This is a genomic window from Herbiconiux ginsengi (assembly GCF_900107435.1).
In the GTDB taxonomy this organism is placed as follows: domain Bacteria; phylum Actinomycetota; class Actinomycetes; order Actinomycetales; family Microbacteriaceae; genus Herbiconiux; species Herbiconiux ginsengi.
This window is the reverse complement of the sequence record NZ_FNPZ01000003.1, coordinates 342111-397313: the sequence shown is the minus strand read 5'-3', so window position 1 is coordinate 397313 and position 55203 is coordinate 342111. Positions and strand designations below refer to the sequence as shown.

The window sequence follows — 55203 nt, the reverse complement described above, 5'->3', positions numbered from 1 at the left end:
GCTGGTAGTCGGCGGCGGTGCCGTTGACGATCGTGACCGTGAACTGGAGGTTCACCGCCTGATCGGTGCCCACGGCGTTGCCCGACGGGGTGAACGGCGTGGGCTCGGAGACGGAGATCTCCATGCCGTCGTCGTAGGTGACGACCTGGCCGAACTGGGCCGCGATCACGTCGCCGGAGCCGTCATCCGTGCCGTCGTCGGGCGCGTCGGTGGCGAAGGGGTCGTCGCTCGGCAGTGGATCGATCGGGATCGGCGTGATGGTGGACAAGCCCTCGTCGATGGCCTGGTTCACCGCTCCGATGAAGCCGAAGGTGTAGACGATCGCGAGCACGATCGAGAGGATCAGGGCCACTCCCGAGAGGATCGTGCCGCCGATCGCAAGACCCTTGCTCCGGCCCTTGCGCACCAGGGCGATGATGCCGAGCACGAGGCCCACCAGGGCGACGAACCAGACCGCGTAGTTGAGGAACGGGATGAACGCGCCGATGAAGGCGACACCGCCCACGATGATCGAGGCGATGGCCAGGCCGTTGACGCCGCTCGGTGGGGCGACGGGCGGCGGGCCGCCGTACTGCGGCGGAACGGGCGGCTGGCCGTACTGGCCGGGAGGGGCCTGGCCCGGGGGAACCTGCCCGGGCGCCTGCGCATAAGCCGGCGGCGGCACGTAGGCGGGCGGCGGCTGGTAAGGCGGCGGCGAATCCGAACCGGAGGCGCCCGCTCCGGGAGGCGCGACCGGCGGCACCGGGGGCGCGGGCGGAACGGGCGGATACGCGGTCGTGGGCGTCGTATCCGGGGCCGGCGGAGCGACCGGGGGCACGGGCGGGGCCGGGGGTGCTGGCGGAGCCGCGGCCGGCGCCGGCTGCTGCGGCTCCTCGGGAAGCGGCGGAACGGGCGGAATCGAGCCGTCGTTCTCGTCGTCGGAATTGTCGGTGGGCCCTGGGCCGGGTGGAAGATTCGTCACCTTTCCCAGTGTGGCACTGGGAAAGGCGGAATGCACCCGCATCCGGGGGTGAATTCGCCGCTCAGCCCCGAGGCCGCGTTCGGTAGTCTGACGAAATGACTCCCCGGCCGCTCTTCGTCGCGGCGACCGCGAGCTACCTCGCGAACTGCGCGCTGGGTCTCGCCGTGGCGACGCGGACGATCGACACGCGACGCATCCGCTGGGTTCATCACGCCGTCTACATCAGCACGGCGACTCTCTCCGGAGCCGCCGGCAGTTCCCTCCTTTGGCACCCAGGTGACAACCGGGCCGCGCTGGCGTTGCTGCCGGCCGCCGCTCCGCTCGCGGCGATCCCCCGGGTCAGCGCCCGCACCCGCGGCCACGTCGCTCTCGCCCTGACGGCCGCCCCCTTCTTCGTGACCAGCCTCATCCTCTCCTTCTCACGATCCCGGAGGTAGCCCGGTGGATTTTCTCGACGTGGTGCGCCGCCGCAAGACGACCAACGGGCCGTTCCGCCCCGATCCGGTGTCGGAGGAGCACCAACGCCTCCTGATGGAGGTCGCCGGTCGCGCGCCGTCGCAGCTGAACAGCCAGCCCTGGCGCTTCGTGATCGTCGACGACCGCTCCACCATCGAGCGGATCGCCGGCATCAGCGGCGAGAGCATGACCGAGGCGATGTCGAACGGCACCTTCTTCGAGCGCTACAAGCCCTACTTCCGCTTCACCGCCGCCGAGATGGCCGAGAAGCGCAGCGGGATGCTCTTCGACAAGCTGCCCGCGGCTCTCCGGCCGTTCACGAAGCAGGTCTTCACCGCGCGCGGGCAGAGGATGATGAACACCTTCCGCGTGCCGCAGACCCTCGGGGAGGAGAACCGCAAGCTCGTGGCCGGGTCGCCGCTGCTCATCGGCGTGATGCTCGACCGCGCCGAGTACCGCCCCGGCGAGCTCTCCTCGTTCTACTCCGTGTTCAGCATGGGGGCGGCGATGGAGAACCTCTGGCTCACCACCGTGGAACTCGGGATGGGCATCCAGTTCGTCTCCTTCCCGATGGAGGTGCCGGGAAAGTGGGAGCTCATCCAGGAACTGCTCGGCGTTCCCGACGACCTCGAGCTGATGGCGGTCTACCGGCTGGGCTACCTCCCGGTCGAGCAGCAACGGCCGGCGATCGACTGGTCGAGCCACGAGCGCAAGCGGCCCTCGCAATACGTCTTTCGCAACACCTGCGCCACGCCGATCACGGAGTGGGACGAGCGCTAGTCTCGTCAGCACACCTGCGACGAGAGGCGAGCCATGTCCGATGAAGAACTGTCCGGCCCCGAGTTCACCGGCGAGACGGCCCTGCAGGCCTCGCCACTCGAGGTGAAGATCTCGTTCTGGCTCTGGCTCGCCGAGGCCATCCTGTCGGTCATCGGCGGGCTGGGGTTCGCTCTCGTCGCCGGCGCGATCCCTCTCGTGGTGGGGGTCGAAGACTCCGAGGCCGCCGTGCTGGTCGGGCTGTTCGTCACGGCGGGCATCCTGATAGCCCTGGTGGCGTGCTCCGTATCGTGGCCGCGGTCTTCATGCTGCGCGGCCGCGTCTGGGCTCGCAACACCCTCACCGTGCTCGGCGTCATCGGATTGGTGGGGGTCTACTACGAGTTCCTCAGCAACCCGGGCACCGCCATCGCCCACGCGCTGGTCACGATCGTGGCGATCGTGGCGATGTACCTGCCCAATTCGAACGCCTACTTCCGGCGCCCGTTCCCGGCCTCCGAGGATATTTAGCCGAGCCTCAGCTTGCTTGCGGCATTTTTCTGGCTGAGTACCGTTGAGGCATAGGGAATCGGAAGGACACCCAATGACTGAGGTAATCACCACCCCCACCAGCACCACGAGCCCGGATGTCGCCGCCGCCGCAGCGCAGTTCCTCGGCCCGGTGGTCATCGAACTCCAGGCCCTCGCCGTGAACGGCAAGCAGGCCCACTGGCACGTGCGCGGCGCCAACTTCATCGGCGTGCACGAGCTGCTCGACCAGGTCGTCGACCACGCGCAGGACTACGCCGACACCGCCGCCGAGCGCGTCGTCGCCCTGGGCCTGCCGATCGACGCCCGCATCCAGACCGTCGCCGAGAAGACCGGCGCCGGCAAGATGCCCGCCGGCTTCCTCGCCTCGGATGCCATGATCACCTCGATCATCGAGCAGATCGACGTGGCGCTCGCCGTTGTGAACAAGGCGGTGAAGGAACTCGACGCCATCGACCAGACCAGCCAAGACGTGGCGATCGAGATCGCTCGCGGCCTCGACAAGGACCGCTGGTTCCTCTTCGCGCACATCGCCGCGTAGCTCCTCCCCCTCGCGAAAGCGGGCGCGCCCTCCGGGGTGGCGCCCGCTTTTTCGTGTGCGGCGCTGCCCTCCATCGAATCGCCAGATTCCGCCGCTATCGCACCAGGCATTACGGCGTGTCTTGGCGACTCGATGATTCAGAGGGCGCGGTGGGTGGGGCGACCCGCGAGGAGGGTGAGGGCGACCGGCATCGTGCGGAGGCGAGCGGCGTCCGCGGTGGCGTCGCCGGGGGCACCGGGGGCGGCCGCGAGCGGGTCGGCATCCGTCACCGCGAGGTCGGCGGGGGCGCCGACACGGATGCGCGTGCCCGAGCGGGTGGACGCAGCGAGCGCGGCCTCGGCCGGGATGCGCTGCTCCGGATGCCACGGCTCACGCCCGTCGCGGGTGCGGCCGACCGCGGCCGCCATCGTGATCCACGGGTCGAGCGGTGCGACGGGGGCGTCAGACCCGAGCGCGAGCGTCGCCCCGGCCTCGAGCAGGCTCGCGAGCGCGAAGGAGCGGTCGGTGCGACCGGCCCAGAAGCGGTCGGCGACGTCACGGTCGTCCATCGCGTGCTCGGGCTGCACGCTCGCCACCACGCCGAGAGCCGCGAAGCGCGGGACGTCGGCCAGGTCGAGCAGCTGCGCGTGTTCGAGCGAGCCGGCGCATCCGACGCTCTCGAAGACGTCGAGCACCAGGCGGTTGGCATGGTCGCCGATCGCGTGCACCGCGGGCACGAAGCCGGCAGAGGTCGCGCGTTCCAGGAGGTCGCGCAGCTCGGCGGGCGGCACGGTGAGGAGCCCGCGGGAGTTCGGCCGGCCTTCGAGCCCGGGGTACTCGTCGAAGCAGTAGGCGGTGCGGGTGTTGAGCGATCCGTCGGTGATGACCTTGAACGGTCCCACCCGCACGAGCCCGGCGTCGTCGACCACGTCGCCGGTTCGCAGGCCCTCGGCGATCGCGCGGTCGAGGTGTTGCGGGTAGATGCCGAACTCGACGCGGAGCAGGTCGTGGCCGGCCGCCGCTCGACGCTGCCAGACCTCGTGGTTCCAGGTCATCTCGAGGTCGACGATGCCCACGACGCCGCGGGCCGCTGCGGCGCGGGCGGCGTCGAGCGCCCAGGCGTCGACGGTGGCGGCGGGCACGTCGTCGAGGGCCCGTTGCACGGCGAACGCGTCGTCTTCGCGCAGCACCCCGGTCGGATGCCCCGCGCGGCCGAACCGGGCCAGTGCCGCCGAGTTGAGCCAGCAGCAGTGCAGGTCGCCCGACACGAGCACCACCGGGCGGTCGCCGCTGACGGCATCGAGCGCGACGGCGGTCGGTTCGTCGCTCCACAACCCGTCACGGAACCCGAACCCCACGAGCACGTTCCCGTCGCCCCCCACGCCAGCCCGGGCGACGGAGGCTGGTACACCGGTCGCTGCCCCGACCGCGCCCGCTGAGCCCTCCGCGGATGCAGCACTGGACATACCCGACAGAGAGGTCGCGCTCACGCTGCCCGCGGCCCCCGCGCCGCGCTCCACCGCCTCGCGCACCAGCGCCACCGTCTCGCCCGCCGAGCGCGCGGCCGAGACGTCGAGGCGGCGCGAGACCGCGGCCCAGGCGCTGAAGTGCACGTGGTTGTCCCAGAGGCCCGGGATCACCCAGCGTCCGTCGAGGTCGATGCGCTCGACGGGACCGCTGCCGACACCCTCCGGCGACACCGCGTCGTTGTCATTTCGGGAGGACGTGGGGCGAAGCGTGGCCGTATTCGGGGTCGGTCGCGCTGTGCTCCTCCCGAAATCGACGGCGGTGCCCGCCGGCACGATCGCGGCGACCCGGCCGTCGACGATCGTGACGTCGACCGGCTCCGTTTCGCCGGGCATCCGCGCACCCGCCAGCAGCACCGGGTCGGGAGCGCTCACGCGCCGAAGACCTCGGGGTTGGCCAACCGCACCTCCCGCGCCAGCTCGGGGCTCGCATAGGGCCCCGAACCCTCGAGTTCCGACACGATCCGCCGCTGGGTCGCCTCGTCGCGGTTCTGGCTCATCTTCAGCTTCGCCGTGAACCGCGTCACCGGCAGCCGGAAGCCGACGGTGCCGGCGCTGATGCGGTCGGCGTAGGCCGAGTTCTCGAGGGTGCCGCGCATCCGTCGCGGCTCCGGCATCGGGTCTTCGAAGTGGTCGACGAGCTGCTCGAGCACCCGCAGGTTCTCGTCGGTGGGGAGCATCTCGGGCACCCCGTAGAGGTGCGCGGTCACGAAGTTCCAGGTGGGCACCGCGGGCGACGGGTCGTACCAACCCGGAGAGATGTAGCCGTGCGGACCCTGGATGATGACGAGCACCTCGTGCTCGCCCCACTCGTGCAGACGCTCATCCGGGCGGCCGACGTGGCTGACGATGGCGAGCTCGTCGCGCGTGTCGTCGACGAGCACCGGATAGTGCGAGGCGACGAGGCCGTTCGAGGTCGGCGAGACGATCGTGGCCCAGGGGTTCTCGCCGATGAGCCGGCGGATCTCGTCGGGGTCGGTCAGGTCGAAGACGGGGTTGTGCCGCACCCCTACACCTGGTCTTTCGGGCACCAGTAGAGCTTGCGGCCGCCGAGTTCCTCCATGAGGATGTTCGTTCCGCAGACGCGGCAGGGCAGGCCCTCGCGCTTGTAGACCCAGTGCCGGTCGGCGCGACTCGCCATCGCCTTGGCGTAGGCAGCGTCGTCGAGGCCGTCCATGGTGAGCATCTGCCCGGTGCGCACACCGAGGTCGAGCAGGTAGGCCCAGTCGCGCCAGAGGGCGCGCACGGTGTCGGTGGGCACGAGCTTGCCCGGGGTGTGCGGCTCGAGTCGGGCGCGGAAGAGCATTTCGGCGCGATACACGTTGCCGATCCCGCTCACGACGCTCTGATCCATGAGCAGCAGCGCGATGGGCGTCTGCTTCTTCATGACTGCGGTGACGAAGCGCTCCTCGGCCGCCGGCGAATCGTCGAGAAGCGGATCGGGGCCGAGCTTCGCGATCACGGCATCGACCTGCGCCGGGTCGAGCACCTCGCAGGCGGTGGGGCCGCGCAGGTCGGCCACAGCGGTCTCCGTGAGCAGGCGCACGCGCACGGCACCGACCGGCTCGGGCGGGAAACTGCCGTACTCCTCCCCCGCCTTCTCCTGCTCGGCCATCCTCAGGCGGGCGCGGCGCGGGGCGCCGATGGAGCTGATCGAGTCCTCGCCGTCGGCGTCGTCAGGGCCCTCGGGAACCGGGCGCGCCGCATCCGTGGTCGTCGCGGTCGCGACATCCGCCTTCGCCGCCTCGCCGATCGCGATCTCGTCGATCGTGCCCTCGGGGGTGTCGCCCAGGGTCGTGCCGCGCTGGTTGGTCTGCCCCATCCGGCCGCCTGCCGAGCGAATGGTGGCATCCGTCGTGATGTCGCCCGCGAAGTCCCAGGCGCCGTAGATGCCGAGGTGCACGCGGAGCCAGATGACCCCGTCGAACTCGAGGAACATCTGCTTTCCGACGGCGCGCGACGCGGTCATCGTCTTGCCGTCGAGGAGCGACGCGCCCTCCGCGAAACGGCCCTGCGGGGAGCTCACCGTCACCCGTCTGCCCACGAAATTGCGCGCGAACTGACGCGCGATCCGGTGGACGGAATGACCCTCGGGCATCGGTTCTCCCTCTGGTGACGACGTGCGCCTACGCGTCGATGTGGCGGTCGGCGATCGTGCCGGTGGTCTCGTATTCGGCCAGCTGGGCGATGCGGCGCACGTGCCGCTCCTCCAGCGAGAACGGTTCGTTCACGAAGAAGTCGATCAGCGCCAGCGCCTCTTCGACGGTGTGCTGGCGGGCGCCGATGGCCACCACGTTCGCGTCGTTGTGCTGGCGGGCGAGCTTGGCGGTGGCCTCGCTCCAAGCGAGGGCGGCGCGCACCCCTTCGACCTTGTTCGCGGCGATCTGCTCCCCGTTGCCCGATCCGCCGAAGACGACTCCGAGCGCCTCGACGCCCGCACGCTGGTCTTCCACCACCGCGTGAGCGGCGTTGATGCAGAACGAGGGGTAGTCGTCGATCGGGTCGTAGGACTCGGGCCCGTGATCGATGACCTCGTGACCGGCGGCGCTGAGGTGCTTCTGGATCTGCTTGCTGAACTCGAGCCCGGCGTGGTCGGTGCCGATGTGGATTCGCATGGAATGAGTTTATTGGTGGAGGAGGACGGCCGGGTACGCTGCCGGGGTGCCGTTCACCGTGAGTCATGCGATCGTCGCCGTGCCGTTCGCCCGCACGGCGCTGCCGGCCGGTGCGGTGGCCGCGGGAGCGATGGCGCCGGACCTGCCGCTCTTCCTGCCCGTGGGGTTCGACTACGAATCGACGCACGAGCTGCCGTGGTTCCCGGTGACCGGACTGGTGCTGGCGTTCGCGGCATTCGCGCTGTGGCGCGTGGTGGTGCGCCCGGTGGCGCGGGAGGTGTCGCCGCGAGCGTTGGCGGAGCGGCTACCCGCCGAGTGGTCGGGCTCGGCCGCAGACGGATGGCGGTCGCTCGCGCGCTCCGGACGCGAAGCCGCCCTGCTCGTCGCCGCCCTCGCGATCGGCGTCGCGACGCACGTCGTGTGGGACGGATTCACCCACGCGGGTCGATGGGGTGGAGCACTGCTCCCGGCTCTCGACGAGAGCATCGCGAGCATCCCGCTCGCCGTCTGGCTGCACTACCTCAGCTCTCTGCTCGGACTCGTGGCGCTGATCGTGTGGCTCGTCGTGTGGCTGATCGGTCGCCGCTCGATTGCCCAGCGGGGTGACGCGCGCGGAGTCTCAGCGCTGTTCTTCTGGGCTGCGGTGGCCCTGGGCGCGGCGGCCGGAGCCGCCGTCGCCCTTGCGATCACCCCGCACCGCGCCGGCGCATCCGGGCTCTTCGATCTCGGGCTCGGGGTTGTCGAGGCGGCGGGCGGGTGGCTCGCGATCGCAGCGGTTCTCTCCGGCGCCGTCGTCCAACTCGCCCGACGCGTCAGTTGAAGATGGGCTCGCGGGTGCGGGTGCGCTTGATTTCGAAGAACCCGTCGTAGGAGGCGGCGGCCACGACGCCGTCCCACAGCGTAAGCGCGATATCGCCCGTGGGGGCCGGGCTGATCACGGGTCCGAAGAAGGCCGTGCCGTTCACCGCGATGACGGGGGTGCCGACATCCTGCCCCACCCGGCCGATGCCGTCGAAGTGCGAGGCGCGCATCTGCGGGTCGTACTCGTCGGACTCCGAGTACGCCGCGAGCGACGCCGGGAGCCCGACCTCGGCGAGCGCCGCCGGGATGACCTCGTCGGGGTCGAGGGAGCCGCCCGGGTGGATGCGCGTGCCGAGCGCGTCGTAGAGCGGCTTCACGACCTCCTGGCCGTGCAGCTCCGCTGCGGCCGCGACGAGCCGCGTGTAGCGCAGGGCGCGAGGGAAGAAGGCCTTGTACGAATCCGGGATGTCGTCGTTGTTCTCGTTCAGCACGGCGAGGCTCATGATGTGCCAGGTGACGTCGAGGTCGCGGTGCTCCGCCACCTCGTCGACCCAGCGGGAGGTCATCCAGGCCCAGGGGCAGGAGGGGTCGAACCAGAAATCAACAGCTGTCTTCGTAGAGGTCATGCTTCGTCGAACCACGCATCCATCGCCACCATTCCGGATGCCCCGGCCCGCGCGCCCCCGTTAGGCTGATCGGGCAATCGAAAAGGAGAGCAACCAGTGCCAGGAGAAAACCTCACCCGCGCCGAAGCCCAGGAGCGTGCCGCGCTCATCGCGACGCAGAGCTACGACGTCGTGCTCGACCTCACAACAGGTCCCGAGACGTTCCGCAGCACCACCACCGTGCAGTTCACCGCGACCGAAGGCGCTGAGACCTTCATCGACGCGATCACGCGCACGGTGCACGCCGTGACCCTGAACGGCGAGTCGCTCGACCCCGCCGAGGTCAGCGACGGCGTGCGCATCCAGCTGCCCGGTCTGAAGGCCGAGAACACGCTCGTGGTCGACGCCGACATGATCTACACCAACACCGGTGAGGGCCTGCACCGCTTCGTCGATCCGGTCGACGACGAGGTCTACCTCTACAGCCAGTTCGAGGTGCCCGACTCCCGCCGCATGTTCGCGGTGTTCGAGCAGCCCGACCTCAAGGCCACCTTCACCTTCACCGTCACGGCGCCCGACTACTGGGAGGTCGTGTCGAACTCCCCCACGCCCGAGCCCGTCGCGGCCGTCGCCGGCGAGTCCGCCACGTGGGCCTTCGAGCCCACCCCGCGCATCTCCTCCTACATCACCGCCATCGTGGCCGGCCCCTACATCGTGGAGCGCAGCTCGCTGACGAGCGCCGACGGCCGCGAGATCCCGCTCGGGGTGTTCTCCCGCGCATCCCTCTCGCAGTACATGGATGCCGACTACATCTTCGAGAAGACCCGCGAGGGCTTCGCGTTCTACGAGCAGAAGTACGACTACCCCTACCCCTTCGCCAAGTACGACCAGCTCTTCGTGCCCGAGTTCAACGCGGGTGCGATGGAAAACGCGGGTGCGGTGACCTTCACCGAGACCTACGTGTTCCGCTCGAAGGTGACGGATGCGGTGCGCGAGCGCCGGGTCGTCACCATCCTCCACGAACTGGCCCACATGTGGTTCGGCGACCTCGTGACCATGCGCTGGTGGAACGACCTGTGGCTGAACGAGTCGTTCGCCGAGTACATGTCGACCCTCGCCACCGCCGAGGCCACCGAGTGGAAGGAGGCCTGGACCACCTTCGCTGCCATGGAGAAGAGCTGGGCCTACCGACAGGACCAGCTGCCGTCGACGCATCCGATCGTCGCCACCATCAACGACCTCGAAGACGTGCAGGTGAACTTCGACGGCATCACCTACGCCAAGGGCGCCTCCGTGCTGAAGCAGCTCGTGGCCTGGGTGGGCCAGGACGAGTTCATGGCCGGCGTCGCCGCCTACGTCAACAAGCACCAGTTCGGCAACACCGAGCTGAACGACCTGCTCACCGAGCTCGAGACCACGAGCGGCCGCGACCTCACCGAGTGGTCGCAGCTCTGGCTCGAGACCGCGGGCGTGAACACGCTGCGGCCCGAGATCGAGGTGAACGCGGATGGGGTCATCACCTCGTTCGCCGTGCTGCAGGAGGCGCCGCTCGACTACCCGACCATCCGTCCGCACCGTCTGGCAATCGGCTTCTACTCGGTGTCCGACGACCGTCTCGTGCGCGAGTACCGGGTCGAGCTCGACGTCGACGGCGAGCGCACGGAGGTTCCGGAACTGGTGGGGCGCGAGCGACCCGATCTGGTGCTGCTCAACGACGACGACCTCGCCTACGCGAAGATCCGCCTGGACGCCTACTCGCTCGACATCGCGATCGACCACCTCGCCTCGATCGAGAGCCCGCTGGCGCGCTCGCTGGTGTGGGGGTCGGCCTGGGACGCGACGCGCGACGCCGAGACCCGCGGCCGCGATTTCGTGCGCCTCGTGCTCGGCAACATCGCCACCGAGACGGAGTCGACCACGATCCGCACGGTGCTCGGGCAGCTCGTGCTGACCGCCACACAGTACGTGGCTCCCGAGGTGCGCACCGAGACCATCCGCACCGCCGCCGACGCGTTGTGGAAGCTGGCTCTCGACGCCGCACCCGGGTCGGATGCGCAGTTCCAGTTCGTGAAGTTCTTCGCCGCCCTCGCGGGCACCGAAGAGCAGCTCGAGAACGTCGCACACCTGCACGACGGCACCGTGATGCTCGAGGGTCTCGACATCGACACCGACCTCACCTGGGAGCTGCTCATCGCGCTCGTGGCGGGCGGGAAGGCCGGTCAGGCCGAGATCGACGCCACCCTCGCGTCCGACAACACGGCCTCGGGTCAGCAGTCGGCGGCGCACGCGACCGCGGCCATCCCGACACCCGAGGGCAAGACGGCCGCGTTCGCGTCGCTCGTCGACACCGACACGGCGCCGAACGCGATCGTGCGGGCCACCGGGCTCGGGTTTCAGCGGGGCAGCGACCCGTCGCTGTTCGAGCCGCTGGTGCCGCGCTATTTCGCGGCGCTGCAGTCGCTCTGGGCGAATCGCAGCTACGCCATCGCCGCCTCCGTCATCAACGGCCTCTACCCGGCAGCCCTGGCGAACCAGGAGCTGCGCGATGCGACCCAGGCCTGGCTCGACGACCCGGCGAACGCGGGCATCCCGGCGCTCCGTCGCCTGGTGATCGAGAACCTGGCGGGCGTCGATCGCGCGCTGGCGGCGCAGAAGCGCGACAGGGGTTAGGTTCCTGAGTCGCCGGGTCGGGTGACCGGGCTGTGTCAGCCGCCGTGGGGGCCGTGCTTCGCGCGGCCTCCACGGGCGTCCGGGAGCGGCTCGTTGCGTTCGGTCTCATCGCGCCTGTGCGGAGCTATGAGGTGCGCAGGAGAGTGGCGATCCGGTTGGCCAGGGCTTCGCGCAGCGACGGCGGGATCTCCTCCGTGTTGATCGCGTCGTAGGCCCAGAGACCGTCGGCCGCCAAGCGGAGCACGAAGCGGTCGAAGGCCGCCGGGTCGGTCGCTGCTTCGGCGGTCGTCGGCGTCCACCGGTGCTGGATCGCGTCCCACAGCGCGGCGTACTCGGGGTTCTTCGAGCCTTCGAGCAGCAGGGCCATCTCGGCGCTGGAGGCGCCCTGCGACGCCAGCGCGTAGGCGGCGATGCGCTCGTCAGGGGTGGCTTCAGCAGCGGGCTTTCCGGCGAAGCCCTCCAGTTGCTCCTCCCAGAGCGCAGCGAGATGCTCGTGCAGGGCCAGCTCGAGTGCGGCCTTGCCGCGGAAGTGGTAGGTGATGCCACCCCGGGTCAGCCCCGCCTCCTCCGCCGTGGCTTCGAGCGTCAGGCCGCGCAACCCCTCCCGCTCCACCACGCGGATCGCCGCGTCGAGCACGCGCGTCTTGTTGTTCTGGCGCATCCGTGCTCCTCCGGTCAGGGCTGGGTCTGGTGTTCGGTGTGAGGCTGCTCGGCCGAGTCTTCCACGCCGGTCTCGGGCAGCGGATCGTGCCCCGCCGGCCGTCCCGCACCGCGGAGCAGAACTGCCGCCAGCGCAGTCGAGACCGCGAGCACGGCCGCCACCACGATTATCACAGTGCTGAACCCGATGTCGGATGCCGCGACCACGACGCCGGCCCCACCGGCATCCGCCACCCCGTGCCCGACACCGTAGGCCGAGGTCACGACGCTGCCGAGCACGGCGACCGCCACGAGGCTGCCGAGTTCGTACGACACCTCCTCGACGGATGACGCCATGCCCGCCCGGTGCGCCGGCACGCGACTCATGATGACCGACGAGGCACAGGCCATCACGAAGCCGAGCCCGGCGCCCGCGACGACGAGTCCTACGATGAGCCATCCCCAGCCGGCCGGCAGCAGAACGAGCGAGGCTGCTGCACCCACGGTCGCGATGCCCAGCCCGCCGACGATGAGCAGGCGCGGCCCGGTGCGATGCAGGACCGCCCCGCCGAGGAGCGAGGTCGGCAGCGAGCCGATCGCGAGGCTCGCCACCACGAATCCGGCCTGGAGGGGCGTGAATCCCTCCACCACCTGGAAGCGCTGTGCCGTGACGAGTTCGACACCGGCAACCGCGAACAGCGAGACCCCGGCCACCACGACGCCGGCGACGAGCACCGGGTCTCGGAAGATCGCCAGGTCGAGCAACGGATGCTCGAGCCGGCGTTGGCGGTGGGTGAAGAACCCGAAGGCCACCACGGCGAGCGCGATCGCCACCCCGGCGACCGGCCAGGACGTGCCGGTCTTCGTCAGTTCCTTGAGCGCCACGACGAGGGCCGCGAGGCCGAGGAGGGCCTGCAGCGAGGAGAGCAGATCCCAACGGCGCGAGCGGTCGGGAACGCTGCGAGGCGCCACGAGCAGGGTCACGACCAGGGCTGCGGCGACGATCGGCACGTTCACGAGAAACACCGAACCCCACCAGAACCACTCGAGCAGCAGCCCACCCACGATGGGACCGAGGGCGGCGCCGACGATCGCGACACTCCCCCACACCGCGATGGCGACGTTGCGCTCCCTCTGGTCGGCGAAGGCGAGCCGGATGAGCGCGAGCGTCGCCGGCATCATCGCGGCGGCACCCACGGCGAGCAGCCCGCGGGCCGCAATCAGCACCAAGGCTGTCGGTGAGAACGCCGCCAGCAGCGACGCGGCACCGAACACCGTGAGGCCGATGACGAACATCCGGGTGTGCCCGACACGATCGCCGAGGGTGCCGGCGCCGAGGAGCAGGCCCGCCATCACGAGCGGGTACGCGTTGATGATCCAGAGACTCTCGGTGGCACCGGCTCCGAGTTCGCGGGTGAGCGTCGGGAGGGCGGTGTAGAGGATCGAGTTGTCCAGCGTGATCAGCAGGAGTCCGGCCGACACGGTCGCCAGGAGGATCCACCGCCGTTTGGCGTCGAGAAGCATGAAGTCATCCGTTCAGAAGGTCTGACCTAACTATACATGCATGTTTGTATAGTTTGCAGACTTCCCGGAGGATCTGCCAAGGGTGTCACCGTAGGATCGTCGGCATATGGACTGGAACACGATCTGGGCGAACGTCGGTTCGTTCCTCGAGACCTATAAGGTGCCCATCGGCATCCTGAGCATCATCCTCGGCGCCATCATCATCCGCGCCATCCTGTTGTTCTCGGTGAAACGCCTGGTGGAACAGGTGGTGTCGGGCGTCAAGAAGAAGCAGAACGTCACCGACACCCAGGCGCTGAACGCGTCGCCGCTCGCGGCCGTGCGGATCGTGCAGCGCACCCGCACCCTCGGCACGGTGCTCACCAACGTCATCAACGTGACCGTGGTGATCGTGTCGATCATCCTCATCGTCACCACGCTCGATCCGAACATCCTGGGCTCGCTGGCCCTGCTCACGGCCGCGCTCGGCGCCGGCCTCGGTTTCGGCGCGCAGAACATCGTGAAAGACGTGCTGAACGGCTTGTTCATGGTGTTCGAGGATCAGCTCGGCGTGGGTGACGTGGTCGACCTGGGGCCGGCCACGGGCGTGGTCGAGGCGGTCGGCATCCGCGTCACCCAGGTGCGCGACGTGAACGGCACGCTCTGGTTCGTGCGCAACGGCGAGATCCTGCGCGTCGGCAACATGTCGCAGGGCTGGGCGCGCGTCATCATCGATCTGGCCATCCCCTACGACGCCGATCTCGACACGGTGCAGGACAAGATCCTCGAGACCGCCGTCGCCATGTCGAACGAACCCAAGTGGCGTTCGCGCATCATCGAGAAGCCCGAGATCTGGGGGCTCGAGTCGATCTCGGCCGAGGCCCTGGTGATCCGCGTCGTGGTGAAGACCCGCACCTCGGCGAAAGACGACGTGGCGCGCGATCTGCGCATCCGCCTGAAGCGCGCACTCGACGAGCTCGACGTGACGCTTCCGTCGTTGAACACCGTCGTGCTCTCGGGCTTCGAGGGGGCGGCGAGCGTGAAGGGTGCGCGCCCGCCGCGCACCAAGCCGATCTCCACACAGGCGACCACGCCCGGTTCGAAGGGCCAGAATTAGATCGTGATCGAGATCTCCCCGAAAATGCCCGAGCACCCGTTCTACGAGCAGATCGGCGGGCACCCGACCTTCGTCGCGCTCGTGACGAAGTTCTACGAGGGCGTGGCGACCGATCCGGTGCTGAAGCCGATGTACCCGGCCGACGATTGGGATGGCGCGATCGAGCGCCTCACCCTCTTCCTCGAGCAGTACTGGGGCGGCCCCGGCACCTACAGCGAGCAGCGCGGGCATCCGCGACTCCGGATGCGCCACAACCCGTTCAAGGTGAACCCGGACGCGCGCGACCGCTGGCTCGCACACATGCAGGTGGCCGTGGACTCGATCGGGTTGTCGCCGCTCGACAGAGAAATCCTCTGGGGCTACCTCGAGCGCGCCGCGCATGCGATGGTGAATACTTTCGACGAGTAGCGCGCGGCCGCGCGTTGTGATTGACAGCTGACGACGAGGGGGTCGCATGCCGGACGTGATCGTGGTGGGGGCCGGGCTCGCCGGCCTGGTGGCGGCGTGCGAGGTGCTCGACGCGGGCAAGTCGGTGACCATCGTCGAGCAGGAACCCGCGGCCTCGCTCGGCGGGCAGGCCTGGTGGTCGTTCGGCGGCATCTTCCTGATCGACAGCCCCGAACAGCGCCGGATGCGCGTGCGCGACTCCCTCGAGCTCGCCCGCCAGGACTGGTTCGGCAGCGCGGGCTTCGACCGCCCCGAAGACGAGTGGCCCGAGAAGTGGGCCGAGGCCTACCTGCAGTTCGCGGCCGGCGAGAAGCGCGCCTGGCTGCACGAGCGCGGCGTGCGGTTCTTCCCTGTGGTGGGCTGGGCCGAGCGCGGCGGCTACACGGCGAACGGGCACGGCAACTCGGTGCCCCGGTTCCACATCACCTGGGGAACCGGGCCCGGCGTGCTCGCTCCGTTCATCGCGCGGTTCCGGGCGGGAGTCGACGACGGACGGGCGAGCATCCTGCACCGCCACCGGGTGGACGACCTGGTGACGTCGGACGGCGCCGTGACCGGTGTGCGCGGCGCCGTTCTCGCGCCCAGCACGGCCGCCCGGGGTGAATCGAGCTCACGGGAGGTGGTCGGCGACTTCGAGCTGGCGGCCGGAGCCGTCATCGTGACCAGCGGCGGCATCGGCGGCAACCACGAGCTGGTGCGGGCGTCGTGGCCGAAGCGGCTCGGCGCTCCCCCGGCCACGATGCTTTCCGGGGTTCCCGAGCATGTCGACGGCCGGATGCTCGCCATCAGCGAGCGCGCCGGCGCCCGTCTCGTGAACACCGACCGGATGTGGCACTACACCGAGGGCATCAGGAACTACGACCCGGTGTGGCCGCTGCACGGCATCCGCATCCTCCCGGGGCCGTCATCGCTCTGGCTCGATGCGACGGGCGCGCGGCTGCCGGTGCCGCTGTTCCCGGGCTTCGACACGCTCGGCACGCTGGAGCACATCCTCGGCACCGGCTACGACTACAGCTGGTTCGTGCTCACGCAGGCGATCATCGAGAAGGAGTTCGCCCTCTCGGGCAGCGAGCAGAATCCCGACCTCACCGGCAAAGACCTGCGGTTGCTGGCGCAGCGCATCCGTCCGGGCGCTCCCGGACCGGTGGAGGCCTTCAAGTCGCGCGGCGCCGACTTCGTGGTGGCCGAGACCTTGCCCGAGCTGCTGCACGGCATGGCGCGACTCGAGCCGTCCGGCCCGTTGGACCCGGCGCGGGTGACCCGCGAGGTGTTCGCTCGCGACCGCGAGATCGCCAACACCTTCACGAAGGATGCGCAGATCACCGCCGTGCGCGGCGCCCGCCGCTACCTCGGAGACAAGCTGATCCGGGCTGCGAAGCCGCACCGGCTGCTCGATCCGAAAGCCGGTCCGCTGATCGCCGTGAAGCTGCACATCCTCACCCGCAAGAGCCTCGGTGGTCTGTCCACCGACCTCGACGGGCGGGTGCTCGACGCCTCCGGCTCCCCCGTGGCCGGACTCTACGCGGCCGGCGAGGTAAGCGGATTCGGCGGTGGGGGCATGCACGGCTACCGGGCCCTGGAGGGGACGTTCTTGGGTGGCTGCCTGTTCTCGGGCCGTCAGGCGGGCCGGGCGGTAGCGCGGGTGGTGTGAGCGGGGGCGGCGAGACGCCAAAACACGCCGTAACGCGCCAAAGTGTTGCGGCGTGTTTTGGCTAATGAGTGTCGGAAAGGGAGACGAAGGCCGCGGGCCTCTCTTAGACGACCCAGAGTGAGCGCGAGGCCGCGAAGCGACCTCACGCGAACATGTCGCCTCGCGCCGCAGCAGCGGCGGCGCGAGCAAGAAGGGCCCGCCCAGCCGAAGGCCGGGCGAGCCCGGGAGGGGCGAAGCGGTACCCTCTAGCGCCTGACCAAAACAAGGACGTGACCGCGCCGCAACGTGAGGCGGAGCCACGGCCCCGCGACGAAGACGCGCACGTCTTCGTCGTCCCGACGAACGAAACCCAGGCTCACGGCGCAGAAGGCCGCGCCGGCCGGGATGCGCGGGCGCAGCTCCGGCAGCTCCTCCTCGGCGAGGTCACGGCCCCAGACCTCGGACCGCACGCGGTGCACGAGTTGCTCGCCGGTGTCGGCGGGCACGGCGGCCGCGACCTCGGCGATGCCCGTGCGCGCGACCGATTCGAGCAGATTCGAGGGCAGCGTTCCGGCCGGCTCCCAGCCACCGCGCGGCGGACTGATCCCGGCCCAGGCGACGCCGGTCGCCGGGGGCGGCAACGGCACGTCGATCGGGCCCGACTCCGAATTGCTCACCAACGAGAGCTGAGCCAGCCGATCCAGGAGCGCACGGATGGAGACCACGACGTCGAAGGCATCCGGACTCCCCAGAGCGAAGGTGCGGAGCCCCAGCACCGTCGGTGTGGAATCGAGCAGACCCTTGGGGGTGAGCACGGCGGTGTAGGCGGCGAGGACGCCGAGTCCGCCGATCAGCCGGACCGAGCCGTCCTCGACCCGCGCGGCGCGGCCGAGGAAGACCTTGAGGTCGCCGAGCGACGCGGCGTCGATGAGCGTGAAGAACTGGACCATCTCTGCTGTCTAAACTACTTCACAGTGCACGGGAACGAGTCTCGTCACGACGCCGCGTCCTGAACTCTTCGGAGGAACCATGTCCGACGCCCTCTCCGGCTTCCTGACCACCCTCGATCTCGCCGACACCGGCGCGCGAACCGAGGAGGACATCTTCACCGGCCCCTCGCAGTCGATGCCGAACGGCCGCGTCTTCGGCGGCCAAGTGCTCGCCCAGTCGGTGATCGCGGCCGTGCGCACCGTCGAGCCCAGCCGCGTGGTGCATTCGCTGCACGGATACTTCCTGCGGCCCGGCGATTCCGCCCTGCCGATCACCTTCGCCGTCGACCGCATCCATGACGGCCGGTCGTTCTCCACCCGGCGCACGCAGGCCTACCAGAACGGCGTGCCGATCCTGTCGGCGATCTTCTCGTTCCAGACCGAGGATGCCGGCATCGAGCACCAGGTCGAGATGCCCACCGATCTGCCCGAGCCCGAAGAGCTGCCGAGCGCCACCGAGGTGCTCTCGAAGATCGACCACCCGATCGCCCGCACCTGGGCCCGGGAGCGTGCCTTCGACATGCGCCACGTGCCCTCGCCGATCTACCTCTCGGTGGAGGGCGAGCACATCGCCCATCAGGCCGTGTGGATCAAGGCGCTCGGCCGGCTCCCCGACGACCCGAACCTGCACCGCGCCGCCCTGGCCTATGCGAGCGACTACGCCATCCTGGAGCCGGTGATGCGGCGGCACGGCATCGCCTGGGGCCGGCCCGACCTCAAGATGGCGAGCCTCGACCACGCGATGTGGTGGCACCGTTTCGCGCGCGCCGACGAGTGGCTGCTCTACACGCAGAACTCGCCGAGCGCCGGTGGCGGCCGCGGATTCGCCCTCGGCAGCATCTACGACCGCGGTGGCCGACTGATCGCCTCCGTCGCCCAGGAGGGCATGCTGCGCGTCGCCGACGCCGACTGACGGGCGTCAGCCGCGGCGGCGGAACGTGAGCGGTTCGTCGAGGTAGGGCTCCCAGGCCTCGCGCTCGTGCGGCAGGATGCGTCGGGGCCGCTCGGTGTCGGCGTCGACCAGCACGAGCGTGGTCGAGGCCTTCACGTAGGTGACCTGTGGCGGAGTGGCCAGAGGGCTCTTGATCTCGTAGTAGACGTCGAGGCTGGCCCCGCCCAGATGCCCGATCCAGAGTTCGACGTCGATCGGCTGCCGGATGTAAGGCATCGACCGCACGTACTCGATCTCCTGGCGCGAGATGACGCTCTTCGTGCGCGTGGTGGGGCTGGCGTCGATGACCGCCGTCGTCCATTCCGCTTGCGTCGGGTCGGCGAGATCGCCGTCGACCCAGAAGGCGAAGACACGTGCCTCCTCGAGGATCTTCAGCATCGAGGCATTGTTGACGTGTCCGTAGGCATCGAGGTCGCTCCAGCGGAGCTGGATCGGTACGTGCAGTCGCATGGCTCAGCGGGCGGCGCGCACTAGTCGCGCGTGAGCTTCCGATAGGCGGAGCGGTGAGGCTTCGCGGCATCGGGCCCGAGGCGCTCGATCTTGTTCTCCTCGTAGGCCTCGAAGTTGCCCTCGAACCAGTACCAGTTCGCCGGGTCGTCCTCGGTGCCCTCGTAGGCGAGGATGTGCGTGGCGATGCGGTCGAGGAACCACCGGTCGTGGGTGATGACCACGGCGCATCCGGGGAACTCCAGGAGCGCGTTCTCCAGGCTGCCGAGGGTCTCGACGTCGAGGTCGTTGGTGGGCTCGTCGAGCAGGAGCAGGTTGCCGCCCTGCTTCAGCGTGAGGGCGAGGTTCAGGCGGTTGCGCTCACCGCCGGAGAGCACGCCGGCGCGCTTCTGCTGGTCGGGGCCCTTGAATCCGAAGGTCGACACGTAGGCGCGCGAAGGGATCTCGGTCTTGCCGACCTGGATGTAGTCCTGGCCGTCGGAGACGACCTCCCAGAGCGACTTCTGCGGGTCGATGCCACCACGACTCTGGTCGACGTAGGAGATGTCGACCGTCTCACCGATCTTGAGGTCGCCGCCGTCGAGCGGCTCGAGGCCCACGATCGTCTTGAAGAGCGTGGTCTTGCCGACGCCGTTCGGGCCGATGACGCCGACGATGCCGTTGCGCGGCAAGGTGAAGGAGAGGTCGTCGATCAGCACGCGTTCGCCGAAGGCCTTGTGCAGCTTCTTGGCGTCGATGACCTGGGAGCCGAGGCGCGGGCCCACGGGGATCACGATCTCCTCGAAGTCGAGCTTGCGGGTGCGCTCGGCCTCGGTGGCCATCTCTTCGTAGCGGGCGAGACGGGCCTTCGACTTGGCCTGGCGGCCCTTCGCGTTGCTGCGCACCCAGTCGAGCTCCTCGGAGAGACGCTTGGCGAGCTTCGCGTCTTTCTTGCCCTGCACTTCGAGGCGCTCGCGCTTCTTCTCGAGGTAGGTGGAGTAGTTGCCCTCGTAGGGGTAGAGGCGACCGCGGTCGACCTCGGCGATCCACTCGGCGACGTGGTCGAGGAAGTACCGATCGTGGGTCACGGCGAGCACGGCGCCGGGGTACTTCGACAGGTGCTGCTCGAGCCAGGCGACGCTCTCGGCGTCGAGGTGGTTGGTGGGCTCGTCGAGCAGCAGCAGGTCGGGCTTCTGCAGCAGCAGCTTGCAGAGCGCGACGCGGCGCTTCTCACCGCCCGAGAGGTTCGCGACCGTGGCGTCGCCCGGGGGCGTGCGCAACGCATCCATGGCCTGCTCGAGCTGCGAGTCGAGATCCCACGCGTCGGCTGCGTCGATCTCCTCCTGCAGGGTGCCCATCTCGGCGAGCAGGGTGTCGAAGTCGGCGTCGGGCTCGGCCATCTCGGCACTGATCTCGTTGAAGCGGTCGATCTTGCCCTTGATCGGGCCGACGCCTTCCTGCACGTTCTCGAGCACGGTCTTCGACTCGTCGAGCTCGGGCTCCTGCATCAGGATGCCGACCGTGTAACCCGGCGTGAGCTTGGCCTCGCCGTTCGACGGGGTGTCGAGACCGGCCATGATCTTGAGGATCGTGGACTTTCCGGCGCCGTTCGGGCCGACCACACCGATCTTCGCCCCCGGAAGGAACGCCATCGTGACGTCGTCGAGGATCAGCTTGTCGCCCACCGCTTTGCGGGCGCGCACCATCGAGTAAATGTATTCGGCCATGCCTACCAGTCTATGGCGCGGGTCTGACCCACCAGGCACGCTCCCGTGCCGAGCTCCGGGGCCACGACGCTCGTGTACTGACCCTGCCCGTACTGCCCGATCAGACAGTCGTCGCCCCAGTGCACCGAGAACTGGATGGAGTCGGCCGCGACTCCCACGGTCGTGGTGTCGGCGGTGACCTGCATCGCCGTGATGTCGAATCCGTTGGTGCGCAGATTGCTCGTGAAATCGACGCCGCCGGCGGCGGGATTGCTCGCGATGAGGGCCTGGTTGACGGAATCGAAGAAGGCCTGGTTGTCGGCCGCCGAACCGCCGGGGTTCAGCTGGCCGGCCACCGCGGTGGGTGTGCCGGTGGCGTTCGACGTCGCGCTGGTGCTCGGCGCCGGGGTTCCGGAACCTGACGGAGCCGGAGCACCGCCGGTGCACGCCGCCAGCAGCAACGACAGACCCACCGGGATCACGGCCAGCGCCGCCGCACGACGGGGGCGCCCCTGCCCGGTCTGGCGGCCGGGTGCGGTCGCGCCTCGTTTCGTGTGCATCGCTCGCAGTGTCCTCTCGTTCGCGGTGCCCCATGCCACGGCCCGTAGGCCGTGCACGAGTTTATGCGGTCGCGGCGCGTTCCGGCTGTGAGACTCCCGCCCCGCGCCCCGCCGGCCGCACCCGACGACTCCGTGATCAGAACGGCAGGAGCAGTCCACCGGGCTCCGCCTTGACGTCGGCCTCGGTGTCTTCGGCAGCCGCGGTTTCTGCCGCGGCCGCCGAATCTTCTGCGGCCGCGTCTGCACCCGGCGACCCGGACGATCCGGCACTGGCATCCGGACCTCCTCCTCCCGAGAGCGGTGGCGCCCAGCCCACCTGAGCGAGCCCCGGCCCGCTCGGCGTCTCGGGAGGAATGAATCCGCCGCCCGGAGTCGCGGCCGCGTCACCCGACGAACCGGCAAAGACGGTCTTCGTGTACGCCGAGGTGCCCCAACTGAGATCGTGCCCCGCCGCCTCGGCCTCCAGTTCGATCGTGGTGCCAGATTTGTCGCCGTTCTCCCACGCACGCACGCGCAGCCGCCCCGTGACCACAACGTGCTGGCCCCGCTCGACGGAGCCGACGACGTTGAGGGCGAGCTGACGGAAGGTGGTGACCGTGTACCAGTTCGTCTCGGCGTCGACCCATTTCTTCTGCTCCCGGTCGAAGCGGCGCTGACCGGAGGCGAGCCGGAAGCTCGTGATGTCGAGCCCCGAATTCGTGGTGATGTGCCGGGGCGACGTGGCGACGACTCCGGTGAGGGTCAAGTGGTCGGGCATCCTGTACTCCTTGTGGATCGGTGGTCTGTGGTCGTTGTGACCACCCGATTGTGTGCCGGGAGCGCCGATGACGAACGGCCGAGGCCTGCATCTGTGTACAGGGCCTCGGCCGTCGGAGATTGTGGTGGAGAGGTCAGGCCGCCTTGATGTAGCTCGCGTAGGCCTTGCGCACCTTCGAGACCTTCGGCAGCGCGACGGCCATGCAGTACCCCTGGCCCGGGTTCTTCGCGAAGAAGTCCTGGTGGTAATCCTCGGCGCGGTAGAACTCGCCGAGCGGCTCGAGTGTCGTCACGATCCCGCCGTCCCACAGCTCGCCGGCCCGTACGAGCGCCGCCTCGAACAGCACCTTCTGCTCCTCGCCCTGGTAGAACATGGCCGATCGGTATTGCGTGCCGATGTCGTTGCCCTGACGGTTCAGCTGCCGCGGATCGTGCAGGGTGAAGAAGACGTCGAGGATGATGTCGGCCGGGATCACGGCCGGATCGAAGCGCACCTCGACCGCTTCGGCGTGACCGGTGGTGCCGGTGCACACCAGTTCGTAGCTGGGGTTCGGGACGGTGCCGCCGGTGTAGCCCGAGACGACGTCGTCGACACCCTCGAGGGTGCGGTAGACCGCGTCGAGGCACCAGAAGCAGCCTCCTGCGAGAACGAAGGTTTCCATGGCCCGATTCTACGTCGGGCCGGATGCGTCGTGTCGGCGTGCCGCCGCCGCCGCCGATGTCGGTGGCTGGTTCTACCGTCGCACCATGACCACCACGACACCGATCCTGAACGGCCCGCACCTCCGTCGCGTCCGCGACGACGGGTACTGGCGCGTCACCGCCCCGTCCGGCATCCTCCTCGGCTACGTCGAAGAGGTCGAGGTGGATGGCCGCCCGCGCTACCGCGCCACGCGACTCCACCCGCCGCTGCGTCTGGTGGGCATCGGCGAGTTCGCCGCTCTCGATGAGGCGACCGAGTGCCTGCGATGACGATCGTGACACCAGTTCGGGCGACACCGGCTCGTCGCCGCAGACATCTGAAACCCGCGAGGTAGTGTGCGGCTCATGGAATGGTGGAATGCATTCGTCCGGTGGCTGACTTCTCCCACGGGAGAGTTCGTCGTCTCCGACATCGTCTTGCCCGCGCTCGCGATCATCGTGGCCGGGCTGCTCGCCGCGTGGATCGCGCACGGCTCCGTCAAGCGCCTGCTCGCCAAGCACGACCGCGAGCTCAAGATCTCTGCCATCGCCTCGCTCATCGACGCCGCCGAGCAGGCCTCGGTGTGGAATTCGCTCACGCCGCAGGAGCAGATCCTCTCCGACCGCGCCACCGGCCAGGCCGACATCCAGGTGCGCCTGCTGCCGATCAAGGGAGCGGATGTCGCGGCCAACTGGGCCGCGCACGCCCTCGCCGAGATGAAGCGCGAGTCGGCCACCTTCGGCTACCAGGTCGAGCCGGCGGTGTTCGAGTTCCGCGACCGCCTGATCGAGTGGCAGCAGCGTCCGGGCCGCGCGAAGCGGGTCTTCCAGAGCGACCTGGAGCGCTGGGCCGCCGAAGACGCGTCGACGCAGCGCGAACTGCTCGCGCAGCAGGATGCATGGGTGGCGCAGCAGCACCACTCGCAGTACGCGGGCACCGAAGCCCTGAGCGGTGCGTCGACGACATCGGCCCCGTCTCCGGCCGCGGAGCCCGTGAGCTACGGATCCGGCGCCTCGAGCTACGCCTCGCCCTCCTTCGGCTCCGGAGCGTCGACCGCGGTCATCGCTCCCGCAGCTCCGTTGCCGCCCACGCACGAACCGCGGCCGACGGTGCAGCAGGTGGCATCGGGCAACGGCACCCGCGGGGTCGTCGCGGGGGCGCAGGCACCGCTCACCGACCTGGAGTACACGGTCGACCCTGAAGAGGCGCGCGCGGCGGGCGAGATCCCGCCGCCGGTGCACGCGTTCCCACCGCGCGCCACCGACTAGGCCCACCTCGTGCGACCGTGCGGTCCGACCGATTGTGACCGAACAGGCCCTGTGAGCTACAGGGGCTCCCGCCGTCGCGTAGTACGCTTTCGGGGTCGCCCCTGTAGCTCAGTGGATAGAGCACCGGCCTTCTAATCCGTTTGTCGCTGGTTCGAATCCAGCCAGGGGCACCCGACCGGTGGCATCGTCACGCACTCCGCTGGTAGCTGCGGAAGGCCCGTGTCGCCAGCCACGCCATCACCACGGCGAGAGCGGCCAGCAGCCCGAGGTGCAGCCCGATCGACGCCCAGTCCGGCGCATCCGACAGCGCCGAGCGACCCACGATCACCGCCCATTCGAACGGGTTGAAGCGCGCGACATCCTGAACCCACTGCGGCGACAGCGCGGTGTTCATGATGGCCGAACTGAGGAACATCAGCGGAAACGAGATCAGCTGCGAGATGCCGATCAGCGCCGTCTGCTGACGGGCCAGCAGCGCGATCGCGTTGGAGAACGCGGCGAACACGGCCGTCAAGAGCACCACAGCCACCAGTAGCACGACGACGCCGAGCGCTCCCCCGGCGAACCGGGCGCCCGCGAGCCAGGCGATGAGCAAGACGAGCAGCGACTGCACCACCGCGAGCACGCCCTGGTAGACGATCGTCGACACGATCAGCGCGCCCCGACTGGTGGGCGAGGTGAGGAATCGGTCCATCACGCCGCGATCCATGTCCTGGATGTAGACGGTGCCCGCCCAGGCACTGCCGAACAACGCCATCATCATCACGATGCCGGGCGTGAGGAACTCGAGATAGGTTCCGGCCGCACCGAACCCGGGGATCTCGATCACCGATCTGAACAACTGCCCGAACAGCAGCAGCCAGATGACCGGCTGGATGAGGTTCATCACGAGGAAGGCCGGCATGCGCCAGAAGGCGCGCAGCTGGCGACCGGTGAGGTATGCCGTGTGGCTGAGGAAAGTCATCACAGTTCCTCTCCCTGGGCGCGGGCGAAGGTGCGCCCGGTGTGGCTGAGGTAGACGTCGTCGAGGCTCGGCCGTGCGACGGTGGCAGAGGCGACGCGGATGCCCGCCTCCTCCAGCAGGGCCAGAGCGAGCGGCAGCGCGCTCGCTCCCACGTCGGCTCGCGCCCGCAGCACGGTGCCGGAGGCGGCGACCTCGCGGAGAACGTCGAGGCGCCCGATCGAGGCCAGAGCCGCCGGCGCATCCGCCTCGTGACTCAGTTCGACCACCACGGCATCGCCGCGCAACTCGTTCTTCAATTCCTCCGGCGTTCCGGATGCGACGACCCGGCCGTGATCGACGATCGCCAGTCGCGAGGCCAGCCGGTCGGCCTCCTCGAGGTAGTGCGTGGTGAGCAGCACGGTCATCCGCTCCTCGGCCGACATCCGCTCGATCTCGGCCCACATGTCGGCACGCGCCTCCGGATCGAGGCCGGTGGTGGGCTCGTCGAGGAAGAGCACCGCCGGGCGGTGCATCAAGCCGATCGCCACGTCGAGCTTGCGCGCCATCCCGCCCGAGTACGTCTTGACGAGGCGGTCGCCCGCCTCGTCAAGCGAGAAGCGCTGCAGCAGCTCGCGAGCGCGCGCCTTGGCGTCTGCACCCGCCATCCCCTGCAGCCGGCCGGCGAGCACGAGGTTCTCGCGCCCGGTGTCCATCGGGTCGGAGACCTGCTTCTGGGCCACGAACCCGATCCTGTGCCGCACCTGGTCGGGCCGCGCGGCGACGTCGATTCCGGCCACGAAGGCGCGGCCCGAATCGGCCCGCGACAGGGTGGACAGGATCTTCACGGTGGTGGATTTTCCCGCCCCGTTCGGTCCGAGCAGACCGAAGACCGTTCCTTCGGCCGCTTCGAAACTGAGACCCCCGAGAGCGGCGACGGAGGGTTTGCCCCGCCCGCCGCGATAGGTCTTGGTGAGCGCGGAGGCCGCGAGGGCCGGCGCGCCGGTGGTGTTCGCCATGGTGTTCTCCTTCTGGTGAGGAGTCGCCCGGCCGGCACCCGGCCCGCAGGATCGCGGGATCGGGCAGAGACCGACGCGCAGGGGCCCTGTGCACATGAGTACGATGGCGAAGAGCCTCGAGGCAGCTGTTGACGCAGGTCCGGAAACGGACGACTCGGGTTCAGGCGGTTCGGATGTTGGCGCATCCGGACCGCCGTTTCATGGGGGGCGATGCCTTGTGGCGATGCCCTTACTCGTGTGTGCCGGTGGCCGCCTCCCCCGGGAGGTGAGGCGCGAGGAGCGCTTGCACCTCGTCGGCCGGCCGGCCCTGCGCGAGCAGCTCGTGCATCCGGGCCCACACGTCTTGGCCGCCGACCTCGCCCTTGTCGAGGCGGTCGGCGAGAGCGGCGATGAAGTCGCGTTCGGCGCGCAGCAGCGCGAGCTTGTAGTCGAACTCGACGGTGAAGATCTCGGGCAGACCCGCGACGCCCGGAGACTCTGCCAGGCGACCGCGCTCATCGAGGTCGGCGGTGAGTGATTCGGCCCGGGTGCGCAGCAGCCCGGCGACCTCCTGCGGCGGAAGGATCGCCATCAGCGACAGCCCCGCCTCGATCGACGGGTACTCCTTCGCCGGCCGCTCCAGCAGGTCGCGCAGCCAGTCGGTGGTCTCGACGCGGCCGGCAGCGGTGATTTCGTAGACCGTGCGCTCCGGACGGTTGCCCTCGCGCTCGAACCGGGCCTCCTCGATGAAGCCGTGCTTCTCGAGCGACTTGATGACCGCGTAGAGCGATCCGAAATTCAATCGGATGCTGTCTTCCTTGCCCCGCTCGCGCAGGGTGGTGGTGATCTCGTAGGGGTACATCGGCCGCTCCCACAGGCACGAGAGAACGGCCAGGGCGAGCGGGTTGGCAATGGCCCGACGCGACATACTCACCTCCAAATACTTTACTCAGAGTATTCGGTGGCGATCTCCGCCGCAAGCGATTCGGGAAAACCCGCTACGGGTTGACGAGCGCGACGATTCCGACGACCGCCGAGATCACCGCGATGAGCAGCGAGATGCCGATCAGCACCGCGTGCACGATGAGGAAAGGAGTGGGCTTGCCGGACGCGTCACGAGCGCGTTCGTCGCGGTTCACCCGCTTGAAGAACTGCGGCCACACGATGGCGTTCCAGGCGGCGTTGACGAAGAGGAGGATGGCGAGTGTCGTGATCATCGGCGCCAGTCTACGAGGGCCCCGCACTGTCCGAGGCCGCCGCTAGACTCGCCTCATGAGCTCTTCCTCAGACCGTCTCGTCTGGATCGACTGCGAGATGACCGGGTTGGACCTCGAGGTCGACGAGCTGGTCGAGGTGGCGGTGGTCATCACCGACTTCGACCTCGCGCTGGTCGACCCGGGCTTCAGCATCGTCATCAAACCCGATGATTCGGCATTGGCGAACATGAATGATTTCGTCACGAAGATGCACGAGACGAGCGGCCTCGCCGAGGAGATCCCGAACGGGGTGAGCCTCGCGGATGCCGAGTACCAGGTGCTCGAATACATCCTGAAGTTCGTTCCCACCCCCCAGCAGGCGCCGCTCGCGGGCAACACGATCGGCACCGACCGGTCGTTCCTGGCGAAATTCATGCCGCGGGTCGACGGGCATCTGCACTACCGCAGCATCGATGTCTCCTCCATCAAGGAACTCTCGCGCCGCTGGTTCCCCCGGATCTACTTCAACGCCCCCGAGAAGGCGGGCGGGCACCGTGCCCTCGCCGACATCCTGGAGTCGATCCGCGAGCTCGAGTACTACCGCAAAGCGGTGTTCATCTCCGAGCCCGGGCCCACCTCCACCGAGCTGAAAACCATCTCGGCCGACGTGGTGCGCGAATTCGGTTCGCGGATGTAATAGAATCTTCTATCGTTGCCACGCAATCGCGGTTGCGAGGTGAACATGGTGGATATAGCTCAGTTGGTAGAGCGCTGGCTTGTGGTGCCGGATGTCGCGGGTTCGAGTCCCGTTATTCACCCCATGGAGTGCGATGGCCCGGGTTTTCCCCGGGCCATCGTCGTCTCACGGAACGACAGGCGCGACAGGATGCTCATGGTCGAGATGGATGCGGAAGCCTTCGAAGAACTCGTCGGCGACGAACTCGATCACCTGCCCGACGACATGATGGACGGCCTCGACAACGTGGTGTTCGTGGTGGAAGACCGCCCGGAAGACGGGTCGCTGGATCTGCTCGGCCTCTACGACGGCGTCGCGCTCACCGAGCGCGGGCAGTACGGCTTCGGCGAGATGCCCGACCGCATCACGGTCTTCCGCGAGCCCCTGCTGGCGGTCTGCGCGGATGTCGACGAACTGCGCGATCAGGTGCACGTCACGCTGGTGCACGAGATCGCGCACTACTACGGCATCGACGACGAGAAGCTGCACGAGCTCGGCTGGGGCTGAAGGCGCCGTCCGCGCCCCGCGCCACCGCCGGAGGCGCGTTGTCGGCGGATGCACAGCAACTCGCAACCGAGTCGATACCCAGGAGGGTATGGTCGCGCCCGTAGCCTGGACGCATGGCAACTTCGGTCGGGCGCAAGGCGGTGCGCGCCGTCGTCGTCGTGCTCGGCGTGTTCGTGATCCTCGCGCTCGGGCTGTACGGCCCCGCGACGCTGGTCGGCCCCCTCCCGCCGGCAAACGCATCCGTCGACGAGACCGTGAGCGGCGCGGCGACCTCGGTGACCCCCACCATGCCCACCACGGGGGCGAGCGCGATCGTGGCCGACGTCGCGACTCCGGTGATCGCCTCGGCCGGCCTCACCGACGCGGTGCCGATGGGCGGATCGGCGAAGATCATCACCGCCCTCGTAGTGCTCGCGGCGAAACCGCTCGCCGCCGGCAGTCAGGGGCCTACGATCACGGTGTCGAAGGCCGATGCCGACGGCTACCAGAAATACGTCGCCGAGAGCGCCCGCACGGTGGCGGTGGCCCAGGGTGAGAACTGGACGCAGCGCGAGATGATGGAGGCGATGCTGCTCGGGTCGAGCAACAACCACGCCGACACGCTGGCCCGCTGGGCCTATGGCTCGATCGACGCCTATCTCGAGGCCGCCCAGGCCTGGCTCACCGCACGGGGCCTCACCGGCATCACCGTGGTCGATGCCACCGGGCTCGACGAGAACGACGTCGGCACCGCATCCGATCTCGCACGAGTGAGCGCGTTCGCCTTCTCCGAGGCCTCGATCTCGGAGATCATGGCCTCCGACGCCGACGACATCACGCTGCCGGGCAACCGGCGGGTCGACAACCTCGCGGCCTATCTGCCCGACCTCGGCTACACCGGCGTCTCGCGCAGCTACACCGACCAGGCCGGCATCTGCTACCTCTTCGCCCTGGCCGTGCCGGTGGCAGGGGCATCCGGGGCCGCGGCGACCGAAGCGACCGTCTACGGAGCATTCATCCGCGAGCCCGACTGGGACACCCTCGATGCCGACCTCGAAGCCCTCGCCGGCTCCGCGGCGGGCACGATCACGCAGACCGACGTGGTGACCGAAGGGCAGGCGTTCGTGACCTACACGACGCCCTGGGGCGAGACGGCCCACGGCGTGGCGATGGCCACGGAGTCGCGGATGCTCTGGGACGCCTCGGCCCTGCAATACAGCGTCGACGCGAAGCCGCTCAGCACCGGCGCCCAGGGCGAGCAGGTCGGCAGCGTCACGGTCACCACGCCCGACGGCGACGTCAACGTGCTGCTCGAACTCGACCGGCGCATCGGCGACCCGGGGCCGCTGTGGCGGCTGACGAATCCGGTGCCCGTGATCTCGGCATTCATCGAGTCGCGCACGCAGCACTGACCCGGCTCAGGTCGGCACGATCATCGTGGCGAGCTCGCGAGGGCTCTCTCGGCGCACGAAGAGCTGCCACTGGGCGTCCCAGCGGTCCCATTCCCGCAGGTAGCGTTCACCGTCACGGGCGATCGCGCGCGCCTTGCGGGTCTCGTCGTCGGTCTCGACCCAGATCGTGAGGTCGGCAAGGGCGGCGTTGCGCCGGGTGAGCGCGCCGCAGCCTTCGACGATGAGCGGATGCGACGGATCGACCCCACGCCACTCGGCCGGTTCGCCCGTGGTCCAGTCGTAGCGCTGCCAGCCCGCGGAGCGGCCTTCCCGCAACGGCTCGAGGAGGTGCTGCCGGATGTGCTCGCTCGCGGCGTCAAGGCCGTCCCAGCCGGGATAGACGTCGTCGAGGTGCACGACGACCGGCACGTCGGCGCCGACCCAGCGGTCGCGCATCCGGAGCGCGAGGTCGGTCTTGCCGGAGCCGCTCGGGCCGTCGATGAGGATCACGGTCATGAGGCGCTCATCCGATGATGAGGTTGAACGAGCCGGTCGCGACGGCGACGGCGATGGCGACCGCGCCGATGACGGCGCCGGCGACCACGAGGAGCCACTCGCGTGCGCCGAACGGCGACGGGCGGGCCCAGGTTCGCACCGTCGAGCCCCCGAATCCGCGCGCCTCCATGGCGGTGGCGAGCTTGCTGCCGCGCCGGATCGAGAGGACGAGGAGGGCGAAGGCCTGGCCGGCGAATCGGCGGACGCGGCCCGAATCGCCGAGGCCGCGGGCGCGGCGGGCGAGTTCGAGCTGGCGCCAGTCCTGCAGGAAGAGGCCGATCAGGCGCATCCCGGCCAGCGCACCGAGCACGAAGCGACTGGGCAGGTGCCAGACCTGGGCCAGGCCGTCGGCGAGATCGGTGGGGTCGATCGTGGCGAAGAGCACCACCGCCGGCAGACCGATCGCGAGGATGCGCAGCACCGTCGCGACGGCCAGGGAGATCGATCCGTCGCTGATCTCCATCAGCCAGAACTGCCAGTAGACCTGACCCGACGTCACGCCGTAGAGGAGGGTGGTCAGCCCGGCCAGGGGTGCGGCGATCCAGATCGCGAAGGTGCGGCGGAAGAAAGCGCGCGGCCCGAGGCCCGCCCAGACGAAGAGCACGCTTTCGAGCGCGAGCGCGACGGCCGCGGAGACCCAGTCGATGGTGACGAGCAGGATCGCGCTCAGCAGGAGCGAGGCGGCGAGTTTCGCCACGGGGTTGATCGAGTGGATGCGCTGGGTGCCGCGGGGCGGGGCGAGGACGGTCATGGGCGCACCGCCCCAGCGGGCTCGGTGGTGGCGGGGAGTTCGGCCCCCACCACGATCTCCTGATCGGCCAGGGCATCGACGAAGGCGCGGTCGTGGGTCACGGCGACGACGGCGGTGCCCCGGGCGAGTTGCTCGGCGAGAAGGCGCACGAGTTCGGCCCAGGTGCGGGAGTCCTGTCCGAAGGTCGGCTCGTCGAGCACGAGGATGCGCGGCCGGGCCACCAGGGCCGACGCGACCGACAGGCGTCGCTTCTCACCGCCCGAGAGCGTGTAGGGGTTGGCGCTGAGCAATCCGTCGAGACGGAGGCGGCCCGCCACCTCCGCGATGCGTTCCTCGATCTCCTCGGCGGACAGCTTCAAGGCCTTGAGCGAGATCTCGAGTTCGGCGCGCACACTTCCGGTGACGAACTGGTGCTCGGGGTCCTGGAACACCATCCCGATGCGGGTGAGCAACTCGCGCGAGCGCCACGCCATCGGCGAGGTGTCGGGCGACGACGCGCCGCGGCGACGACGGCCACTGGGACGGATGCCGGCGGCCAGCTCGGCCGACGCTTCAAGGACGCCTCCGGCCGGCGGGATGAGGCCGGCCAGGGTGAGCGCGAGGGTCGTCTTGCCGGCGCCGTTCGGCCCGGTGACGGCGGTCGCCTGCCCGGCGCGCAGCTCGAGACCGATCCCGCGGGCGACCGTCGTGCCCTCGACGCGCGCGACGTCGAGCCCACGGGCGGTGAGGAGCACGCCGCCGCGCTGATCCGCCGCTGGAGAGGCCGTCTCGGCGCCGAGAGCCGCGCGCACCGCACGAGTACTCTGACTGGACCCCGACTCGTCCCCGCGAGCGTCCGCCCGTTCCGCGGTGCCGCGGATGCGGCGATCCGCGCCGGCGACCGGCTCCGCCATTCCGTGGTGCGGGCGCGGCGCGTGCGTCGGCCGCGCCGGGCGACCGCCGAGCGGGTCGCGTCCCGGCACCCAGACTCCGCTGCGGGCGAGCTCGTCGCCCTGCTCTCCCAGCACGGTCGCGGGGTCGCCGTCGGCGAGCACTCCGCCGCCGGGCACCAGCACGACGACGCGGTCGACGACGTCGAGCCAGATGTCGACGCGGTGCTCGATCACCACGAATGTGGCCGCGGATTCGCGCACGACTGCGGCCACCGCATCCCGCACCTCCACGACGCCCTCGGGGTCGAGGTTCGCGGTGGGCTCGTCGAGCAGCAGCACCCCGGGCTGCATCGCGACCACACCCGCGAGCGCCACGCGCTGCTTCTGCCCGCCGGAGAGGTCGGAGGTGGGATGGTCGAGCGACAGGTCGAGCCCCACGTCGCCCAATGCCCGGCCGACCCGCTGCCAGATCTCCGGGCGCGGCACGCCGAGGTTCTCGCATCCGAACGCCACGTCGTCGCCCACACGGGCGAGCACGATCTGCGAATCGGGGTCCTGCATGACCAGTCCCGCTCGACCGCGGGTGTGGCGGGGATCGAGGCCGGCGACCTCGAGCGTGCCCTCTTCCTCCCCCTCGTCGGCCCCGCCGAGCACACCCGCGAACGCCTGGACGAGCGTCGATTTGCCGGCTCCGGATGCGCCGAGCAGCAGCACGCGCTCGCCCGGCTCGATCACCAGGTCGAGTCCGCGAACCGCCCACGACGAACGCCCTGCGTGCCGCCACCCCCAGCCCGCGGCGCGGAGGCCGGCGGGAGGGGGTGGTGCCGGCGTCGCCGGGTCGTGCCTCCGCGGCATCCGCTACGCCCTCGCCGTCACCTCGCGCCCGGAGGCGAAGCGGTTGAGCGCGCCGGTGCGGGCGAGCGCGCGCACCACCACCCACGACAGCAAGCCCGCGATCACGGCGCCGCCGATGGCGCCGCACACGACGTAGATGGTCTTGAAGTCCATGCCGTTACCGGCATACCAGAGGATCGAGTCGTTGATCCCCATGGCGAGGCCGGCGCCGGCGCCCGCGAGGATCGCGACGTAGACGCGGTAGTTCGCGTAGAGGAAGATCGCGAACACGATCTCGGCGCCGAGCCCTTGCACGATGCCGGAGACGAGCGTCAGCACTCCCCACTGGGTGCCGACGAGCGCCGAGACCACGGCGGCGACGAGCTCGGTGAAGACGGCGGCGCCGGGCTTGCGGATGATGAGACCGCCGAGCACGCCCGCGAACAGCCAGAAGCCGTAGACGAGCGACTGCGCACCGGGGAGGAGGGCCTCGAGAGGTGCGCTGACGGGGGTGTAGGTGAGGTTCCAGACCCAGAAGATGAGTCCGGAGGCGACGCCGATGACGCTGGCGACGACGATGTCGACGACCCGCCACCGGTAGGTGGTGCGGGTGCGGGATGCGGTTGTGGTGTGCACTGTACGTGCCCTTTCATTCAGTGGAAGGGGCACGGGTGGCTCGGGCGTAGGTGCTGTCCGCTCCGCGGACAGCCACCACGCCGAAACCCTGAGATGCCTCCCTGCGCTGGCATGATCCAGATCAGGTTCGACGGTCGAAGGTTGAGAACCTTCCTCTCAGCCCGGCTCACCGGACTCCCGTGTGCCCCCAGTATAGGCCCGCCCGTCCCCGCGCGACTCGTCCCGAACTGGGCAGAAATCGCCGAACGTGCCCAGTTAGGGACGAGTCGCACGACTCCGGGAGGGCGGAGCTGGGGATAACTCAGGATGGAGGCGCAGGCACGGGAGGATGGGTGGGTGCCCCGCAGAGATCCGCTTCCCGAGCCTCTGCGACGCGCGCCGTTCGCGCTGGCGCAGGCGCTCGCCCTCGGCGTGGGAACGGACCGGTTGCGCGGCGGCGACCTGGTACGTCCGTTCCGCGGTGTGCGCGTCGCCCGAGGCGGCCCGCCGTCCCTTGTCCGGCACTGCCATGCATACGCACGGCGGATGCGCGACGTCGAGTTCTTCTCGCACCTCACCGCAGCGGAGTTGTGGGGCGTGCCGCTGCCGACCGAGTGGTGTGATGGCGCTGACCTTCACGTCTCCACGGTCGGCCCACGACGTGCGGCCAAGGCTCGCGGCGTCATCGGGCATCAGATCTTCGACGAGCGCCTCGTGATTGCAACGCGGTACGGGCTGCCCCTCTCCGACGCCGCCACGACGTGGTGTCACCTGGCGGGTTCCCTGTCGGACGACGATCTCGTGGCGGCCGGTGACCATCTCGTACTCACCCCGGCAAGACAGGTGCCTCGCGACCCTCGCCCCTACTGCGCGCTCGAAGAACTGACAGAACGAGTTGCAGCATTCCGGGGACGCGGCAGTGTGCGCGCCCGGCGAGTCATCGCGCAGGTGCGCGACGGGGCCGAATCACGGCGGGAGACCCTGCTGCGATTGCGCCTGCTCGCCGACGGGCTACCCGAACCCGAGATCGGCGTCAACGTGTTCGACGCATCGGGAACGTGGATCGCCCGCGTCGACATGATCTACCCCGCGTGGAAGGTGCTCGTCGAGTACGACGGCGACCAACACAGAACGAGCACCGCTCAGTACGAACGCGACATCCGTCGCCTCGACGACCTGCGCGAGGCGGGCCATCGCGTCGTGCGCATCCGGAACTCCACCCTCGCGGTTGCACCCCGCCTCGTGGGCCACGCCCTCCGCGCTGCTGGCGCACCCGTGTGACTCGTCCCTAACTGGTCAAGAAGACGCGAAACTGCCCACTTAGGGACGAGTGAGATGGGCTTGGCGGGAGGGGGAGGTTACTTCTTGAGGGCGCGGATGATGCGGGAGAGCGACCAGCCGGCCGTGACGATGACGGGGATGGAGACCGCGAGGAGGGAGACGAGGTTGGGCTGGAACTCGGCCGCGCCATCGCGCGTGACGTAGGCGCCGATCGGGATCGAGACACCACCGCCGCCGAATCCCTCGCCGTTCGCGTCGCCCGCACCCAGCTTGTCGGATGACGCCACCGTCGCCCCGGGCGAGGATGCGGTGCCGTTGCCGCCACCGAAACCCGACCACACGAGCGCAACGGGAACGATGGTCGCCCCGTCGATCGTGACCGGATCGCCGTAGGCGGCTCCGACTCCGATGGTGCGGGTCGCGTCGGTGAGAGTCTCCACAAGGTTGGCCATGTGCCAACGCTACCGCGATCGCCCTCGACGGGATAGGTCCCGGAGACCACTCCGCAACCCCATGGGGCGGATGGCGATTCCGGGTAGCGTGGACCCCGACCCCGACAGGAGAACACATGCAATCGTGGCCAGGATCGGCCTACCCCCTTGGCGCCACCTACGACGGGAGCGGCACCAACTTCGCCCTCTTCAGCGAGGCGGCCGAGAAGGTGGAGCTCTGCCTCTTCGACGGAGACGGCACGGAGACCCGCGTCGAACTCGCCGAGGTGGATGCCTACGTCTGGCACGCCTACCTCCCTCAGGTGCAGCCCGGACAGCGATACGGCTACCGCGTGCACGGCGTCTACGACCCCGACAAGGGCTGCCGCGCCAACCCGAACAAGCTCCTGCTCGACCCGTATGCGAAGGCGACGAGCGGCGAGATCGATTGGGACCAGTCGCTCTTCTCCTACACCTTCGGCGACCCCGACTCGCAGAACGACGAGGACTCCGCCGGCCACATGATCTACGGCGTGGTGATCAACCCGTTCTTCGACTGGGCGGGCGATCGCAAGCTGCGCATCCCCTACAACGAGAGCGTCATCTACGAAGCCCACGTGAAGGGGCTGACCGAACTGCACCCGGATGTGCCCGAGGAGCAACGCGGCACGTATGCCGGCGTCGCGCATCCGGCCGTCATCGCGCACCTGGCCAAGCTCGGGGTCACCGCCATCGAGCTCATGCCCGTGCACCAGTTCGTCAACGACAGCGTGCTGCTCGACAAGGGCCTCAACAACTACTGGGGTTACAACACGATCGGCTTCTTCGCCCCGCACAGCTCCTACTCGGCGACCGGCGACCTCGGTCAGCAGGTGCAGGAGTTCAAGGGGATGGTGAAGGCCCTGCACGCCGCGGGGATCGAGGTCATCCTCGACGTGGTCTACAACCACACCGCCGAGGGCAATCACCTCGGGCCGACCCTGTCGTTCCGGGGCATCGACAACGCCGCCTACTACCGCCTGGTGGAAGACGACATGCGGTACTACATGGACTACACGGGCACCGGCAACACGCTGAACGTGCGGCATCCGCACTCCCTCCAGCTGATCATGGACTCGCTGCGCTACTGGGTGACCGAGATGCACGTCGACGGCTTCCGTTTCGACCTCGCGAGCGCACTGGCACGCGAGTTCTACGACGTCGACCGGCTGTCGACCTTCTTCGAGCTCGTACAGCAAGATCCGGTGGTGTCGCAGGTGAAGCTGATCGCCGAGCCGTGGGACGTCGGCCCCGGCGGCTACCAGGTGGGCAACTTCCCGCCGCAGTGGACGGAGTGGAACGGCAAGTACCGCGACACCGTGCGCGACTTCTGGCGCGGCGAGCCGAGCACCCTCGGCGAGTTCGCGAACCGCTTCACCGGCAGCGCCGACCTCTACGAGCACTCCGGCCGCCGGCCCGTGGCGAGCATCAACTTCGTCACCGCGCACGACGGATTCACGCTGCGCGACCTCGTCTCCTACAACGAGAAGCACAACGAGGACAACGGCGAAGACAACAACGACGGCGAATCGCACAACCGCTCCTGGAACAGCGGCGCCGAAGGCCCCACCGACGACCCGAAGGTGCTGGCCCTGCGCGCCCGTCAGCAGCGCAACTTCATCGCCACTCTCCTTCTGAGCCAGGGCGTTCCGATGCTGCTGCACGGCGATGAGCTCGGCCGCACCCAGCAGGGCAACAACAACACCTACGCGCAGGACTCCGAGCTCACCTGGATCCATTGGGACTCCGAGGACCAGCCGCTGATCGAGTTCACCGCCGCCGTCGCGCGGCTGCGGAAGGAGCATCCGACCTTCCGCCGCAGCCGCTTCTTCGACGGCCGGCCGGTCAAGCGCGGGAAGGGCGAACCGCTGCCCGACATCGTCTGGCTCGACTCGGATGCGAGCGAGATGCAGCCGGAGGACTGGGACTCCAACCTCTCCCGCTCGGTCGGCGTGTTCCTCAACGGCCAGGGCATCCGTGCCCGCGACGCGCGGGGCAATCCGCTCTTCGACGTGCACTTCCTGCTCTATTTCAACGCCCACGACGAGGAGCAGGTGTTCACCCTGCCCAGTGCCGAGTACTCGGACTCATGGGATGTCGTGATCGACACCGCGGGCGAAGCGGCCGACTCGCAGATCTTCGCCGCCTCCAGCGAGATGACCGTCGACGCCCGCTCGATGGTGGTGCTGCGGGTGCATCAGGAGCAGGAGGTGGAGCCCGATCATTCGGTGGCCGCCTCGCTCACCGCGCAGGCCGACTCCTCGGGCCAGATCGCTCCGACCATCCCGTTCGTGTCGTAGGAGCCCCGGATGCGCGCCCCCCGCTCCACCTACCGGTTCCAGCTCACGCCCGAGTTCACCCTCTGGGATGCGGCGCGCCTCGTGCCGTACCTGTCGCGACTGGGCGCGGACTGGGTCTACCTCTCCCCCGTGCTGCAGGCGGAGGAAGGCTCGCAGCACGGCTACGACGTGACCGACCACTCGCGGATCGACGAGTCGCGCGGAGGCCCGGACGGCTTGCGCGCCCTCTCGGATGCCGCGCACGGGGCGGGAATGGGAGTGCTCGTCGACATCGTGCCGAACCACGTCGGCGTCGCGACGCCGTCGGCGAACCCGTGGTGGTGGGATCTCCTGACCCACGGCCAGGGATCGCGCTACGCCGAAGCGTTCGACGTGGACTGGGAGGCGGGCGGCGGGCGCATCCGCATCCCGGTGCTCGGCGACGACTCGCTCGACGCCCTGCGGATCGAGCCGGACGGGCCCGGCGGCGCATCCGTTCTCGCCTACTACGACCACCACTTCCCGATCGCGCCGGGCACGGCCGATGACGGCGCCGACGCCCGCACCGTGCACGCCCGCCAGCACTACGAGCTGATGAACTGGCGTCGCGAGAGCGCGGAGCTCAACTACCGCCGCTTCTTCGCGGTGTCGTCGCTCGCGGCCATCCGGGTGGAGGAGCCGTGGGTGTTCGACGAGTCGCACGCCGAGATCGGACGCTGGTTCCGGGAGGGGCTCGTTGACGGCCTGCGGGTCGACCATCCCGACGGGCTCGCCGATCCGGGCGGCTATCTCGAGCGCTTGGCCGTGCTGACCGGCGGCGCCTACGTGCTGATCGAGAAGATCCTCGAGGGCGACGAACCTCTCGAACCCGACTGGCCGTCGGCCGGAACCACGGGATACGACGCGCTGGCCGGGATCGACCGCGTCTTCGTCGACCCGGCGGGTGAATTGGGGCTCACGGGGCTCGCCGCCGCTCTCGACCAGACGCCCTTCGATCTGCCCGCAGGCGACCCGGGCAATGAGCCGGCCGCCGCCGATCGCGACGACGTCGCCGACACCCGCGCCCGGCACGCCTGGCACACGCTCATCCACGGCACCAAGCGCGGCATCGCGGACGGCATCCTCCGTGCCGAAGTGCTGCGCCTCGCCCGCGACATCGAACGCGCCGGTGGACTCCCGACGCCGACCGACGACACGGTGGTGGCGGATGCCCTCGCGGAACTCCTGGCGTGTTTCGCCGTCTATCGCTCCTACCTGCCCAACGGCCGCGAGCACCTCGACCACGCCCTCGCGCTCGCCCGCGACAACCGTCCCGACCTCGACGCCGTGCTGGTCGAGACCGCGGAGGTGCTGGGCCGCACGGGCACGGCCCCGAGCATCCGGTTCCAGCAGACCTCCGGAATGGTGATGGCCAAGGGCGTCGAGGACACCGCGTTCTACCGCTTCACCCGGCTCACCAGCCTCACCGAGGTGGGCGCCGACCCCGATCAGTTCAGCCTCGGTACGGAGGAGTTCCACGCTGCCCAGCGCCGCCGTCTCGACGGCATGCCCGATTCGATGACCACACTGTCGACCCACGACACCAAGCGTTCGGAAGACGTGCGGGCCCGCATCTCGGTGCTCGCCGAGATCCCCGACGGCTGGGCGGGCACCCTCTCGAAGCTCCGCAGCCTCCTCCCCCTGGGTGACGGCTCGTTCGAGAACCTGCTCTGGCAGGCGCTCCTGGGCGCTTGGCCGCTCTCCCGCGAGCGCGCGCAGGCCTATGCGCTGAAGGCCGTTCGGGAGGCCGGCGTCTCCACGAACTGGCTCGACCCGGACGAGGAGTTCGAACAGCGGATGGCGAACGCCATCGATGCGGTCTACACCGACCCGATCCCGCGTGGGGTGCTCGAGAGCCAGCTCGCCTCCATCCGGGCTGCGGGCTGGAGCAACGCCCTCTCGGCCAAGCTCGTGCAGCTCACCACCACCGGCGTGCCCGACGTCTACCAGGGCAGCGAGCTCTGGGACCTGTCGCTGGTCGACCCCGACAACCGCCGGCCCGTCGACTACGACGAGCGCAGCGAGCTGCTCGGCATCCAGGAGGCCGGCGAACTGCCCGAGGTCGACGAGACCGGCGCCGCCAAGCTGCTCGTGGTGTCGACGGCGTTGCGCGTGCGGCGCGACCGCCCCGAGCTGTTCACGGGTTACCAGGGGCTCGAGGCGCGCGGCTCGGCGGCCGAGCACGTGCTGGCCTTCGACCGCGGCGGCGCTGTGACCGTCGCCACCCGGCTTCCGCTCGGCCTCGCGCGGCACGGCGGGTGGGACGACACCACGCTCGAGCTGCCCGAAGCCGGCAACGGCTACGTCGATGCGTTCACGGGGCGCATCTTCGGCGACCGCGAGGTGCGACTCGCGGCCGTGCTCGAACGCTACCCGGTGGCCCTGCTGGAGAGGATCGACGAGCGATGACGAAGCGTGATTTCGACGTCTGGGCACCCCGCGCCGAGCGGGTGGAGCTCGTCCTCGGCGACGATACAAGCCGGGGTGCGGCCGACGGAACGGGCAGCGGACCGCGCACCGCGCATCCGATGACCCGCGGCGACGACGGCTGGTGGCACGCCGGCTCCGACGCGCCGGAGTGGCACGCCGGGCTCGACTACGGCTACCTGCTCGACGGCGCGGGGCCGTATCCCGACCCGCGTTCCCGTCGCCAACCCCAGGGCGTGCACGGTCTCTCGCGCACCGACGATCCCGCCGCCTACGAATGGCACGACGGAGACTGGCGAGGCGCCCCCCTCGACCGCGCCGAGATCTACGAGCTGCACATCGGCACCTTCACCCCCGAGGGCACGCTCGACGCCGCGACAACGCGTCTCGACCACCTGCGTTCGATCGGCGTCACCCACGTCGAGCTGCTGCCCGTCAACGGCTTCAACGGCACGCACAACTGGGGCTACGACGGGGTCTCCTGGTTCACCGTGCACGAGGGCTACGGCGGGCCGGATGCGTACCGCCGCTTCGTCGACGCCTGTCACGCGGCCGGTCTGGCCGTCATCCAGGACGTCGTCTACAACCACCTCGGTCCGAGCGGCAACTACCTGCCGCTGTTCGGCCCCTACCTCAACGACGCCTCGAAGAACACCTGGGGCACCTCGGTGAACCTCGATGACGAGGGCTCGCCGGAGGTGCGCCGCTTCATCATCGACGACGCGCTGATGTGGCTCGGCGACTACCACGTCGACGGCCTGCGGCTGGATGCGGTGCACGCCCTCGTCGACAACGGTCCGGTGCACCTGCTGGCCGAGCTCGCGGCCTCGGTCGACGAGCTGTCGGCGGCCACCGGCATCCGGCGCGCCCTGATCGCGGAATCGGATCTCAACGACCCGGTGATGTTCCTCGAGCGCGACGAGGGCTACGGCCTCGACGGGCAGTGGAGCGACGACTTCCACCATGCGGTGCATGTGAACCTCACCGGCGAGACGAGCGGCTACTACGCCGACTTCGACTCGGTCGGCGCCCTGGCGAAGGTGCTGACGCGCGGGTTCTTCCACGACGGAACCTGGTCGAGCTTCCGCGGCCGGATGCACGGGGTCGAGCTCGACCGCACCCGCACGGCTCCCTGGCGACTCGTCGTGGCCTCACAGAACCACGACCAGATCGGCAACCGTGCGGTCGGCGACCGGCTGACCGCCACGCTCTCGCCCGACGACCTCGCGATCGCCGCCGCGCTCACGCTGCTCGGGCCGTTCACGCCGATGCTCTTCATGGGCGAGGAGTGGGCGGCGTCGACGCCGTGGCAGTTCTTCACCTCGCATCCGGAGCCCGAGCTCGGCCGGGCGACCGCCGAGGGGCGCATCGCGGAGTTCGCGAAGATGGGGTGGGACGAGTCGGTGGTGCCCGATCCGCAGGATCCGGCGACATTCGAGCGTTCGAAACTCGACTGGGCCGAGATCGGCGACCCGGCGCATCCGGAGCACCGCGCCGTGCTCGAGGTCTACCGGGCGCTCGCCGCCATCCGCGCCACCCTGCCGCCGGGCGAGGAACTGCGGCTCGCCGACGTGCGCGTCGACTTCGACGAGCAGCAGCGCTGGCTGGTGCTCGAGCGCCCACCGCTCGTGCTCGCCGTGAACCTCTCGGATGCCCCGCTCGACCTGACGACGATCGCCCCGCGGTTCGGCGCACCTCTCTTCTCGTCGCACGAGCACCTGCGCGGCGAGCCCCTCCCGTCTGCCCTGGCCTCGCTCGCCCCGCACTCCGTGGCGGTGTCCTCCCCCGCCTGATCCCGACTTCTTGCCCCCTCCCGCCCCAAAATCGCCGAAGAAGGGCGGGAGGGGGCAAAAGGATCGGGGGGGGTCAGCGACGGGTGCCGTTGCGGTCGGCGGTCTCGCCGGACTTCGGGGCGTTCACCAGGGAGGCGGGGCGGACCGAGTCGGTGCCGAACTTGGCCGTCACGCGGTCGATGGTGAGCTCGGCGTCGCGCCAGCCCTCCGAGGGTGCGCTCTCGTCGGCCCACAGGGCCGGTTGGTGCACCGACGAGCCCGCCGCCGAGAGCTGTTCCACCCGCACGCCGATCAACCGGATTGCCTCGCCCCGCGCGCCGACGGCCTCATAGATCGCCGTCACCTCGTCGAAGATGCGCTTTCCGAGGTCGGTGGGCTCGGACAGGGTGCGCGACCGCGAGATGGTGGTGAAGTCGGCGAAGCGCAGCTTCAACGCCACGGTGCGGCCCATGAGCCCGGCCGACCGCAAGCGCACGGCCACCCGGTTCGACTGGTGCAGCAGCTCGCGGCGCAGCACCTCGGGCGAGCGCTCGTCGACATCGAAGGTGCGCTCGTGGCCGACGCTCTTCTCCTGGCTGACCGTCTCGACCGACCGCGTGTCGATGCCGAGCGCGAGTTCGTGCAACTTCGACCCGGTCGCCTCTCCCACCGCACGCACCAGCGCGTCGAGAGGGGTGTCCGCGATGTCGCCCACCGTGCGCAACCCGAGTCGCTCGAGCTGCTCGGCCGTCTTGCCGCCCACGCCCCAGAGCGCCCGCACGGGCAACGGATGCAGGTAGGCCAATACCTCCGAGGGACGGATGACGAGCATGCCGTCGGGCTTGGCCCGGCCCGAGGCCAGCTTGGCCATGAACTTGGAGGGCGCGACCCCGATCGAGCACGGCAGCCCGGTCTCGTCGAACACGCGGGCTCGCAGCCGTGCGGCGATGACGTCGGACTCCCCGAGCAGGCGCCGGGCGCCGGCCACGTCGAGGAACGCCTCGTCGATGCTCAGGGGCTCCACCAGGGGTGTCACCTCGCGGAACAGGGCCATCACCGTCTGCGACGCCTCGCGATAGAGGTGCATGTGCGGTTCGAGCACGATGGCCTTGGGACACAGTCGCAGCGCGGCGCCGACCGGCATCGCCGAGTGCACTCCGAAGGCGCGCGCCTCGTAGGTGGCGCTGGTCACGACCGCTCGCGGCGAGTGCCCGCCGACGATCACGGGTTTGCCCCGGAGTTCCGGATGCGACAGCAGCTCCACCGAGGCGAAGAACGCATCCATGTCGACGTGCAGGATCGACGGACTCGGCTCACCGATCCGCCCGACGCCATCCATACTCCCGAGCCTAAGCGGAACGGCGGACAGCTGCGCCGATGCGGGCACCTCGGATGCAGCCTCCGCATGGCGTTCTCCCAGAGATCGTCCAGATAGTGGGAAAATACTGATCGACGCCCGGCCACCGCCGGACGCGCGCGCCGAGCCGACAGGATCCACCCGTGAAAGCACTCCTCGACGTGGGACTCCTGTCCGGGCCCTTCGTCATCGCGGTGTACGCGGCAGCCGCGATCTCCGTACTGCTCCTGCTGTTCGTGCGCCCCGGACCGCGCTGGCGGCTCTCGCACTGGATGCTCGTGGCGCTGCTCGCCGCGATTCTCGGCGCGGCCGTCGGCCTCGGCCTCACCTGGCTGCTCAACGACACGCTCGACCTGTTCGGCGCCGAGCTCACCCCCGTGGTGCGGGTCTGGATCGCCCTGGGCTTCGCCGGTTTCGGCATCGCGATCGCCTCGTTCTGGCGTGCGACCTGGAAGCGCGTGGTCGCGTCGATCCTCGCCATCGTGCTCTTCGCCGGCGCGACGGCGATGACCATCAACATCGACTTCGGCCAGTACCCTACGGTGCGCAGCGCTCTCGGCCTCAGCGCCTACGCCGGCGAAGTGCTGCCGGCGGTCGCGACGGCGGATCCGGCCACCCAGCCCACGATCGCGACCTGGACGGCTCCGGCCGGGATGCCGACCCAGGGCTCCGTCGGCATGGTGACCATCCCCGCGACGAAATCCGGATTCCACGCTCGTCAAGCCGTCGTGTACCTGCCGCCGGCCGCGCTCACGGCGAACCCGCCGAAGCTCCCGGTGCTGATCATGCTGTCGGGCCAGCCGGGCAGCCCGGATGCGCCCCTCCAAGCCGCGAAACTCCGCCAGAGCCTGGACGCCTACGCCGCCGCCCACCAAGGCCTCGCGCCGATCGTGGTGTCGCCCGACCAGCTGAGTGCGCCCGACGTCAACCCGATGTGCGTCGACTCCCCCATCGGCAACTCGGCCACCTACCTCACGGTCGACGTGCCGGCCTGGATCACCGCGAACCTCCCCGTGCTCCCGGGCCCGCACTACTGGGGCATCGGCGGCTACTCCCAGGGCGGAACCTGCTCGATCCAGCTCGGCGCCGCGCATCCGGAACTCTTCGGAGCGATCCTCGACGCCTCGGGCGAGGAGTTCCCGAAGATCGGCGACGCTCAGACCACCATCGACAAGGGCTTCGGCGGGGATGCGGCGAAGTACGCCGCCGCCTACCCGGCCGCCATCATGGCCGCGCACGCGCCCTACAGCGACATGTTCGCGGTGTTCGGCGTGGGCAGCGCCGACAGCGCCTACATGCCGGGCATCAAGACCCTCTATGCCGACGCGCAGGCCGCCGGAATGACGGCGACCTACCTCGAATCACCGGGCAGTGCGCACGACGCGACCACCTGGACCTACGTGTTCCAGCAGGGCCTCGGGCTGATCGCCGACCACTGGGGCTTGAACCGGTGACGCGGTGACGAGAGCTCCGGATGCCCGCCGCCGGCTCCTGCGCGAGACCGGGCGCTGGGCGCGCTCCATCCCGGTCACCTGGGCGGTGCTCGGCCTGGTGCTGGCCGCGAGCATCGTGCGGATGTCGATGCACCCGGGGAGGGCGCGCGGCGGCATCGACGCCTTCGTGTCGACCGGGTTCGACACCGTCTTCGTCAACCACGACTGGATCTCGACCATCACCTCGGTGTTCTTCGTCTGGAACCCGCTGCTGCTCGTGTTCGTGGTGGCCGCGATCGTGATCGGCCTCGGCTGGTCCGAACGCCGGATGGGCCACGGGCGCACGGTGCTGGCGTTCGTGGTGGTGACGGTGCTCGGCATCGTGCTGGGGCTCGTCACCCAGGCTCTCGGCGTCGGGCTCGACCTCTACTCGGCCGAGATCACCCGCACGCACCGCACGGTCGATCCGATCATCGCCGTGGTGGGGGTGGTGATGGCCGCGAGCGCCTTCGCCGGCCCGCTGCTGAAGCGACGCGTGCGGATCGTCGGCTTCGCGGTCATCCTCGTCTTCGTGCTCTACTCGGGGCAGCCCTCCGACGTCTACCGGCTGTTCGCCGGCGTGGTCGGGCTCTTGCTCGGGATGCTCTTGGCCCGCACACCGCTGGTCGTGCGCCGCCCCCGGGCCACCCGGCGCGAGACCCGCACCCTGCTCGCCGCCGTGGTGGCGGTGACCGCGCTGGGCCCCCTCGTCACCATCGCCGCGCCCGCCGGCACCGGTGCGCTCAACCCGCTCGGGCTGCTCTTCCGCGATCCCCTGCGCGACTACGCGGCCATCGCAGCCCACTGTCAGACGGGTGACTACACGCGGCATTGCGTGAACGCGCTCGCCCTCTCGCGCCTCGACGGGCCGGGGGCGGTGCTGCTCACCCTCCTCCCCCTGCTGGCCCTCCTCGTCTCAGCCTGGGGCATCCAGCGCGGCCGGCGGGTGGCGCTCTGGCTGGCGGTGTGGATCAATCTGGCGCTGGCGTTCCTCGCAGCGGTCTACTTCGGCTTCCTGCCGCTGCTGTCGAGCTCGGAGTACACCGCATTCCAGACGGCCGCGGCCGACGACTTCCGCGCCTTCGAGACCGTCTCGGCGCTCGTTCCACTCGTCATCGCCCTGACATTGGTGGCGTCGCTGCGCCTGTTCCCGGCCGAGGTGGGCGCGGGATCGACGCTACGGTTCTTCGCCTTGGTGGCGGCGCTCTTCGTCGGCCTCTCGATCGTCTACCTCGTGATCGTCTACGCGGCACGCGACCAGTTCAGGCCGGTGGCCGAACTCGGCGACCTGTTGCTCGATCTGCCGGAGCGATTCGTGCCGGTGGGCTTCCTCTCCTTCGAGCCGAAGGACATCTTCCCCGTCGGCCCGGTGGCCGTCATCGCTTCGCAATGGGTCGGTCCGGTGTTCTGGGCGGCGACGATCGTCGCGGCATTCCTCGGCATGCGACACGTGCATCCGCTCGGCGCGGTCACCGACGAGGCCCGCGTGCGCGACCTGCTCTTCACCGGCTCGGGCGGCACGTTGTCGTGGATGACGACCTGGACGGGCAACCACTACTGGTTCGCGCCCGGCGGCGCGGTGGCCTACCGCGTCGTGAACAACGTGGCGATCACGACCGGGGATCCGCTCGGGCCGCCGGAGACGCATCCGTCGACCGCCTTCGCCTTCGCCACCTACTGCACCGACCGCGGCTGGACGCCGGCGTTCTACTCGGTGACGGACGTCGTGCGCGATGCCCTGGGCGAGGGTGGCTGGTCATCGTTGCAGGTGGCCGAGGAGACCGTCGTGCATCCGGCCGAGTGGTCACTCGAGGGCAAGAAGATGCAGGACATCCGCACCTCGATCAACCGGGCGGCCAAGGAAGGCGTGCGGGCCGAGTGGCGCAGCTACTCCGAGCTCGGGCCGTTCGTCACCGGGCAGATCCGCGAGATCTCGGAGCTCTGGGTGGCGGAGAAGGACCTGCCCGAGATGGGTTTCACGCTCGGCGGTCTCGATGAGTTGATCGCACCCGAGGTGCGCCTCATGGTGGCTCTCGACGACGACAACCGGGTGCAGGGGGTGACGAGCTGGCTGCCCACCTACTCCGCGGGTCGCGTGGTGGGCTGGACCCTCGACTTCATGCGCCGGCGGCCCGACAGCATGAACGGCCTGATGGAATTCCTCATCGCGCAGACCATCCTGCGCGCCCGCGACGACGGCGTCGGCTTCGTGAGCCTCTCCGGTGCACCCCTCGCCGTCGCCGGTGACGGGAGCGAACAGCAGTCGACGGGCATCCTGCCGTTCCTCAGCCGCACGCTCGAACCGGTCTACGGATTCCGCTCCCTGCTGCGGTTCAAGATGAAGTTCCAGCCCTCATTCCACCAGCTCCACCTGGTCTACCGCGACCCGCTCACCCTGCCCGCGATCGGATTCGCTCTCGCTCGCGCCTACTTGCCCACGCTGTCGGCCCGCCAGGCGGTTCGCGCACTCTCCGGTCGGGAGTAAGTTGTAACGTATGAAGTATCGATACCTCGGTCGCAGCGGCCTCAAGATCTCCGAGATCACCTACGGCAACTGGCTGACCCACGGGTCGCAGGTCGAGAACGACATCGCGACGCGATGCGTGCAGGCGGCTCTGGACGCCGGGATCACCACCTTCGACACGGCGGATGCCTACGCCAACACGGCCGCCGAGACGGTGCTGGGCGACGCCCTCGCCGGCCAGCGGCGCGAGTCGCTCGAGATCTTCACGAAGGTCTACTTTCCCACCGGCGAGATGGGCCCGAACGACACCGGCCTCTCGCGCAAGCACATCAGCGAGTCGATCAACGCCTCGCTGCGCCGTCTCAAGACCGACTACGTCGACCTGTACCAGGCGCACCGCTACGACTACGAGACACCGCTCGAAGAGACGATGCAGGCCTTCGCCGACATCGTTCGCCAGGGCAAGGCGCTCTACATCGGCGTGAGCGAGTGGAACGCGCAGCAATTGCGCGACGCACACGCGCTCTCGAAGCAGCTCGGCTTCCAGCTCATCTCGAACCAGCCGCAGTACTCGATGCTCTGGCGCGTCATCGAGGAAGAAGTCGTGCCCACCTCGCGCGAGCTCGGCATCTCGCAGATCGTCTGGTCGCCGGTCGCCCAGGGCGTGCTCACCGGCAAGTACCTGCCCGGTCAGCCGGCCCCTGAGGGCAGCCGCGCCACCGATGACAAAGGCGGTGCCGACATGGTGAAGACCTGGATGCGCGACGAGGTGCTCGAGCGCGTGCAGCTCCTCGCGCCGGTGGCTTCCGACCTCGGACTCACGCTCGCGCAGCTCGCCATCGCCTGGGTGCTCTCGAACGACAACGTGGCCTCGGCGCTCATCGGCGCCTCCCGGCCCGAGCAGGTCGAGTCGAACGTGAAGGCCTCGGGTGTGACGCTCCCGCCCGAGGTGCTGGGGCAGATCGACGAGATCATCGGCGACCTGGCCGAGCGCGACCCGGCGCAGACGAAGTCGCCGGCGCACCGCCTGGTCTAGGCGTCCGCGACTCCGCCGCACCGCCGAAGTGCGTCCTGGCAATCAGGGGGCGGCGACCTCGCGAGCCAGCAGGGCCACCACGACGCTGCCGCCCTTGGTGGCCTGGCGGCCGACCTCCCGAAAGCCCAGGCGCGCGTGGAACGCGAGCGAACCCGGGTTCGGCGGCTCGACGTTGACCTCGCAGTCGACCTCGGCGGCCCCTCCGGCGCGGGCCGCAGCGAAGACGGCCTCGTAGAGCACGGCACCGAGGCCGGCGCTGCGGTGCCCGTCGGCCACGACGATCCGGTCGACGTAGAGAAACCCTTCGCCGCGCTCGCTGAACCAGCGGTAGTTCTCGCTCGCGTAGTCGAGGCCGGGCGGCAGGGCCAGCACGAAGCCGAGCACGGCGTCCGGATGCGCGGGGTCGGGATGCGCCGCATCGACGACCGCCACGGCCAGCTGCGCCTGCCCGACGAGGGTGCTCATCTCCGCCTCGTCGATGTCGTTCACCGCGGGGACCGCCGCGCGATTGAGCGCGACGAGCCGTTCGACGTCGGATCGGGAGAGCGGACGGATGGCCGGGGCCGCGGACGGAGATGACACACCGCGACCCTATCGGCTGTTCGCTTGCCGCGTACCGGGTGCCGCGTTCGCGGATCGGAGGAATGCGCATCCGGGCCCCGTCATTGACAATAGAGATCGAAGGAGACCCGCATGACCGCCACCCGCACCCCGAAGACCGAGGCGACGACCTGGTTGCGCCTGCAGGAGCGTGCCCATCGCGAATTCGCGATCCGGGTCGCCGCCGTGACCGATTGGGAGGCGCCGACTCCCGACACCGACTGGAACGTCGCTCAGCTCGTGAGTCACGTCATCGAGGAACAGCAGTGGGTGCCGTGGCTGCTCTCCGGGCTCACCACGAGACAGGCCAAGGGCCGCTTGATGCCGCTGAGCGACGACCTCACTCACGAATGGCACCGGTATTCGCTCGCCGCCACGATCGCCTGGCACGACGCCTCGCCCGACGACCGGGTGAACCTGTCGTACGACACGGTGGCGGCGATCGACTACCTCAAGGAGCAGGTCTCCGACGTCACGATCCACACCTGGGATCTGGCGCGCGCCGTCGGAACCGACGAGCGGATCGACGAGGAGCTCATCGAGCACGTCTGGACCGTGTTCGCACCGCAGAAGGAGACCCTCCAGGCGAGCGGCCTCTACGCGTCACCCGTACCCGTGGCGGATGACGCGCCGCTGCAGTCGCGCCTGCTCGCGCTCACCGGACGCGACGACCGGGTGGTGGTCTGAGGCTCCTGCCCGATCGCCGCTGGTTCGTCGCAGCTTCGCAAGTATCGTCATGCCGCCCCGTTCTAGCGTGAGGGCATGAGAACAGAAGCACTCGAATCAGCGCTGACCGTGGTCGGACTCCCGCTCCGCACCTCGAACGAGGCGGCCGCGACGACCATCCCGCCGCACTGGGAGGCCTTCTCGACCGCCGGTGGCACCGAGCAGGTACCGGGCCGGCTCTCCGAGGACGTGTTCGCGGTCTACACCGACTTCGAGCACGAGGGCGTGTCCAACTCCGGCTACTACACCCTGGTGATCGGATGCCGCGTGGCCCATGACGCCGCTCCGCCGGCCAGCCTTGTGCGGGTCGTGGTGCCGGCATCCGATCGGGTGGTCTTTCCGGTCGCGGCCGGCCGGTCGGATCTCGTCGGAGCCGCGTGGCAGGAGATCTGGGCCCGCACGGACCTGCCGAAGACCTTCGTGGCCGACTACGAGCGGTATGCTCCCGACGGAGGGATCGAGATCTCGATCGGAGTGACGACGCCGCAGTGAACAGAGCCGACTACGTGCGCCAGGTCGTCGCGGTGTCCGATTTCATCTACGAGCATCTCGACGAAGATCTCGACCTGAACCGACTGGCCGAGGTGGCCCACGTGTCGCCGTTCCACTGGCACCGCATCTACCGGGCGATGTGCGGGGAGACCGCGGCTGCGACCGTGCGGCGCCTGCGACTGCAGCGCGCGGCCGACTACCTGGCCGGCACGACGCTGACGGTGCGGGAAGTGGCGGCCCGCAGCGGGTTCGCGAGCACCGAGGTGTTCTCGCGCTCCTTCTCGGCCGCGTACGGCATGCCGCCGGCACAGTACCGCAGTGTCGGTGCGCATGTGCAGTTCCGGGCGGGCACCGGGGTACCCGGGCCGACGGCTGCTTCTGGCCCAACCGCCGACGATCCCGGAGAGCCGTCCGCCGGGTCCGAGACCCGCGCGGTGGCCGCAGCCGCGCAACCTGCCGCCGCAGGCCGTCATCCGGTCGCGATCCGCGGGATCGAGGCCCGGGTCGTCGCGACCTCGCCGCACCGCGGTTCGTACCTCGACATCGGCCGCGTCTTCACACGGGTGCGCCAGGAGCTCGCCGTCGGCGGCGTCGAAGGGCGGATGCTCGCGGTCTACTACGACGACCCGGATGCGACCGACGCCCACGAACTGCGCTCCGCCGCCGGAGTCGTGGTCGCCGCCGATCACGCCGTTCCACCGTCGCTCGAACTCCTCGAGCTCCCCGCCGGTGAGTACGCGGTGCTCAGCTACCGCGGACCGTACGCCTCGATGCACGCGGCCTACACCTGGCTCTACGGTTCTTGGCTGCCGTCGAGCGGACGCACGCCTGGCGATCAACCAGTGGTCGAAGAGTACCTCACCGACCCGGCGACCACGGCGCCCGGCGAGCTCCGCACCGACATCCTGCTGCTCCTGGAATGAACTCGGGGCGTCACCGCCGCCCGCTCGTGCTAGCTCCGCAATTCGGAGGGCCGGCGATACGCCGTCGAGCCCGCCGGGCGGTAGACCAGGTCTTTCGGATGCGCCGCGCAGAGCTCGATGAGCAGCGCATCCAGATCGATGCGGAGGATCTCCAGCTCGGAGACGATCGAGGAGGGCCGTTCGTCGACGTTCTCGATGAAGATGTTGCACGCCGCGACCATGTAGTTGAGGGGGTTCCACGCAGTGGAACGCGGGCGCAGCGACTTGCGCGCCGTGCGGATCTCCTTGCGCAGGAGCACCACCGAGCGCATCACGCGATTGAGGTCGGAATCGGGGTCGGCGCGGTCGATCGAGAGTGGCGCCGCGCTCTGCTCGGGTGAGAGCGCACGGCGGGAGCCGATCTCGATGGTGAGCAGGCGGAGCGCGTTCACCTCGGCGATGCGCTCGACCCGCCGGCCCTTGCCGCGATCGATCAGCAGTGCCAGGAGAGCCCCGCCGGTGACGCTGATCGTCGTCACGATGATCTGGGCTACGAGAACGTCCATACCGTCACTCTACGAGCCACCACCGACACCCGAACGGGGGTCGACGGCGCGCCTCTCCGTCCCGCTCGACCCGCACATCGAGCCGCAGCAATGGAACGCGATCGAACGCGACAGGCCCTACTCGACGACCCAGGGTGACGGCGAGGCCGCGCGAGCGACCTCACCGGAACACGTCGCCTGCGCCGCACAGGGGACGGCGCAGCAGGAAGCCGCCGCGAAGCAGCGGCCTCCTGAACTATTCAGCGGCCCTCTCGATGACCAGTTCGCGCACGCGAGCCGCGTCGGCCTGGCCCTTCATGGCCTTCATGACCGCACCGATCACCGCGCCGGCGGCCTGCACCTTGCCGTCTTTGATCTTGGCGAGCACGTCGGGCTGGGCCGCGAGCGCCTCGTCGATGGCGGCGATCAGCGCACCGTCGTCGGACACCACGGCGAGACCGCGCGCATCCACGACCTTCTGCGGCGAACCCTCGCCGTCGATGACGCCCTCGAGCACCTGGCGGGCCAGGCGGTCATTGAGCGCTCCGCTGTCGATCAGGGAGACCAGGGCGGCCACGTCGGACGGTGAGACGAGCGATGCGGCTTCGGCCCCACGAGCGTTGGCGAGACGCGAGATCTCACCCGACCACCACTTGCGGGCGGCCTGGGGGGACGCCCCGGCGGCGACGGTCTCGGAGACCTCGACCAGGAGACCGGCGTTCTGCACGTCTTGGAACTCGAGGTCGGTGAAGCCCCACTCCTGCTTCAGCCGGCGCCGGCGAGCGGCGGGCGGCTCGGGCAGGGCGGCCCGCAACTCCTCGATCAGCTCGGCCGACGGCACGACGGGCAGCAGGTCGGGCTCGGGGAAGTAGCGGTAGTCGTCGGCGTCCGACTTCGGCCGGCCGGCCGAGGTGGCGCCGGTGTCTTCGTGCCAGTGCCGCGTCTCCTGGATGATGGTGCCGCCGTCAGCGAGGATCTGCGCCTGCCGCTGGATCTCGTAGCGCACCGCGCGCTCCACCGAGCGCAGCGAGTTGACGTTCTTGGTCTCGGTGCGCGTGCCGAGCTTCTCCTGGCCGTAGGGGCGCAGTGAGACGTTGGCGTCGCAGCGCAGGTTTCCGCGCTCCATCCGAGCATCCGAGATGCCGAGTGCCACGACGATGTCGCGGATCGTGGCGACGTACGCTTTGGCGAGCTCCGGCGCATCCGCACCGGCGCCGAAGATCGGCTTGGTGACGATCTCGACCAACGGCACGCCGGCCCGGTTGTAGTCGACCAGCGAGTACTCGGCGCCCTGGATGCGCCCGGTCGCGCCGCCGACGTGGGTCAGCTTTCCCGCGTCTTCCTCCATGTGCGCGCGCTCGATCGGCACCGTGAACGTGCGGCCGTCAGCGAGCTCCACGTCGACCGAGCCCTCGAAGGCGATCGGCTCGTCGTATTGCGAGATCTGGTAGTTCTTCGCCAGGTCGGGATAGAAGTAGTTCTTGCGCGCGAAGCGGCTGGAAGGGGCGATCGAGCAGCCGAGCGCCAGCCCGAGGCTGATGCTGTAGCGCACGGCCTGGCCGTTCACCACGGGCAGCGATCCGGGCAGACCCAGGTCGACCGGCGTGATGTTCGTGTTCGGCTCGCCGCCGAAGTAGTTCGGCGCGGTCGAGAACATCTTCGTGCGGGTGTTGAGCTCGACGTGCACCTCGAAGCCGAGCACCGGCTCGAAGAGTTCCAGGGCCTTGTCGAAGTCCATCAATTTCGCCTTCGCCATCAGACGGCTCCTTCCTGTGCCGCGGCCATCTCGCCCGGAGCGAGATCGGGAGCGAGGCTGATCAGTGTGTGACCCCAGGCCTGCTCGAGCAGGGCTTCGAGCGCACCGCCGACGTTGTAGAGGCGGGCGTCTTCGCGAGCGGGGGCGAGGAACTGGATGCCGACGGGCAGACCGTCCTCCCGGGCCAGGCCGACGGGCAGCGAGATGCCGGGGATGCCGGCGAGGTTGGCAGGGATCGTCGCGATGTCGTTGAGGTACATCGCCATCGGGTCGCCCGTATTCTGACCGAGCTTGAACGCGGTGGTCGGCGCCGTGGGCGAGACGAGCACGTCGGCCTGCTCGAACGCGGCCGCGAAGTCGCGCTGCACGAGGGTGCGCACCTTCTGGGCGCTGCCGTAGTAGGCGTCGTAGTAGCCGGCGCTCAGCGCATAGGTGCCGAGGATGATGCGGCGCTTGGCCTCGGCGCCGAAACCGGCCTCGCGAGTGGCCGACATGACGTCTTCGACGGTGCCGCCGCCCGGCGGGTTGACCCGCAGGCCGAAGCGCACCGAGTCGAACTTCGCCAGGTTGCTGGAGGCCTCCGCAGGCATGATCAGGTAGTAGGCCGCGATCGCGTATTCGAGGCTCGGCAGGCTCACGTCGACGATCTCGGCGCCCGCAGCCGCGAGCACGTCGAGCGCCTCCCGGAAGCGCTCGAGCACACCGGTCTGGAAGCCCTCGCCGTCGAGCTGCTGGATGACGCCGATCTTCAGGCCCTTCACGTCGGCGCGGCGCACGGCCTCGGCCATGCTCGGCCAGGCATCCGTGAGGGAGGTCGAATCGAAGGGGTCGTGTCCGGCGATGACGTCGTGCAGCATCGCGGAGTCGAGCACGGTGCGGCTGACCGGGCCGATCTGGTCGAGGCTCGAGGCCAGCGCGATCGCGCCGTAGCGGCTCACGCCGCCATAGGTGGGCTTGACGCCGACGGTGCCGGTGACGTGGGCGGGCTGACGGATCGAGCCGCCGGTGTCGCTGCCGAGTGCGAGCGGCGCCTCGAAGCTGGCGACGGCCGCGGCCGACCCGCCGCCGGAGCCGCCGGGGATGCGCTCGAGGTCCCACGGGTTGTGCGTGGGACCGTAGGCCGAGTGCTCGGTCGACGAGCCCATCGCGAATTCGTCCATGTTGGTCTTGCCGATCGGGATGAGACCCGCGGCGCGGAGCTTCACCATGACGGTGGCGTCATAGGGCGGAACCCAGCCCTCGAGGATCTTCGACCCGCTCGTGGTGGGCATGTCGTTCGTGACGATGACGTCTTTGATGGCGATGGGCACGCCGGCCAGCGGATGCAGTTCCTCCCCGGCCGCGCGACGTGCGTCGATCGCGGCCGCGGTGGCGAGGCTCGCCTCCGGAGCCGTGTGCAGGAAGGCGTGCACCTCGCCGTCGACCGCGGCGATGCGGTCGAGATGCGCCTTCGTGGCCTCGACGGAACTGACCTCGCCGGAGCCGAGCTTCTCGGCGAGCGCCGCAGCCGAGAGACGGATGAGTTCGTGCTCGTGGTGGCCCATCACTGCTCCTCTCCGAGGATGGCGGTCACGCGGAAGCGCGATCCGTCGTGGTCGGGGGCACCGGCGAGCGCCTGCTCGCTGGTGAGTGTGACGCCGGGCTCATCGTCGCGGTAGACGTTCTGCAGCGGGATCGGGTGGCTCGTGGCCGGCACGTCGGGAGTGGCGACCTCGGAGACCTTCGCGACGTTGTCGACGATCGAACCGAGCTCGCTCGTCAGGCTTTCGATCTCCTGAGGTGTCAGGGCGATCCGGGCGAGGTTCGCGAGATGCGCGACCTGCTCCTGGGTGATTTCGGACATGGTGCTCCGTGTTTCGATTCGCGAGGGGTGTGGCTTGATTCTATTCGGTGGCGCCGGGTGCGGTGGGGCGGGCGGTCGTGACCCGGTCGAGGAACTCGCGCGTGCGCTCGAGGGCGTGATGCGCCTCCTCGAAGTCGAGGTGGAACTGGTATTCGTGCGGCAGCGCCGGCTCGTGGTCGGCGGGCCAGAACAGCGAGGTGACGTCGACGCCGGCCGCGCGCATCCGCTCGGCCAG

Annotated in this window: 55 protein-coding genes, 2 tRNA genes and 1 riboswitch (2 of these 58 running past the window's edge); of the genes, 27 read left to right on the top strand and 30 right to left on the bottom strand. The window is 69.5% G+C overall.

Annotation, left to right across the window (positions count from 1 at the left end; genetic code table 11):
- Positions 1–961, bottom strand: the 5' portion of a protein-coding gene (locus BLW00_RS14590) for a DUF4190 domain-containing protein (protein ID WP_139256724.1). 212 nt of this gene lie to the left of the window's left edge; 961 of the gene's 1173 nt are visible here — the first part of the coding sequence; it begins with the start codon at positions 959–961; the stop codon falls past the left edge of the window.
- A 95-nt stretch (positions 962–1056) separates the two neighbouring features.
- On the opposite strand from BLW00_RS14590, the gene BLW00_RS14580 reads away from it, so the two are divergent.
- From BLW00_RS14580 to BLW00_RS14560, 4 genes are all read left to right on the top strand, one after another.
- A complete protein-coding gene (locus tag BLW00_RS14580) occupies positions 1057–1398 on the top strand; it encodes a hypothetical protein (RefSeq protein WP_092555393.1) in 342 nt (113 codons plus the stop codon).
- A 4-nt stretch (positions 1399–1402) separates the two neighbouring features.
- Positions 1403–2197 (top strand): nitroreductase family protein, encoded by a 795-nt coding sequence (locus tag BLW00_RS14575; RefSeq protein WP_092555391.1) that lies wholly within the window; start codon positions 1403–1405, stop codon positions 2195–2197.
- A 275-nt stretch (positions 2198–2472) separates the two neighbouring features.
- Positions 2473–2703, top strand: coding sequence for a hypothetical protein (locus tag BLW00_RS14565; protein WP_092555387.1), 231 nt, complete (start codon positions 2473–2475; stop codon positions 2701–2703).
- A gap of 73 nt (positions 2704–2776) precedes the next feature.
- Entirely contained in the window at positions 2777–3262 is a 486-nt protein-coding gene (locus BLW00_RS14560) for a Dps family protein (RefSeq protein WP_092555385.1), read from the top strand.
- Positions 3263–3399: 137 nt separating this feature from the next.
- Here the strand turns inward: BLW00_RS14560 and BLW00_RS14555 are convergent, their stop codons facing one another.
- The 4 genes from BLW00_RS14555 to BLW00_RS14540 are packed head-to-tail and all read right to left on the bottom strand — an operon-like array spanning position 3400 to position 7382.
- Positions 3400–5103 (bottom strand): amidohydrolase, encoded by a 1704-nt coding sequence (locus BLW00_RS14555; protein WP_092556136.1) that lies wholly within the window; start codon positions 5101–5103, stop codon positions 3400–3402.
- 35 nt (positions 5104–5138) lie between these two features.
- A complete protein-coding gene (locus BLW00_RS14550; RefSeq protein WP_092555383.1) occupies positions 5139–5774 on the bottom strand; it encodes an FMN-binding negative transcriptional regulator in 636 nt (211 codons plus the stop codon).
- 2 nt (positions 5775–5776) lie between these two features.
- The gene (locus tag BLW00_RS14545; protein WP_092555381.1) at positions 5777–6865 is read right to left on the bottom strand and encodes an Fpg/Nei family DNA glycosylase; all 1089 of its coding nucleotides are present in this window, start codon (positions 6863–6865) and stop codon (positions 5777–5779) included.
- A 28-nt stretch (positions 6866–6893) separates the two neighbouring features.
- Positions 6894–7382: a ribose-5-phosphate isomerase gene (locus tag BLW00_RS14540; protein WP_092555379.1), complete on the bottom strand. Its 489-nt coding sequence runs from the start codon at positions 7380–7382 to the stop codon at positions 6894–6896.
- Between the two features lie 46 nt (positions 7383–7428).
- Here BLW00_RS14540 and BLW00_RS14535 point away from each other — a divergent pair, with 46 nt between their 5' ends.
- Complete coding sequence (locus BLW00_RS14535) at positions 7429–8202, top strand: DUF4184 family protein (protein ID WP_092555377.1); 774 nt, start codon at positions 7429–7431, stop codon at positions 8200–8202.
- Here the strand turns inward: BLW00_RS14535 and BLW00_RS14530 are convergent.
- Positions 8195–8809: a mycothiol-dependent nitroreductase Rv2466c family protein gene (locus BLW00_RS14530; RefSeq protein ID WP_092555375.1), complete on the bottom strand. Its 615-nt coding sequence runs from the start codon at positions 8807–8809 to the stop codon at positions 8195–8197. The two genes, BLW00_RS14535 and BLW00_RS14530, sit on opposite strands and share 8 nt — an antisense overlap.
- Positions 8810–8905: 96 nt before the next feature.
- On the opposite strand from BLW00_RS14530, the gene pepN reads away from it, so the two are divergent.
- Positions 8906–11458, top strand: coding sequence for an aminopeptidase N (gene pepN, locus BLW00_RS14525; protein WP_092555373.1), 2553 nt, complete (start codon positions 8906–8908; stop codon positions 11456–11458).
- 124 nt (positions 11459–11582) lie between these two features.
- Here pepN and BLW00_RS14520 read toward each other — a convergent pair whose 3' ends face one another.
- A complete protein-coding gene (locus BLW00_RS14520) occupies positions 11583–12119 on the bottom strand; it encodes a TetR/AcrR family transcriptional regulator (RefSeq protein WP_092555371.1) in 537 nt (178 codons plus the stop codon).
- A gap of 14 nt (positions 12120–12133) precedes the next feature.
- A complete protein-coding gene (locus BLW00_RS14515; protein WP_092555369.1) occupies positions 12134–13621 on the bottom strand; it encodes an MFS transporter in 1488 nt (495 codons plus the stop codon).
- Between the two features lie 106 nt (positions 13622–13727).
- Here BLW00_RS14515 and BLW00_RS14510 point away from each other — a divergent pair, with 106 nt between their 5' ends.
- Genes BLW00_RS14510 through BLW00_RS14500 form a run of 3 tightly spaced genes read left to right on the top strand, consistent with a single transcriptional unit; the run spans position 13728 to position 16815 of the window.
- Entirely contained in the window at positions 13728–14717 is a 990-nt protein-coding gene (locus BLW00_RS14510) for a mechanosensitive ion channel family protein (RefSeq protein ID WP_092555367.1), read from the top strand.
- A 24-nt stretch (positions 14718–14741) separates the two neighbouring features.
- Positions 14742–15125 carry a globin gene (locus BLW00_RS14505; RefSeq protein WP_092556134.1) on the top strand — a complete coding sequence of 128 codons (384 nt, stop codon included), beginning with the start codon at positions 14742–14744 and terminating at the stop codon, positions 15123–15125.
- 46 nt (positions 15126–15171) lie between these two features.
- Positions 15172–16815 (top strand): FAD-binding dehydrogenase, encoded by a 1644-nt coding sequence (locus BLW00_RS14500; RefSeq protein WP_092555365.1) that lies wholly within the window; start codon positions 15172–15174, stop codon positions 16813–16815.
- A gap of 245 nt (positions 16816–17060) precedes the next feature.
- Here BLW00_RS14500 and BLW00_RS14495 read toward each other — a convergent pair whose 3' ends face one another.
- On the bottom strand, positions 17061–17744 hold the full coding sequence (locus tag BLW00_RS14495) for a hypothetical protein (protein ID WP_092555363.1): 684 nt from the start codon (positions 17742–17744) through the stop codon (positions 17061–17063).
- 79 nt (positions 17745–17823) lie between these two features.
- On the opposite strand from BLW00_RS14495, the gene BLW00_RS14490 reads away from it, so the two are divergent.
- Positions 17824–18696, top strand: a complete 873-nt coding sequence (locus BLW00_RS14490) for an acyl-CoA thioesterase (protein ID WP_092555361.1) — start codon at positions 17824–17826, stop codon at positions 18694–18696.
- A 6-nt stretch (positions 18697–18702) separates the two neighbouring features.
- Here BLW00_RS14490 and BLW00_RS14485 read toward each other — a convergent pair whose 3' ends face one another.
- The 5 genes from BLW00_RS14485 to msrA all read right to left on the bottom strand — a co-directional run bounded on the left by BLW00_RS14485 (position 18703) and on the right by msrA (position 22845).
- Entirely contained in the window at positions 18703–19185 is a 483-nt protein-coding gene (locus BLW00_RS14485) for an acyl-CoA thioesterase (protein ID WP_092555360.1), read from the bottom strand.
- A 20-nt stretch (positions 19186–19205) separates the two neighbouring features.
- A complete protein-coding gene (ettA, locus tag BLW00_RS14480; protein ID WP_092555358.1) occupies positions 19206–20888 on the bottom strand; it encodes an energy-dependent translational throttle protein EttA in 1683 nt (560 codons plus the stop codon).
- 2 nt (positions 20889–20890) lie between these two features.
- On the bottom strand, positions 20891–21427 hold the full coding sequence (locus BLW00_RS14475; RefSeq protein WP_245741598.1) for a DUF6993 domain-containing protein: 537 nt from the start codon (positions 21425–21427) through the stop codon (positions 20891–20893).
- A gap of 136 nt (positions 21428–21563) precedes the next feature.
- On the bottom strand, positions 21564–22184 hold the full coding sequence (locus BLW00_RS14470; protein WP_092555356.1) for a single-stranded DNA-binding protein: 621 nt from the start codon (positions 22182–22184) through the stop codon (positions 21564–21566).
- 133 nt (positions 22185–22317) lie between these two features.
- Positions 22318–22845, bottom strand: coding sequence for a peptide-methionine (S)-S-oxide reductase MsrA (gene msrA / locus BLW00_RS14465; RefSeq protein WP_092555354.1), 528 nt, complete (start codon positions 22843–22845; stop codon positions 22318–22320).
- On the opposite strand from msrA, the gene BLW00_RS14460 reads away from it, so the two are divergent.
- The 3 genes from BLW00_RS14460 to BLW00_RS14450 all read left to right on the top strand — a co-directional run bounded on the left by BLW00_RS14460 (position 22844) and on the right by BLW00_RS14450 (position 24303).
- Positions 22844–23155: a hypothetical protein gene (locus tag BLW00_RS14460; protein ID WP_092555352.1), complete on the top strand. Its 312-nt coding sequence runs from the start codon at positions 22844–22846 to the stop codon at positions 23153–23155. The two genes, msrA and BLW00_RS14460, sit on opposite strands and share 2 nt — an antisense overlap.
- A 75-nt stretch (positions 23156–23230) precedes the next feature.
- Positions 23231–24133: a hypothetical protein gene (locus tag BLW00_RS14455; protein WP_092555350.1), complete on the top strand. Its 903-nt coding sequence runs from the start codon at positions 23231–23233 to the stop codon at positions 24131–24133.
- A gap of 97 nt (positions 24134–24230) precedes the next feature.
- A tRNA-Arg gene (locus BLW00_RS14450) sits at positions 24231–24303 on the top strand.
- A gap of 17 nt (positions 24304–24320) precedes the next feature.
- Here BLW00_RS14450 and BLW00_RS14445 read toward each other — a convergent pair.
- The 4 genes from BLW00_RS14445 to BLW00_RS14430 all read right to left on the bottom strand — a co-directional run bounded on the left by BLW00_RS14445 (position 24321) and on the right by BLW00_RS14430 (position 27288).
- Positions 24321–25097 carry an ABC transporter permease gene (locus tag BLW00_RS14445; protein ID WP_092555348.1) on the bottom strand — a complete coding sequence of 259 codons (777 nt, stop codon included), beginning with the start codon at positions 25095–25097 and terminating at the stop codon, positions 24321–24323.
- Complete coding sequence (locus BLW00_RS14440) at positions 25097–26092, bottom strand: ATP-binding cassette domain-containing protein (protein ID WP_092555347.1); 996 nt, start codon at positions 26090–26092, stop codon at positions 25097–25099. Before BLW00_RS14440 ends, BLW00_RS14445 begins: the two co-directional genes overlap by 1 nt.
- 229 nt (positions 26093–26321) lie before the next feature.
- A complete protein-coding gene (locus BLW00_RS14435) occupies positions 26322–26999 on the bottom strand; it encodes a PadR family transcriptional regulator (RefSeq protein ID WP_092555345.1) in 678 nt (225 codons plus the stop codon).
- Between the two features lie 70 nt (positions 27000–27069).
- Positions 27070–27288, bottom strand: a complete 219-nt coding sequence (locus BLW00_RS14430; protein WP_092555343.1) for an SCO4848 family membrane protein — start codon at positions 27286–27288, stop codon at positions 27070–27072.
- A 55-nt stretch (positions 27289–27343) separates the two neighbouring features.
- Here BLW00_RS14430 and orn point away from each other — a divergent pair, with 55 nt between their 5' ends.
- The 4 genes from orn (at position 27344) to BLW00_RS14410 (ending at position 29901) form a co-directional block, all read left to right on the top strand.
- Positions 27344–27964: an oligoribonuclease gene (orn, locus tag BLW00_RS14425; RefSeq protein WP_092555341.1), complete on the top strand. Its 621-nt coding sequence runs from the start codon at positions 27344–27346 to the stop codon at positions 27962–27964.
- 48 nt (positions 27965–28012) lie between these two features.
- Positions 28013–28088: transfer RNA gene (locus tag BLW00_RS14420), tRNA-His, on the top strand.
- Positions 28089–28159: 71 nt separating this feature from the next.
- Complete coding sequence (locus BLW00_RS14415; protein ID WP_175494290.1) at positions 28160–28510, top strand: metallopeptidase family protein; 351 nt, start codon at positions 28160–28162, stop codon at positions 28508–28510.
- 113 nt (positions 28511–28623) lie between these two features.
- Positions 28624–29901: a D-alanyl-D-alanine carboxypeptidase family protein gene (locus BLW00_RS14410; protein ID WP_092555337.1), complete on the top strand. Its 1278-nt coding sequence runs from the start codon at positions 28624–28626 to the stop codon at positions 29899–29901.
- Positions 29902–29907: 6 nt separating this feature from the next.
- Here the strand turns inward: BLW00_RS14410 and BLW00_RS14405 are convergent, their stop codons facing one another.
- The 4 genes from BLW00_RS14405 to BLW00_RS14390 are packed head-to-tail and all read right to left on the bottom strand — an operon-like array spanning position 29908 to position 33528.
- Complete coding sequence (locus BLW00_RS14405; protein WP_092555335.1) at positions 29908–30396, bottom strand: nucleoside/nucleotide kinase family protein; 489 nt, start codon at positions 30394–30396, stop codon at positions 29908–29910.
- Between the two features lie 7 nt (positions 30397–30403).
- Positions 30404–31186 carry an energy-coupling factor transporter transmembrane component T family protein gene (locus BLW00_RS14400; RefSeq protein ID WP_092555333.1) on the bottom strand — a complete coding sequence of 261 codons (783 nt, stop codon included), beginning with the start codon at positions 31184–31186 and terminating at the stop codon, positions 30404–30406.
- A complete protein-coding gene (locus BLW00_RS23810) occupies positions 31183–32913 on the bottom strand; it encodes an ABC transporter ATP-binding protein (RefSeq protein WP_092555331.1) in 1731 nt (576 codons plus the stop codon). Before BLW00_RS23810 ends, BLW00_RS14400 begins: the two co-directional genes overlap by 4 nt.
- A 3-nt stretch (positions 32914–32916) precedes the next feature.
- Positions 32917–33528: an ECF transporter S component gene (locus BLW00_RS14390; protein WP_092555329.1), complete on the bottom strand. Its 612-nt coding sequence runs from the start codon at positions 33526–33528 to the stop codon at positions 32917–32919.
- 80 nt (positions 33529–33608) lie between these two features.
- Positions 33609–33719: riboswitch (TPP riboswitch) on the bottom strand.
- Between the two features lie 145 nt (positions 33720–33864).
- On the opposite strand from BLW00_RS14390, the gene BLW00_RS14385 reads away from it, so the two are divergent.
- Complete coding sequence (locus BLW00_RS14385) at positions 33865–34788, top strand: DUF559 domain-containing protein (protein WP_175494289.1); 924 nt, start codon at positions 33865–33867, stop codon at positions 34786–34788.
- Positions 34789–34865: 77 nt separating this feature from the next.
- Here BLW00_RS14385 and BLW00_RS14380 read toward each other — a convergent pair whose 3' ends face one another.
- Complete coding sequence (locus BLW00_RS14380) at positions 34866–35240, bottom strand: hypothetical protein (protein ID WP_092555325.1); 375 nt, start codon at positions 35238–35240, stop codon at positions 34866–34868.
- 116 nt (positions 35241–35356) lie between these two features.
- Between BLW00_RS14380 and glgX the strand changes: the two genes are divergently transcribed.
- The 3 genes from glgX to treZ are packed head-to-tail and all read left to right on the top strand — an operon-like array spanning position 35357 to position 41796.
- Complete coding sequence (glgX, locus tag BLW00_RS14375) at positions 35357–37558, top strand: glycogen debranching protein GlgX (protein WP_092555323.1); 2202 nt, start codon at positions 35357–35359, stop codon at positions 37556–37558.
- A 9-nt stretch (positions 37559–37567) separates the two neighbouring features.
- Positions 37568–39985, top strand: coding sequence for a malto-oligosyltrehalose synthase (locus tag BLW00_RS14370; protein WP_092555321.1), 2418 nt, complete (start codon positions 37568–37570; stop codon positions 39983–39985).
- Positions 39982–41796 (top strand): malto-oligosyltrehalose trehalohydrolase, encoded by a 1815-nt coding sequence (gene treZ, locus BLW00_RS14365; protein WP_092555319.1) that lies wholly within the window; start codon positions 39982–39984, stop codon positions 41794–41796. The genes BLW00_RS14370 and treZ overlap by 4 nt, the downstream gene beginning before the upstream one ends.
- Positions 41797–41869: 73 nt before the next feature.
- On the opposite strand, the gene BLW00_RS14360 is transcribed toward treZ, so the two are convergent.
- Complete coding sequence (locus BLW00_RS14360; RefSeq protein ID WP_092555317.1) at positions 41870–43114, bottom strand: DNA polymerase IV; 1245 nt, start codon at positions 43112–43114, stop codon at positions 41870–41872.
- Between the two features lie 161 nt (positions 43115–43275).
- Between BLW00_RS14360 and BLW00_RS14355 the strand changes: the two genes are divergently transcribed.
- The 3 genes from BLW00_RS14355 to BLW00_RS14345 are packed head-to-tail and all read left to right on the top strand — an operon-like array spanning position 43276 to position 48104.
- Positions 43276–44586, top strand: coding sequence for an alpha/beta hydrolase (locus tag BLW00_RS14355; protein WP_092555315.1), 1311 nt, complete (start codon positions 43276–43278; stop codon positions 44584–44586).
- Between the two features lie 4 nt (positions 44587–44590).
- A complete protein-coding gene (locus tag BLW00_RS14350) occupies positions 44591–47089 on the top strand; it encodes a bifunctional lysylphosphatidylglycerol flippase/synthetase MprF (protein WP_245741597.1) in 2499 nt (832 codons plus the stop codon).
- Between the two features lie 10 nt (positions 47090–47099).
- Complete coding sequence (locus BLW00_RS14345) at positions 47100–48104, top strand: aldo/keto reductase family protein (RefSeq protein ID WP_092555313.1); 1005 nt, start codon at positions 47100–47102, stop codon at positions 48102–48104.
- A 42-nt stretch (positions 48105–48146) separates the two neighbouring features.
- Here the strand turns inward: BLW00_RS14345 and BLW00_RS14340 are convergent, their stop codons facing one another.
- A complete protein-coding gene (locus BLW00_RS14340; protein WP_245741596.1) occupies positions 48147–48686 on the bottom strand; it encodes a GNAT family N-acetyltransferase in 540 nt (179 codons plus the stop codon).
- A gap of 111 nt (positions 48687–48797) precedes the next feature.
- Here BLW00_RS14340 and BLW00_RS14335 point away from each other — a divergent pair, with 111 nt between their 5' ends.
- The 3 genes from BLW00_RS14335 to BLW00_RS14325 all read left to right on the top strand — a co-directional run bounded on the left by BLW00_RS14335 (position 48798) and on the right by BLW00_RS14325 (position 50845).
- Positions 48798–49391 carry a TIGR03086 family metal-binding protein gene (locus BLW00_RS14335; protein ID WP_092555311.1) on the top strand — a complete coding sequence of 198 codons (594 nt, stop codon included), beginning with the start codon at positions 48798–48800 and terminating at the stop codon, positions 49389–49391.
- A 75-nt stretch (positions 49392–49466) separates the two neighbouring features.
- Entirely contained in the window at positions 49467–49922 is a 456-nt protein-coding gene (locus BLW00_RS14330; RefSeq protein WP_092555309.1) for a GyrI-like domain-containing protein, read from the top strand.
- A complete protein-coding gene (locus BLW00_RS14325) occupies positions 49919–50845 on the top strand; it encodes an AraC family transcriptional regulator (protein WP_092555307.1) in 927 nt (308 codons plus the stop codon). Before BLW00_RS14330 ends, BLW00_RS14325 begins: the two co-directional genes overlap by 4 nt.
- A 29-nt stretch (positions 50846–50874) precedes the next feature.
- On the opposite strand, the gene BLW00_RS14320 is transcribed toward BLW00_RS14325, so the two are convergent.
- From BLW00_RS14320 to BLW00_RS14300, 5 genes are all read right to left on the bottom strand, one after another.
- Positions 50875–51390, bottom strand: a complete 516-nt coding sequence (locus BLW00_RS14320; protein WP_092555305.1) for a hypothetical protein — start codon at positions 51388–51390, stop codon at positions 50875–50877.
- 235 nt (positions 51391–51625) lie between these two features.
- Complete coding sequence (gene gatB / locus BLW00_RS14315; RefSeq protein ID WP_092555303.1) at positions 51626–53125, bottom strand: Asp-tRNA(Asn)/Glu-tRNA(Gln) amidotransferase subunit GatB; 1500 nt, start codon at positions 53123–53125, stop codon at positions 51626–51628.
- Positions 53125–54669: an Asp-tRNA(Asn)/Glu-tRNA(Gln) amidotransferase subunit GatA gene (gene gatA / locus BLW00_RS14310; RefSeq protein ID WP_092555301.1), complete on the bottom strand. Its 1545-nt coding sequence runs from the start codon at positions 54667–54669 to the stop codon at positions 53125–53127. The genes gatB and gatA overlap by 1 nt, the downstream gene beginning before the upstream one ends.
- Positions 54669–54968 (bottom strand): Asp-tRNA(Asn)/Glu-tRNA(Gln) amidotransferase subunit GatC, encoded by a 300-nt coding sequence (gene gatC / locus BLW00_RS14305; protein WP_092555299.1) that lies wholly within the window; start codon positions 54966–54968, stop codon positions 54669–54671. Before gatC ends, gatA begins: the two co-directional genes overlap by 1 nt.
- Before the next feature lie 40 nt (positions 54969–55008).
- Positions 55009–55203: the final stretch of an alpha/beta hydrolase gene (locus BLW00_RS14300; RefSeq protein ID WP_245741595.1), read on the bottom strand. 864 nt of this gene lie beyond the right edge of the window; only the last 195 of its 1059 coding nucleotides appear in the window; the start codon falls outside the window, past its right edge; it ends in the stop codon at positions 55009–55011.

What these genes read in the sequence shown, in the direction of transcription:
- BLW00_RS14580 (WP_092555393.1), top strand. Translation starts at nt 1,057, where the DNA reads ATGACTCCCCGGCCGCTCTTCGTCGCGGCGACCGCGAGCTACCTCGCG.
- BLW00_RS14560 (WP_092555385.1), top strand. Translation starts at nt 2,777, where the DNA reads ATGACTGAGGTAATCACCACCCCCACCAGCACCACGAGCCCGGATGTC.
- BLW00_RS14555 (WP_092556136.1), bottom strand. Translation starts at nt 5,103, where the DNA reads ATGCCCGGCGAAACGGAGCCGGTCGACGTCACGATCGTCGACGGCCGG.
- BLW00_RS14545 (WP_092555381.1), bottom strand. Translation starts at nt 6,865, where the DNA reads ATGCCCGAGGGTCATTCCGTCCACCGGATCGCGCGTCAGTTCGCGCGC.
- BLW00_RS14540 (WP_092555379.1), bottom strand. Translation starts at nt 7,382, where the DNA reads ATGCGAATCCACATCGGCACCGACCACGCCGGGCTCGAGTTCAGCAAG.
- BLW00_RS14530 (WP_092555375.1), bottom strand. Translation starts at nt 8,809, where the DNA reads ATGACCTCTACGAAGACAGCTGTTGATTTCTGGTTCGACCCCTCCTGC.
- BLW00_RS14520 (WP_092555371.1), bottom strand. Translation starts at nt 12,119, where the DNA reads ATGCGCCAGAACAACAAGACGCGCGTGCTCGACGCGGCGATCCGCGTG.
- BLW00_RS14515 (WP_092555369.1), bottom strand. Translation starts at nt 13,621, where the DNA reads ATGCTTCTCGACGCCAAACGGCGGTGGATCCTCCTGGCGACCGTGTCG.
- BLW00_RS14510 (WP_092555367.1), top strand. Translation starts at nt 13,728, where the DNA reads ATGGACTGGAACACGATCTGGGCGAACGTCGGTTCGTTCCTCGAGACC.
- BLW00_RS14505 (WP_092556134.1), top strand. Translation starts at nt 14,742, where the DNA reads ATGCCCGAGCACCCGTTCTACGAGCAGATCGGCGGGCACCCGACCTTC.
- BLW00_RS14500 (WP_092555365.1), top strand. Translation starts at nt 15,172, where the DNA reads ATGCCGGACGTGATCGTGGTGGGGGCCGGGCTCGCCGGCCTGGTGGCG.
- BLW00_RS14495 (WP_092555363.1), bottom strand. Translation starts at nt 17,744, where the DNA reads ATGGTCCAGTTCTTCACGCTCATCGACGCCGCGTCGCTCGGCGACCTC.
- BLW00_RS14490 (WP_092555361.1), top strand. Translation starts at nt 17,824, where the DNA reads ATGTCCGACGCCCTCTCCGGCTTCCTGACCACCCTCGATCTCGCCGAC.
- BLW00_RS14485 (WP_092555360.1), bottom strand. Translation starts at nt 19,185, where the DNA reads ATGCGACTGCACGTACCGATCCAGCTCCGCTGGAGCGACCTCGATGCC.
- ettA (WP_092555358.1), bottom strand. Translation starts at nt 20,888, where the DNA reads ATGGCCGAATACATTTACTCGATGGTGCGCGCCCGCAAAGCGGTGGGC.
- BLW00_RS14475 (WP_245741598.1), bottom strand. Translation starts at nt 21,427, where the DNA reads ATGCACACGAAACGAGGCGCGACCGCACCCGGCCGCCAGACCGGGCAG.
- BLW00_RS14470 (WP_092555356.1), bottom strand. Translation starts at nt 22,184, where the DNA reads ATGCCCGACCACTTGACCCTCACCGGAGTCGTCGCCACGTCGCCCCGG.
- BLW00_RS14460 (WP_092555352.1), top strand. Translation starts at nt 22,844, where the DNA reads ATGGCCCGATTCTACGTCGGGCCGGATGCGTCGTGTCGGCGTGCCGCC.
- msrA (WP_092555354.1), bottom strand. Translation starts at nt 22,845, where the DNA reads ATGGAAACCTTCGTTCTCGCAGGAGGCTGCTTCTGGTGCCTCGACGCG.
- BLW00_RS14455 (WP_092555350.1), top strand. Translation starts at nt 23,231, where the DNA reads ATGGAATGGTGGAATGCATTCGTCCGGTGGCTGACTTCTCCCACGGGA.
- BLW00_RS14445 (WP_092555348.1), bottom strand. Translation starts at nt 25,097, where the DNA reads ATGACTTTCCTCAGCCACACGGCATACCTCACCGGTCGCCAGCTGCGC.
- BLW00_RS14440 (WP_092555347.1), bottom strand. Translation starts at nt 26,092, where the DNA reads ATGGCGAACACCACCGGCGCGCCGGCCCTCGCGGCCTCCGCGCTCACC.
- BLW00_RS14435 (WP_092555345.1), bottom strand. Translation starts at nt 26,999, where the DNA reads ATGTCGCGTCGGGCCATTGCCAACCCGCTCGCCCTGGCCGTTCTCTCG.
- BLW00_RS14430 (WP_092555343.1), bottom strand. Translation starts at nt 27,288, where the DNA reads ATGATCACGACACTCGCCATCCTCCTCTTCGTCAACGCCGCCTGGAAC.
- orn (WP_092555341.1), top strand. Translation starts at nt 27,344, where the DNA reads ATGAGCTCTTCCTCAGACCGTCTCGTCTGGATCGACTGCGAGATGACC.
- BLW00_RS14415 (WP_175494290.1), top strand. Translation starts at nt 28,160, where the DNA reads ATGGTCGAGATGGATGCGGAAGCCTTCGAAGAACTCGTCGGCGACGAA.
- BLW00_RS14410 (WP_092555337.1), top strand. Translation starts at nt 28,624, where the DNA reads ATGGCAACTTCGGTCGGGCGCAAGGCGGTGCGCGCCGTCGTCGTCGTG.
- BLW00_RS14405 (WP_092555335.1), bottom strand. Translation starts at nt 30,396, where the DNA reads ATGACCGTGATCCTCATCGACGGCCCGAGCGGCTCCGGCAAGACCGAC.
- BLW00_RS14400 (WP_092555333.1), bottom strand. Translation starts at nt 31,186, where the DNA reads ATGACCGTCCTCGCCCCGCCCCGCGGCACCCAGCGCATCCACTCGATC.
- BLW00_RS23810 (WP_092555331.1), bottom strand. Translation starts at nt 32,913, where the DNA reads ATGCCGCGGAGGCACGACCCGGCGACGCCGGCACCACCCCCTCCCGCC.
- BLW00_RS14380 (WP_092555325.1), bottom strand. Translation starts at nt 35,240, where the DNA reads ATGGCCAACCTTGTGGAGACTCTCACCGACGCGACCCGCACCATCGGA.
- glgX (WP_092555323.1), top strand. Translation starts at nt 35,357, where the DNA reads ATGCAATCGTGGCCAGGATCGGCCTACCCCCTTGGCGCCACCTACGAC.
- BLW00_RS14370 (WP_092555321.1), top strand. Translation starts at nt 37,568, where the DNA reads ATGCGCGCCCCCCGCTCCACCTACCGGTTCCAGCTCACGCCCGAGTTC.
- treZ (WP_092555319.1), top strand. Translation starts at nt 39,982, where the DNA reads ATGACGAAGCGTGATTTCGACGTCTGGGCACCCCGCGCCGAGCGGGTG.
- BLW00_RS14360 (WP_092555317.1), bottom strand. Translation starts at nt 43,114, where the DNA reads ATGGATGGCGTCGGGCGGATCGGTGAGCCGAGTCCGTCGATCCTGCAC.
- BLW00_RS14345 (WP_092555313.1), top strand. Translation starts at nt 47,100, where the DNA reads ATGAAGTATCGATACCTCGGTCGCAGCGGCCTCAAGATCTCCGAGATC.
- BLW00_RS14335 (WP_092555311.1), top strand. Translation starts at nt 48,798, where the DNA reads ATGACCGCCACCCGCACCCCGAAGACCGAGGCGACGACCTGGTTGCGC.
- BLW00_RS14330 (WP_092555309.1), top strand. Translation starts at nt 49,467, where the DNA reads ATGAGAACAGAAGCACTCGAATCAGCGCTGACCGTGGTCGGACTCCCG.
- BLW00_RS14320 (WP_092555305.1), bottom strand. Translation starts at nt 51,390, where the DNA reads ATGGACGTTCTCGTAGCCCAGATCATCGTGACGACGATCAGCGTCACC.
- gatB (WP_092555303.1), bottom strand. Translation starts at nt 53,125, where the DNA reads ATGGCGAAGGCGAAATTGATGGACTTCGACAAGGCCCTGGAACTCTTC.
- gatA (WP_092555301.1), bottom strand. Translation starts at nt 54,669, where the DNA reads ATGGGCCACCACGAGCACGAACTCATCCGTCTCTCGGCTGCGGCGCTC.
- gatC (WP_092555299.1), bottom strand. Translation starts at nt 54,968, where the DNA reads ATGTCCGAAATCACCCAGGAGCAGGTCGCGCATCTCGCGAACCTCGCC.